The 57,671-nt window shown below is 65.9% G+C and carries 45 protein-coding genes (1 of these 45 cut by a window edge); 36 read left to right on the forward strand and 9 right to left on the reverse strand.

Going from position 1 to position 57,671, the window contains the following annotated elements; all coding sequences use genetic code 11:
- From dltC to DXV50_RS01215, 5 genes are all read left to right on the forward strand, one after another.
- A protein-coding gene (gene dltC / locus DXV50_RS01200; protein ID WP_117204408.1) for a D-alanine--poly(phosphoribitol) ligase subunit DltC crosses the window boundary here: on the forward strand, nt 1-11 show its 3' end. Its footprint begins 235 nt before the window's first position; only the last 11 of its 246 coding nucleotides appear in the window; its start codon lies beyond the left edge, outside the window; it ends in the stop codon at nt 9-11.
- 18 nt (nt 12-29) lie between these two features.
- Nucleotides 30-1,220, forward strand: coding sequence for a D-alanyl-lipoteichoic acid biosynthesis protein DltB (gene dltB / locus DXV50_RS01205; protein WP_117204409.1), 1,191 nt, complete (start codon nt 30-32; stop codon nt 1,218-1,220).
- The gene (dltD, locus tag DXV50_RS01210; protein ID WP_117204410.1) at nt 1,213-2,466 is read left to right on the forward strand and encodes a D-alanyl-lipoteichoic acid biosynthesis protein DltD; all 1,254 of its coding nucleotides are present in this window, start codon (nt 1,213-1,215) and stop codon (nt 2,464-2,466) included. The genes dltB and dltD overlap by 8 nt, the downstream gene beginning before the upstream one ends.
- On the forward strand, nt 2,466-2,603 hold the full coding sequence (locus tag DXV50_RS09500) for a hypothetical protein (protein WP_157966942.1): 138 nt from the start codon (nt 2,466-2,468) through the stop codon (nt 2,601-2,603). The genes dltD and DXV50_RS09500 overlap by 1 nt, the downstream gene beginning before the upstream one ends.
- 103 nt (nt 2,604-2,706) lie before the next feature.
- On the forward strand, nt 2,707-4,191 hold the full coding sequence (locus DXV50_RS01215) for a serine hydrolase domain-containing protein (RefSeq protein ID WP_232817415.1): 1,485 nt from the start codon (nt 2,707-2,709) through the stop codon (nt 4,189-4,191).
- A gap of 22 nt (nt 4,192-4,213) precedes the next feature.
- Here the strand turns inward: DXV50_RS01215 and DXV50_RS01220 are convergent, their stop codons facing one another.
- The 6 genes from DXV50_RS01220 to sufC all read right to left on the reverse strand — a co-directional run bounded on the left by DXV50_RS01220 (nt 4,214) and on the right by sufC (nt 9,783).
- Complete coding sequence (locus DXV50_RS01220) at nt 4,214-4,660, reverse strand: RrF2 family transcriptional regulator (protein WP_117204412.1); 447 nt, start codon at nt 4,658-4,660, stop codon at nt 4,214-4,216.
- A gap of 82 nt (nt 4,661-4,742) precedes the next feature.
- Nucleotides 4,743-5,180 carry a Fe-S cluster assembly sulfur transfer protein SufU gene (gene sufU / locus DXV50_RS01225; protein WP_117204413.1) on the reverse strand — a complete coding sequence of 146 codons (438 nt, stop codon included), beginning with the start codon at nt 5,178-5,180 and terminating at the stop codon, nt 4,743-4,745.
- Complete coding sequence (locus tag DXV50_RS01230) at nt 5,167-6,441, reverse strand: aminotransferase class V-fold PLP-dependent enzyme (protein WP_117204414.1); 1,275 nt, start codon at nt 6,439-6,441, stop codon at nt 5,167-5,169. The genes sufU and DXV50_RS01230 overlap by 14 nt, the downstream gene beginning before the upstream one ends.
- Nucleotides 6,435-7,574 (reverse strand): SufB/SufD family protein, encoded by a 1,140-nt coding sequence (locus tag DXV50_RS01235; protein ID WP_117204415.1) that lies wholly within the window; start codon nt 7,572-7,574, stop codon nt 6,435-6,437. Before DXV50_RS01235 ends, DXV50_RS01230 begins: the two co-directional genes overlap by 7 nt.
- The gene (sufB, locus tag DXV50_RS01240) at nt 7,574-8,995 is read right to left on the reverse strand and encodes a Fe-S cluster assembly protein SufB (protein WP_117204416.1); all 1,422 of its coding nucleotides are present in this window, start codon (nt 8,993-8,995) and stop codon (nt 7,574-7,576) included. Before sufB ends, DXV50_RS01235 begins: the two co-directional genes overlap by 1 nt.
- Nucleotides 8,992-9,783 carry a Fe-S cluster assembly ATPase SufC gene (gene sufC / locus DXV50_RS01245; protein WP_117204417.1) on the reverse strand — a complete coding sequence of 264 codons (792 nt, stop codon included), beginning with the start codon at nt 9,781-9,783 and terminating at the stop codon, nt 8,992-8,994. Before sufC ends, sufB begins: the two co-directional genes overlap by 4 nt.
- 413 nt (nt 9,784-10,196) lie before the next feature.
- Here sufC and DXV50_RS01250 point away from each other — a divergent pair, with 413 nt between their 5' ends.
- The 15 genes from DXV50_RS01250 (at nt 10,197) to DXV50_RS01330 (ending at nt 31,700) form a co-directional block, all read left to right on the forward strand.
- Nucleotides 10,197-11,396: an MFS transporter gene (locus DXV50_RS01250; RefSeq protein ID WP_157966943.1), complete on the forward strand. Its 1,200-nt coding sequence runs from the start codon at nt 10,197-10,199 to the stop codon at nt 11,394-11,396.
- A 149-nt stretch (nt 11,397-11,545) separates the two neighbouring features.
- On the forward strand, nt 11,546-12,550 hold the full coding sequence (locus DXV50_RS01255; protein ID WP_117204419.1) for a bile acid:sodium symporter family protein: 1,005 nt from the start codon (nt 11,546-11,548) through the stop codon (nt 12,548-12,550).
- Between the two features lie 372 nt (nt 12,551-12,922).
- Nucleotides 12,923-16,663, forward strand: coding sequence for a Spy0128 family protein (locus DXV50_RS01260; protein ID WP_232817416.1), 3,741 nt, complete (start codon nt 12,923-12,925; stop codon nt 16,661-16,663).
- Nucleotides 16,656-18,335, forward strand: a complete 1,680-nt coding sequence (locus DXV50_RS09505) for an isopeptide-forming domain-containing fimbrial protein (RefSeq protein WP_198666372.1) — start codon at nt 16,656-16,658, stop codon at nt 18,333-18,335. Before DXV50_RS01260 ends, DXV50_RS09505 begins: the two co-directional genes overlap by 8 nt.
- A 138-nt stretch (nt 18,336-18,473) precedes the next feature.
- Nucleotides 18,474-20,246 (forward strand): isopeptide-forming domain-containing fimbrial protein, encoded by a 1,773-nt coding sequence (locus DXV50_RS01280; RefSeq protein ID WP_117204421.1) that lies wholly within the window; start codon nt 18,474-18,476, stop codon nt 20,244-20,246.
- 187 nt (nt 20,247-20,433) lie between these two features.
- Nucleotides 20,434-21,342, forward strand: a complete 909-nt coding sequence (locus DXV50_RS01285) for a class C sortase (RefSeq protein WP_157966945.1) — start codon at nt 20,434-20,436, stop codon at nt 21,340-21,342.
- A 497-nt stretch (nt 21,343-21,839) separates the two neighbouring features.
- A complete protein-coding gene (gene gatC / locus DXV50_RS01290; RefSeq protein ID WP_117204423.1) occupies nt 21,840-22,154 on the forward strand; it encodes an Asp-tRNA(Asn)/Glu-tRNA(Gln) amidotransferase subunit GatC in 315 nt (104 codons plus the stop codon).
- Entirely contained in the window at nt 22,154-23,647 is a 1,494-nt protein-coding gene (gene gatA, locus DXV50_RS01295; RefSeq protein WP_117204424.1) for an Asp-tRNA(Asn)/Glu-tRNA(Gln) amidotransferase subunit GatA, read from the forward strand. Before gatC ends, gatA begins: the two co-directional genes overlap by 1 nt.
- Complete coding sequence (gene gatB / locus DXV50_RS01300) at nt 23,647-25,203, forward strand: Asp-tRNA(Asn)/Glu-tRNA(Gln) amidotransferase subunit GatB (RefSeq protein WP_117204425.1); 1,557 nt, start codon at nt 23,647-23,649, stop codon at nt 25,201-25,203. Before gatA ends, gatB begins: the two co-directional genes overlap by 1 nt.
- A gap of 159 nt (nt 25,204-25,362) precedes the next feature.
- The gene (locus tag DXV50_RS01305; RefSeq protein ID WP_117204426.1) at nt 25,363-26,331 is read left to right on the forward strand and encodes an ABC transporter substrate-binding protein; all 969 of its coding nucleotides are present in this window, start codon (nt 25,363-25,365) and stop codon (nt 26,329-26,331) included.
- A gap of 9 nt (nt 26,332-26,340) precedes the next feature.
- A complete protein-coding gene (locus DXV50_RS01310) occupies nt 26,341-27,264 on the forward strand; it encodes an ABC transporter permease (RefSeq protein WP_117204427.1) in 924 nt (307 codons plus the stop codon).
- Complete coding sequence (locus tag DXV50_RS01315) at nt 27,257-28,051, forward strand: ABC transporter ATP-binding protein (RefSeq protein WP_117204428.1); 795 nt, start codon at nt 27,257-27,259, stop codon at nt 28,049-28,051. The genes DXV50_RS01310 and DXV50_RS01315 overlap by 8 nt, the downstream gene beginning before the upstream one ends.
- A 159-nt stretch (nt 28,052-28,210) precedes the next feature.
- Entirely contained in the window at nt 28,211-29,293 is a 1,083-nt protein-coding gene (locus DXV50_RS01320; protein ID WP_117204429.1) for an AAA family ATPase, read from the forward strand.
- A 101-nt stretch (nt 29,294-29,394) separates the two neighbouring features.
- Nucleotides 29,395-30,411, forward strand: a complete 1,017-nt coding sequence (locus DXV50_RS01325) for a YitT family protein (RefSeq protein WP_232817417.1) — start codon at nt 29,395-29,397, stop codon at nt 30,409-30,411.
- A 125-nt stretch (nt 30,412-30,536) separates the two neighbouring features.
- Complete coding sequence (locus tag DXV50_RS01330) at nt 30,537-31,700, forward strand: phosphoglycerate dehydrogenase (protein WP_117204430.1); 1,164 nt, start codon at nt 30,537-30,539, stop codon at nt 31,698-31,700.
- A 146-nt stretch (nt 31,701-31,846) separates the two neighbouring features.
- On the opposite strand, the gene DXV50_RS01335 is transcribed toward DXV50_RS01330, so the two are convergent.
- Nucleotides 31,847-32,200 carry a hypothetical protein gene (locus tag DXV50_RS01335; RefSeq protein WP_117204431.1) on the reverse strand — a complete coding sequence of 118 codons (354 nt, stop codon included), beginning with the start codon at nt 32,198-32,200 and terminating at the stop codon, nt 31,847-31,849.
- A 12-nt stretch (nt 32,201-32,212) separates the two neighbouring features.
- Nucleotides 32,213-32,872: a helix-turn-helix transcriptional regulator gene (locus DXV50_RS01340; protein WP_117204432.1), complete on the reverse strand. Its 660-nt coding sequence runs from the start codon at nt 32,870-32,872 to the stop codon at nt 32,213-32,215.
- Nucleotides 32,873-33,346: 474 nt separating this feature from the next.
- Here DXV50_RS01340 and DXV50_RS01345 point away from each other — a divergent pair, with 474 nt between their 5' ends.
- From DXV50_RS01345 to xdhC, 14 genes are all read left to right on the forward strand, one after another.
- Nucleotides 33,347-34,927, forward strand: a complete 1,581-nt coding sequence (locus DXV50_RS01345; protein ID WP_117204433.1) for a uracil-xanthine permease family protein — start codon at nt 33,347-33,349, stop codon at nt 34,925-34,927.
- Between the two features lie 97 nt (nt 34,928-35,024).
- Entirely contained in the window at nt 35,025-36,377 is a 1,353-nt protein-coding gene (ssnA, locus tag DXV50_RS01350) for a putative aminohydrolase SsnA (RefSeq protein ID WP_117204434.1), read from the forward strand.
- Between the two features lie 144 nt (nt 36,378-36,521).
- Nucleotides 36,522-39,524, forward strand: coding sequence for a putative selenate reductase subunit YgfK (gene ygfK / locus DXV50_RS01355; protein WP_117204435.1), 3,003 nt, complete (start codon nt 36,522-36,524; stop codon nt 39,522-39,524).
- Between the two features lie 148 nt (nt 39,525-39,672).
- Nucleotides 39,673-40,203 (forward strand): 4Fe-4S binding protein, encoded by a 531-nt coding sequence (locus DXV50_RS01360; RefSeq protein ID WP_117204436.1) that lies wholly within the window; start codon nt 39,673-39,675, stop codon nt 40,201-40,203.
- Between the two features lie 15 nt (nt 40,204-40,218).
- A complete protein-coding gene (gene xdh, locus DXV50_RS01365; protein WP_117204437.1) occupies nt 40,219-42,996 on the forward strand; it encodes a selenium-dependent xanthine dehydrogenase in 2,778 nt (925 codons plus the stop codon).
- 361 nt (nt 42,997-43,357) lie between these two features.
- Nucleotides 43,358-44,869 (forward strand): ABC transporter ATP-binding protein, encoded by a 1,512-nt coding sequence (locus DXV50_RS01370; RefSeq protein WP_117204438.1) that lies wholly within the window; start codon nt 43,358-43,360, stop codon nt 44,867-44,869.
- 13 nt (nt 44,870-44,882) lie between these two features.
- Nucleotides 44,883-46,025: an ABC transporter permease gene (locus tag DXV50_RS01375; protein WP_232817418.1), complete on the forward strand. Its 1,143-nt coding sequence runs from the start codon at nt 44,883-44,885 to the stop codon at nt 46,023-46,025.
- On the forward strand, nt 46,025-46,957 hold the full coding sequence (locus tag DXV50_RS01380; protein WP_117204439.1) for an ABC transporter permease: 933 nt from the start codon (nt 46,025-46,027) through the stop codon (nt 46,955-46,957). The genes DXV50_RS01375 and DXV50_RS01380 overlap by 1 nt, the downstream gene beginning before the upstream one ends.
- Nucleotides 46,958-47,093: 136 nt before the next feature.
- Nucleotides 47,094-48,200: a BMP family lipoprotein gene (locus DXV50_RS01385; RefSeq protein ID WP_117204440.1), complete on the forward strand. Its 1,107-nt coding sequence runs from the start codon at nt 47,094-47,096 to the stop codon at nt 48,198-48,200.
- A 127-nt stretch (nt 48,201-48,327) separates the two neighbouring features.
- Nucleotides 48,328-49,362, forward strand: a complete 1,035-nt coding sequence (locus tag DXV50_RS01390; protein WP_117204441.1) for a BMP family ABC transporter substrate-binding protein — start codon at nt 48,328-48,330, stop codon at nt 49,360-49,362.
- 130 nt (nt 49,363-49,492) lie between these two features.
- The gene (locus tag DXV50_RS01395) at nt 49,493-50,599 is read left to right on the forward strand and encodes a BMP family lipoprotein (RefSeq protein ID WP_117204442.1); all 1,107 of its coding nucleotides are present in this window, start codon (nt 49,493-49,495) and stop codon (nt 50,597-50,599) included.
- A 287-nt stretch (nt 50,600-50,886) separates the two neighbouring features.
- On the forward strand, nt 50,887-53,247 hold the full coding sequence (gene xdhA, locus DXV50_RS01400) for a xanthine dehydrogenase subunit XdhA (RefSeq protein ID WP_117204443.1): 2,361 nt from the start codon (nt 50,887-50,889) through the stop codon (nt 53,245-53,247).
- Nucleotides 53,248-54,129, forward strand: a complete 882-nt coding sequence (xdhB, locus tag DXV50_RS01405; protein ID WP_117204444.1) for a xanthine dehydrogenase subunit XdhB — start codon at nt 53,248-53,250, stop codon at nt 54,127-54,129.
- Nucleotides 54,129-54,617 carry a xanthine dehydrogenase subunit XdhC gene (xdhC, locus tag DXV50_RS01410; protein ID WP_117204445.1) on the forward strand — a complete coding sequence of 163 codons (489 nt, stop codon included), beginning with the start codon at nt 54,129-54,131 and terminating at the stop codon, nt 54,615-54,617. Before xdhB ends, xdhC begins: the two co-directional genes overlap by 1 nt.
- Nucleotides 54,618-54,733: 116 nt before the next feature.
- Here the strand turns inward: xdhC and DXV50_RS01415 are convergent, their stop codons facing one another.
- Complete coding sequence (locus DXV50_RS01415) at nt 54,734-55,216, reverse strand: hypothetical protein (protein ID WP_231996131.1); 483 nt, start codon at nt 55,214-55,216, stop codon at nt 54,734-54,736.
- Between the two features lie 143 nt (nt 55,217-55,359).
- Between DXV50_RS01415 and DXV50_RS01420 the strand changes: the two genes are divergently transcribed.
- Both DXV50_RS01420 and DXV50_RS01425 read left to right on the forward strand, forming a co-directional pair.
- Nucleotides 55,360-56,052 carry a helix-turn-helix transcriptional regulator gene (locus DXV50_RS01420; protein WP_117204446.1) on the forward strand — a complete coding sequence of 231 codons (693 nt, stop codon included), beginning with the start codon at nt 55,360-55,362 and terminating at the stop codon, nt 56,050-56,052.
- A gap of 265 nt (nt 56,053-56,317) precedes the next feature.
- The gene (locus DXV50_RS01425) at nt 56,318-57,607 is read left to right on the forward strand and encodes an amidohydrolase family protein (protein WP_117204447.1); all 1,290 of its coding nucleotides are present in this window, start codon (nt 56,318-56,320) and stop codon (nt 57,605-57,607) included.
- Nucleotides 57,608-57,671 lie beyond the last annotated feature (64 nt).

Raw genomic sequence — 57,671 nt, forward strand, 5'->3', positions numbered from 1 at the left:
AGCGCCTCTAGCGCGGCTGGCGGCCCGGCATGACGCTCTTCGCCGACCCAAGCTTCTTCGTGCTGCTGGCGGCCGCCCTCGTGCCCGCGGCGGCGCTCGGCCTGGCGGGACACAGCCTGCGCCGCTATGGCCTGGCGGTCTCGCTGGGGTTTCTCGCCTGCGCCTTTATGGGCAACCCGGTGCAGCTTGCGGGACTCGTGGCCTTTCTGCTGCTTGCACGGGCGGCGATGCTCTGGCTCGCTGCGAGCCCCAGGGACAACGTGCGCTACGGCCTGGCCGTGGCGGCGAGCCTGGCCCCACTCGCGGTCTACAAGCTCACCGCGACCGCGGGCGTCGGCCTCTGGGGCTTCGTGGGCATCAGCTACGTGACGTTCAAGGCCGTCCAGGTGGTGATCGAGGTCCGTGACGGGCTCATCGGCGCCCAGGACCTCGGGCTCGAGGACTGGCTCTACTTCCTGCTGTTCTTCCCGCAGTTCTCGTCCGGCCCCATCGACCGGAGCCGCCGCTTTGCCGCCGACGCCCGCGCCGTGCCCTCCCGCGACGAGTACGCGGGGCTCCTTGCCCGCGGCATCCTGCTCCTCCTTGCCGGCGCGGCGTACAAGTTCGTGCTGGCGGCATGGGTCCACCGCGGCTACGCGGCGTCCGCATGGGGCAGCGCCAGCGGCGGCGCCGACGTGGTCGCCGAGCTTTGGCTCCAGGTGAGGTGCGCCTACCAGTACGGCCTCTACCTCTTCTGCGACTTCCAGGGCTACAGCCTCATGGCCATGGGTGCGAGCTACTGCTTGGGCATTCGCTGCCCGCGCAACTTCCGCGCGCCCTTTGCGGCGGCAGACATCGTGGACTTCTGGAACCGCTGGCATATCACGCTCTCCACGTGGTTTCGCGACTTCGTGTTCATGCGGTTCACGCGCTGGTGCATGCATAGGCGCCTGGTCCACGGGCGCGTCCGCACGGCTCAGGTGGCCTTCATGGTCGACATGCTGGTCATGGGCTTCTGGCACGGCATCGCGCCCTGCTACATAGCCTATGGCGTCTACCACGGCCTTCTCTTGGGCGCCACGGAGTGGATGCAGAAGAGGTCGCGCTTCTATCGCGCGCACCGGCACCAGGCGTGGTTCCGCGTGGGCCTGTGGTTTGTGACGCTGCAGCTTGTCATGTTCGGCTTTGCGATCTTCTCCGGACAGGTGGGGGTCGCGCTGGGAGGCGTGCTCAATGGATAGGAAGCCCACTGGGGCCAAAGGGCGCGGCCGCGGCCTTTGGCTGCCGTCGATTCCGCAGGTGAGCGGCACGAGCCTGCTCTGCGCGGTCCTCCTCGGCGTGGCGGCGCTCGGCCTTGGCCTTCTTGCCTTTGACAGGCTGGTGCTGCCCGGCAACGGCCACGCAGACGCGAGCAAGCTCTACGACTACGTCTATGCGCAGGGCAAGTCCGAGAACGTCGACTTTGTGACCAGCAACATGTCCGACGACGGCTACCTCTGCTTTGGCTCCTCCGAGTGGTACGTCTCCAAAAACCGCGTGAGTATGTGCCCCCAGGCCGTGTTTGGCGAGAACAACGCGGGCGTTGACATGACCTACATCGGTGAGGGCTACGACCAGAGCCTCTGGCAGGCCATCGCCGCGGGCGCCTACGGCAGCTCGGGCAAGGTCCGCAACCGCAAGGTCATGATCGTGGTTTCTCCCCAGTGGTTCTTCAAGGGCTCGGGCGACCAGGACAAGTTCTACACGAAGTTCTCCTACAGCCTCTACCGCGCCTGCATGCAGAGCGCCCAGCTCTCCGACCAGACCAAGGCCTACCTGCGCCGTCGCTGCTCCGAGCTGGGCATCGACGCGCAGAAGCTCTCCGCGGCGAGCCATGACACGCCCCTTGACGCCATAAACGACGCGGCGTTTGCGGCGGCGGACTCCTGGAGGCTGCGCAGCCAGATTCCCAACATCGTGAGCCTGGCGCCCACCAAGAGCGCCACGCGCGCGAGCGGCCAGCCCACGGGCGAGCCGGACTGGAACGCGCTGCTGGCCAGCGCCGAGGCCGAGGGCCAGGCGGCCTGCACCAACAACGACTTTGGCATCTACGACGAGTTCTGGGAGAAGAACCACACGTACGACCCCGAGCTCTTCCAGAACTTTGACGACGCAGCGGACGAGTACGCGGACTTTGCCTGCCTTCTCCAGGTGTGCCGCGAGGTTGGCTTCGAGCCGCTCGTCTGCATCCTGCCGGTCCATGGCCAGTGGTATGACGTGAGCGATGTCTCCTCGGACGTGCGGCAGCGCTACTATCAGGCAATACGCGAGGCCTGCCAGAAGGCGGGCGCCAGCTACGCGGACTTCTCGCCCTACGAGTACGAGAAGTACTTCCTGTGCGACACGGTGCACCCGGGCTGGAAGGGCTGGGTGCGCATAGAGCAGGCGTTCTACGACTTTGTGAGCGGCAACGACGACGAGTACCCGACGAGGGCGGGTGGGCGCTGATGGGCAAAGGGCTGCTTCGCGCGGCGCTCCTTGCAGGGGCGGCGCTTGCCGTGGTGGCGTTCGGCGCCCTGCTGGTCTGGTTCATCGCGCTCTCGGGGCTTAACGAGCCGGTGGGGTTTGTCTATGGCGGATTCTAGGCGATTCCTTGCCGGGGCTGCGAAGGGCGACCATACCCATCCGTTGCGGGCGCTGGCGTTTGCCCTGTTGGCTGTTCTCCTTGCCTCCGGTTGGGTGTGGTCGGTGCCGGCGCATGCCGACGAGGCGCTCCTCCCGGACGAGGCCGACGACGCGCAGGCGGAGGCCGACGAAGCCGACCCCACCGACATGGGCGTGGCGCCCATTGGCGCCGAGCTGCGCGGGGAGGTGCTCTCGTCTGCGTTGGACGCCTATCTTGACCAGGCGTTTCCCGCGTCGGGCGTGCCGGGTGCGGCCGTGGCCGTGGTTGACTCGGACGGCGTGCGCTACCTGCGGACGGTGGGCGACGTCACCTCCGCGGACCAGACCTTCATCATCGGCTCGCTCTCCAAGAGCATGGCCTCGGCGGCCGTCCAGCAGCTGGTGGACGCGGGCGCCGTCAGCCTGGATGCGCCCGTAGACGACTACCTGCCCGCCTACGGCGTCCCGCGCTCGGTGACGGTGCGCGACCTCCTCAACCAGACGAGCGGCTTTGGCTACTACCAGAGCCTCGCCGACGCGCGGGTGGGGGAGTCCTACGGCGAGTTCTCGTACGCCAACGCCAACTACGACCTGCTGGGTAGGCTCGTGGAGAGTGCGAGCGGCCTGTCCTACGGGGACTACCTGCGCAGGAACCTCTGGGGTCCGCTCGGCATGGCCGACGCCTGCCTGGACGGCGAGAAGAGCGCTGCGGCCGCCGGCAGCGATGACAACGCCGGCGGCGGCATCGACGGCGAGGCCACCGGCCATCGCAACTGGTTCGGGCTGCCCGTGGCCGACGGCTTCGTGCATGAGAGGGGAGACGGCGCCTGGGGAGGCCCCGCCTCTGGCTACGTGCGCGCAAGCATCAGCGACATGGCCTCCTACCTGCGCATGTACCTCAATAGCGGTGCGGGCGTGGTCTCGCGCGCGGGCGTACATCGCATGGTCTTTGACCGTGTTCCAGACGCCAGCGGGGACACCTGCTACGGCATGGGCTGGACCACCTACAGCTGGGGCGACGGCGAGCTCGTGATGTCGCACGACGGCGACGTGGAGAACTACGTGGCGCGCATGTGCGTCATTCCCGGGCGCGACCTGGGCATCGTGCTCCTGGCTGACCAGAACGACGCGGTGGGTGGAAACGCCGCGTTCTGGCAGATGGCCGACGACGTGACCTCACTTGCGGTGGGAGGCGTGGCCGTGGGCATCGACCCCGGCGAGACGTGCGCCACGCACGCCTGCTACGACGCTGCCTACCTGCTGGCGATTCTCGCCTGCGTGGCGCCCGTCCTGCTCGCGCGCCGCTGGGCCGGGAGGATGGCCGCAGCAGACGCCCCCGAGCGGGCCGTGCGCGCGGCGTGGGCGGTCGCCCTCCATGTGGCGGTGCCCGTCTGCGTGGCGCTTGTCCCCGCGGGCTTTGGCATGCGCCTGCGCGACTTCGCGGACTTCTACCCCGAGCAGGCCCTGGTCATGGCCATCTGCGACGTGCTGCTGGCGGCCGGCGGCGCCATGAAGGTGGCCTCCCTGGGACGAGCCCGGGGAGGCCATGGTTGCGTTGCGTGTGGCTGAGGCGCGCCGTTGCGCGCGGGCGCTACTTGTTGCTGAAGGTGACGCCGCAGGAGCCCCCGTCGGGACCCACGAGGTCCGCCAGCGTCTTTGAGTCGAGGTAGGAGGAGGTCACGCGGCCGAGGTCCCTCCAGACGCTCACAGTGCTGCAAGAGCCTATCTGCGGGCAGATGGTGCCGTTGGAGCAGTCCAGGCACCCGACCGGCGCAAGGGAGCCCTCGGCGGCGCGCAGGAGCTCTCCCAGCGTGTACTCCTCGGGCTTGCGCGTGAGCTTGTAGCCGCCGCCCTTGCCACGCTGGCTCTGCACGTACCCGGCCTTGTGCATGAGGGATATGACCTGCTCCAGGTACTTGCGCGAGATGTTCTGGCGCTTGGAGACGTCGCCCAGGGAGACCCAGCCCTCGTGGCTCGCGAGGTCTGCCATGGCGCGCAGCGCGTACATGCCCTTTGTCGAGAACATGCCGGTAGCCATGAGTTTCTCCCTTCGGTGTCTGTGGCGGGTGGAACTGGTGCGAAAAGTTGACAAAGGGACTGTCCCTTTGTCAACTCGGACGTTACTTGCGGGCCTGGAGCATCTCCTCGAGGGTGCGCCAGGCGAGCTCGGCGCACTTGACGCGCGCGGGCATGTGGGCGATGTCCTTCAGGATGGCGGCGTCCTCAAGCTCGTCGATCCTGGGGTCGTCCTCGGAGACCTCGCCGCGGACCATCTGCATGAAGAGCTTGCAGAGGCCGATGGCCTGCTCGGGGGTCTTGCCCACCATGAGGTCGCTCATGATGTCGGCAGAGGCCTGGCTGATGGCGCAGCCGTGGCCGGTGAAGGCGGCCTCGTCGATGGTGCCGTCGTCGGCAAAGCGCACGCTGAAGGTGAGCTCGTCTCCGCAGGAGGGGTTGACGCCCTCGTGGGTGCAGTCGGGGCAGTCCATCTGGTACTTGTAGTCCGGGTGGGACACGTGGTCCATGAACTCGGCGTTGTAGAGGTCAGTCACGGCCATGGAATACCGTCCAAACTTGGGTCAGGGCGTCCACCAGGCGGTCGACGTCGCTTTGGTCGTTGTAGAAGGCCAGGCTGGCACGGCAGCAGGCCAGGTTCTCCACACCGAGCCAGGTGAGCAGCGGCTGGGCGCAGTGGTGGCCGGCGCGGATGCACACGCCCGACATGTCCAGGATGCTGGCCACGTCGTGCGGGTGGACGCCGCGCACGTTGAAGCTGATGACGCCGTGGTGCTGGGAGGCCTCGGGGTGGCCGATGAGCTCGACGAAGTCCAGCTGCCCCATGCGCTCCCACGCGTAGGCAACCAGGGCAGCCTCGCGGGCGGCCACGGCCTCGTAGCCCACCGTCTGCGTGAGGTAGGTCAGGGCCTCGCCCGTGGCGTAGATGCCGGCGGCGTCCTGCGTGCCGGCCTCGAACTTCTCGGGCACGGGCGCCCAGGTGGCGTCCTGCTCGGTCACGGAGTCGATCATCTCGCCGCCGGTAAGCATGGGCGGCATGGCGTCGAGAAGGTCGTGCCTGCCCCACAGCACGCCGATGCCCATGGGACCCAGCGCCTTGTGGGCAGAGAAGGCCAGGAAGTCCGCACCGAGCGCGCGCACGTCGACGGCCATGTGGGGCACGGACTGGGCGCCGTCGACCACCATGTAGCCGCCCTGCGCGTGTACGGCCGCGGCAATCTTCTCCACGGGAAGGCGGATGCCCAGCACGTTGGAGACCTCGGCGGCGGCGCAGATGCGGGTCTTGGGGCCAATCTTGGCGGCAATCTCCTCGTCGGTGATGACGCCGTCCTCGTTGGGGTAGAGGAAGACGAGCGTGGCGCCGGCGGCCCGGCAGGCCTGCTGCCAGGGGATGAGGTCGGAGTGGTGCTCCATGATGGTCACGCAAACCTCGTCGCCGGCCTTGAGCACAAGCGGCGAGAATGACTTGGCCACCAGGTTCAGGCTCTCGGACGTGTTGCGGGTGAAGACGACGTCCTGCGCCAGCGCGCGGCCGTCCTCGTCGACGGCGCCGATGAGGCGCGCGACCTGCTCGCGCACGCGGCCGATCTCTGCCGTGGCGGCCACGGACAGGCTGTAGAGGCCGCGAAGCGGGTTGGCGTTCATGGTCTCGTAGAAGCGGCGCTCGGCGTCAAGCACGCACGCAGGGCGCTGAGCGGTGGCGGCGCTGTCAAGGAAGGCCAGCTCGGGGTGGCCGGCCAGCAGGGGAAAGTCCTGCTTCACGGGGTTCTGGCTGATGTCAGCCGCGGCCTTGGCGTCTAGCATGCGGCCTCGCCTCCCTCGGGCAGCCCTGCGCCCTCGTCGAAGTCGTGGGCAACGTCTGCGCCCAGGACCTCCTCGGCGCGCAGCACGGCCGCGCGGTGGGAGGCCTCCTCGGGGGCGTGCATGATGGCGTCCTCGAAGATGGCCCGCACAAAGAGCTGCTCGGCCTCGCGGCGAGAAAGGCCGCGGTCCATGAGGTAGTCGATCTGCTCGGGGCTCACGCTGCCGATGGTGGCGCCGTGGTTGCCGGCCACGTCGTCCTCGTCGCAGAGGATGACGGGCATGGTCTTGTTGACTACGTCGTCGCCCAGGACGAGCACGCTCTCGGCCTCGTTGCCCTTGGAGCCGCGGGCGCCGTGGACGAGGTCGATGGTGGCGCGCAGGGTCTTGCGGGCGGCGTCGTCAAGGGCGCCGGACTCGCTGACCTCGGCACGGGTGTTGCGGCCGCGCTGGCGCACGACGTGGTTGATGTCCAGGACGTCCTTGCGGCGGGCGTGGTAGCGGCAGGTGAGGTCCGCGCGGGAGCGGTCGCCGGCCAGGTCGATGGCGCTGCCCAGGGCGAGGGTGCCTCCGCCCAGGGCGTACTGGCGCACCTCGACGCGGGCGTCGGCGGCGGCGCTCACGCCCAGGCTCTCCAGGTGCTGCTGGCCCTCGGCCACGCCCAGGACCTCGACGATGGTGACGCAGGCGCGGGCCTCGGCGACCACGCGCAGCAGGGAGGCGCACGTGCCCGCCTGGCCCTGGCCGGACGCGGCCACCACGATGGTGGCGCTCGCGCCCTCGCGGACCATGACGCCGGTGTCTGCCACCTGGCCCTCGTCCGCGCTCACGGAGACCACGATGGGCTCCTCGCGGTGGGTACCGCGCGGCACCTCGACGTAGCGGGAGTCTGCCGCCTGGGAGCAGACCCAGTCGGTGACCTTCTGTCCCATGCCGCACTCTATCTTGGAGAAGAGCTGCGGCAGCGCGAAGTGCACGTCTCCCTTGCGGGAGATGCTGGGCACGGTGAGGGTTATGTCGTTGGCGCGCAGGCGGTTCCACGTCTGCGCAGGCGGGGTGCTCACGCGCTCGAGCGTGACGGTGCCCGCATTGGCGGCCGCGGGTGCGGCGGCCTGCTGGTTCTTCTCGTCAGCCATTAGCCGATGGCCCCTTCCATCTCGAGCTTGATCAGGTTGTTCATCTCCACGGCGTACTCCATGGGGAGCTCCTTGGAGACGGGGTTGGCAAAGCCGTTGACCACCAGGGTGCGCGCCTCGGCCTCCGAGCAGCCGCGGCTCATGAGGTAGAGGATGGTGTCGTCGGAGATGCGGCCGATGGTGGCCTCGTGGCCCACCTGGGCGGTGGCGTTGCGCACGTCCATGGCGGGGATGGTGTCGGAGCGGCTGATGTCGTCCAGCATGAGGGACTGGCAGGAGACGCTGCAGCGGGCGCGGTCGGCGCGGCGGCCCACCACCACGGAGCTGCGGAAGGTGTTGATGCCGCCGTCCTTGGAGATGGACTTGGTGTTGACCGTGGCCGTGGTGTCGGGCCCGTTCATGACGACCTTGCAGCCGGTGTCCAGGTCCTGCGTGGCGCCGGCAAAGGTGATGCCGGTGAACTCGCAGCTGGAGCGCGCGCCCTCCATGATGGTGGTGGGGTAGAGGTAGGAGACGTGGCTGCCAAAGGAGCCGGAGACCCACTCCATCTTGGCGTCGGCGCCTACCTTGGCGCGCTTGGTGTTGAGGTTGTACATGTTCTTGGACCAGTTCTCGATGGTGGAGTAGCGCAGACGCGCGCCGTCCTTCACGAAGAGCTCCACGGCACCGGCGTGGAGGTTGGCCTCAAAGTACTTGGGGGCGGAGCAGCCCTCAATGAAGTGCAGGTCGGCGCCGGGCTCCACGATGATGAGCGTGTGCTCGAACTGGCCCGCGCCCTGCGCGTTCAGTCGGAAGTAGCTCTGCAGCGGGTAGTCCAGGGTGACGCCGGCGGGCACGTAGACGAAGGAGCCGCCGCTCCAGACGGCGTAGTGCAGTGCCGCGAACTTGTGGTCGGTGGGTGGGATGAGCGTGCCAAAGTACTCGTGCACGACGGGCTCCCACTGGGGGTCGTGCAGCGCGTCCTCGATGGTGGTGTAGACCACGCCCTGCTTGGCCACGTCCTCGCGCATGTTGTGGTAGACGATCTCGGAGTCGTACTGGGCGCCCACGCCGGCCAGGCTCTCGCGCTCGGCGGCCGGGATGCCCAGGCGGTCGAAGGTGTCCTTGATGTCCTCGGGCACGTCGTCCCAGCTCTTGGCCTGCTTGGTCTTGGGCGAGACGTACGTGGAGATGTGGTCCAGGTCAAGGCCGGCGATGGAGGGACCCCAGTTGTCCGCCATGGGGCGGGCGTGGTACTTGTCCAGCGCGTCCAGGCGCATCTGGAGCATCCACTCGGGCTCGTCCTTCTTGGCGCTGATGGCGCGGACGATGTCGGGCGTCAGGCCGTCGGCGTAGCGCTCGTAGCCCTCCTCGGACTTGGTGAAGTCGTAGAGGGAGCGGTCGACGTCGGCCACCTGGGTGCGCTTGCGCTCCTCGCTCACTCGGCATCACCCGTCTTGGGGGAGATGATGCCCTTCTCGGCGGCCTCGCGCTCAAAGCGCTCGAAGCCGTTGGCGTCGATGTCGGAGATGAGGGAGGCGGGGCCCTCGGCCACCATGTGGCCCTTCACCATGACGTGGGTGCGGTCGACCTCGAGGCGCTCCAGGATGCGCGTGTTGTGCGTGATGACGATGAGCGCGCCGTCGCACTCCTTGCGGTAGGCCTCGATGCCGCGGCTGACGACGCCCAGGGCGTCGACGTCCAGGCCGGAGTCGGTCTCGTCGAGGATGGCGAGCTTGGGGCGCAGGAGCAGGAGCTGGAGCATCTCGATCTTCTTCTTCTCGCCGCCGGAGAAGCCCACGTTGAGCTCGCGCATGAGGAAGGACTGGTCAAGGTCGAGCTGGTCGGCGATCTCTCCCACGCGCTGGCGGAACTTGCGCGCGGTGGTCTTGAGCTCGGGGCGCATCTGGCAGATGGTGCGCAGGAAGCTGTAGAGGGGCACGCCGGGCACCTCGACGGGGGCCTGGTAGGAGAGGAAGATACCGGCCAGGGAGCGCTTGTCGGCGGAGGCGTCGGTGAGGTCGGCGCCGTCAAAGCTGATGCTGCCGTCGGTGACGCGGTAGGTGGGGTCGCCCATGATGACGTGGCCTAGCGTGGACTTGCCGGCGCCGTTGGGGCCCATGAGCACGTGGCACTCGCCCTCGCCCACGGAAAGGTCGACCCCGTGGAGGATGGGCTTGTCTTCGGTCCCAGCAAAGACCTGGCTCACGTTGAGAAGCTCACTTGCCATGTATCTCTCCTTATGGTTGGCGCGCGGGTGCGCGCTGGCGTGCTGGCTGTTGCGTGCGACGGCCGGGTGGGCCGCCGCGGTCGCGCCCTGTGGGCGCAGCCTAATTCATACTAGTTTGTGGGGATTTTGGCGCAAGGGTCAGGGCTGAAATTCCCGTCGGCGGCGCCAGAAAACACCCCGACCCGACAATTCCTACCCAGGCGGGGGCATTTCTATCCTTGGGCGAGAAGGGCTTCTCGTCGTGCGGGGCAGGCGCGGGGGTTGTGCCATACTGGGCAGCGTTGGCTCCGAGTCTGGGAGGTCGGGCACATGTACATGTATGAGAGCGGCGCCATCTGATAGGCCGCGATTGCCGCGCGCCCTTTGCGTCGTGGCCGAATTCTGTCTCGAACCCCTGACCCCTGGGAGCAAAATTGAATCTTCTTAACACCCCCGAGCGGCGAGTTGTTGCCGCTAACTTTCTTCTGCAGCTGGGATTTCAGTCCACATACTTCGTGGGCATCATAGGCTGCGCCACCTACGTGCTGGGCGCTGGCGCCTTCGAGGTGTCCGCGCTCGTCTTCTGTCTCAACCTGGCGCTCATCGTGGGCAACTTCTGCTCCGGCGCCGTGGTGGACGCCGCGGGGCCGCGCAAGACCCTCGCCGTCACGCTGGCGGCGCTGGCGTCCTGCGGCGTCCTGGGCCTTCTCGCCCCGGTGAGCTACCCGCAGCTCTACGTGCTGGCCGTGGCAAACGGCCTGCTCTTTGGCACGGGGACCACGGCCATCGACGCCTACCCGCGCTTCCTCGCCGACGACGGCGGCAGCCTGCTGCGCATGAACAGCCTCAACAACACGGCAACCAGCGTTGCCGTCATCCTGGGCCCGGCCCTGGGCGGCGTCATCACCGGCTCCCTCACCAACCAGGCGGTCTTCTCGCTGCTTGCGCTGGCGCCGCTGCCGGCCATCGCGCTCGTGCTGGCCACGCGCGAGGCACGCCCGGTGGGTGCCGCCGCCCCGGGCGCCCCGTCTGGTAAGAGGGACGGCCTTCTGGCAACGCTCTCAGAGGGCGTCCGCGTGACGGTGCGCAACGTCGACCTGCGGCTGATCTTCCTCATGGGCTTCATGGGGTTCTTTGCCTACGGCGCCTTCGACAGCCTGGAGAGCCTCTTCTACCGCGACGTCCTGCAGGTGGGCACGCAGTGGATGGGCTGGCTCTCTGCCATTGCGGGCATCGGCGGCACGGTGGGCTCGCTTCTGATCATGCGCGTGCCGCAGAGGCACGTCTCCATGGGCCTTCTGTCTGCGGCGCTGCTGGTCACGGGCGTGGGCTCGTGCGTCTACGTGGGCACGGGCAACGTCTGGGTGGCGGCCTTCGGCCAGGCCGTCTGCGGCATCGGCTTTGGCTCCATGGGCCCGGTGCGCGCCACGCTCACGCAGGAGCGCTGCGACCCCAGCCACGTGGGCCGCGTCATGGCCACCATGCGCGTGGGCCTCAACGGCGCCGGAGTGGTGCCGCTGCTGGTGGCGCCCTTCCTCGCCGACGCCTTTGGCGTGCAGGCGGTCCTCTTCGGCGCGAGCCTGGCCACCGTCGCCATCGCCCTCGCATTCTGGGCCCTCTCCCGCCGCCGGTAGGGCGCGCTCGGCGAGAAGTGCCTCTCGCCGCATCTCGTTACAACTTGGTGCCGCAAGGCCGCCCGGTGAGCGCTTCTCGCCGGGCGGTTCCTATGATGGCGGGCGTTGGCGTCCGTGTGCGGCGGGCGCATCGCTCGCGAGGAGGCAGCATGCAGGCTTGGAAGGCGTTTGGCAAGTTCATAGGCTCTCACCTGGCCTTCATTGCCCCCATCTGCGTGGCCTTGGGCGTGCTCTTCCCGTCTCAGCTGGCCTTCCTCAAGCCGTGGGTGACGCCCCTCTTTGCGTTCATGACCTTCCAGGGCGCCCTGGGCAACAACCTCTCCAACCTGGGGCGCACCTTCGCGCGCCCGGCACCCATGCTGGTGACGCTCGCCGTCTCCGCCGTGGCCATGCCGCTCGTGGCGTTTTGCCTGGGCACGCTCCTCTTCGGCAGCAGCCCCAATCTGGTGCTGGGCATCGTCCTCGAGTACTCCGTGCCCGTGGCGGTGGTCTCCACCATGTGGATCGGCATGTTCGGCGGAGACGTCTCGCTCGGCCTGGCAACGCTGCTGGTCTCCACGGTGCTCTCTCCCGTCACCATCCCGCTCACGCTCCACGTGCTGCTGGGCCAGACCGTCGAGGTGGACGTCGCGGGCATGATGGGCGACATGCTCGTGCAGATCGCGCTGCCCGCCCTCGCCGGCATGGTGGTCAACGACCTCACCCGCGGCCGGGCCAAGGCCGAGCTCTCACCGGTGCTGGCGCCCGCCGCCAAGGTGGCGCTCGTGCTGGTCATTCTCTCCAACTCCACGGGCGTCTCCCCGTACATGCGCAACCTGACGCCGCAGCTCGTGGGGGTCATCGTCTTCATCGGCCTGTTTGCCAGCACGGGCTACTTCTGGGGCCTCGTCATAGCCAAGCTCTGGCGCCGCCCGCGCGAGACGATGGTCACCATGACCTATCAGACCGGCATGCGCAACATCTCGGCCGGCGCGGTCCTTGCCGCCCAGTACTTTCCCGGAGAGGTCATGTTCCCGGTTATGACGGGCACCCTCTTCCAGCAGGTGCTCGCCGCGTGCTTTGGCAGCTTCATGCGCTGGCTCCTGGCCCGCGAGGACGCCGCCATGGGACAAAAGGGACGGGGGATTATGTCCCAAAATGTGGAGAAGCGCTGAGCTGCTGCCCCGCTCCTTTTGTCCAAGGCAGCCCGCGGCCACAACCTTCTGTTTGGCCTGAAATTTGCGGCAAACAATGCGAAGGCCAAAAGGCCCCCAGGTGTTGTTTCGTGCTTTCTTGAGGAGTCCTTTCGGCGAGGGAAAGCCGTCGGTCGATACAGGCTCTTTGGGCGGTTGCTGTATATACATCAGCATATAAATAGCTAAATAAACAAAGTTTGAACGCATTGAACAACTGATTCTGTTGGCTAGCGTTTTTCTAGTAGCAAAAGCGCCGGGGGGGGGTGTAGTCTCTTCATTTGTATACAGATTGCCGCGGGTGTGCCGAGGGAGTCTGCATAGGTTTCTCTCTTCTCTTCGATGGGTTCGACTATGAAGATTAAACGTAGCCACTCTGTGCGCTTCGTCCTGTCCACAGTTCTCGCTGTCTTGGCGGTTTTCTGTCTACGCAGCGTCGCGTCTCCCGTGCATGCGCAGGATGCGCCGGGGGGGGTGTCTGAGCCGATTCTCATCAATGCGGACACGGCGGACATCACGTTCAAACTCTTTACCGACGAGTACCACACCCAGGTGCTCGACGCCCCCGTGACGTCCACTTCGCGCTTCTATGGGGCCTTCTCGGCGAGTTTCCTGACCGGCAAGGTGCCTTTGCCCGGGAAAAATGTCGCCATTTACGAGTTTCCCGTCACCATCGTCGTCGACGACAACGCCGGTGGCGACATTATGGAAGGCACGGGCGCCGACGCTGTAAAAGCCGGTACGTGGAAGATCGAAAACAATAAGATTATCTATACGTTTGACGAGAACTGGCTTGCGTCGAACCCCACGGACATCCATGTCGCGACGAATTTCTCGTTCCATCTTGCAAACACGGGCAGCGGTTCAGGCGGCGGCGCGTCCATCGAGTTCCCCGGTGCGGGGTCGATCGTGATCCCCACCAAGGACGGCGACCTCACGGGAACGAAATCGGGGACCTTCTCCCAGGGCGCTGACGGTGTCGCCAAGGTTGACTGGACCGTCAAGCTCAATGTCGAGTCGTACGCCACGAACGTCAAGTTTACCGATACGCTGGGCGATAACTTCGACTTTGTGGCCGGCAGCTTCATGCTCGACGGAAAGAAGCTCGACCCGCAGCCGACGATCAACGGCCAGACCGCGATTCTCGACACCCTGGGCAACCTTTCCCAGGGGGAGCACACGATCGCCTATCAGACGAAGCTGAAGAGCGGCGTTTCCGCTAACAACGGCGAGTTCATCGACCGCCAGGACGCCTCAAAGAACACGGCAACGTGGGAGTGGGGCGGCCCCGACGACCGCAAGAGCAACTCGGCCACGGCCGCTCCCAGCCAGTTTCGCTACGACATAATCAACAAATCCAACGGCTCGGGCGCGCCGTCCGACATCACGTGGACGGTTACCCTTAACCGAGGCGAGCTCAAGGCCGACATGAGCGGCTACGTGTTTACCGACACTCTGGACGGCAAGCAGACGTATACGGGGAACTACACGGTCTACAAGGGCGGGTCGGGGCTGGAGGTTCTTGCGACCGGCGGGCTCGATCCGTCGCAGAACACGTTTACCTACACGTTCCCGACCGACCTTGCCGACAAGTACGCCATCTATCGCATCGTCTATCACACAAAGATGAACGACGCGACCTCCTACGACACCGTGCGCAACAACGCGACCATCGAGCGCGAGGGCTCCGTTTCCGGCGCCGGCGAAGGCTCGTTCACGCCGCAGCTGGCCGGCACGCCGATCACCAAGAGGCTCGTGAGCTCCGATGAAGCCGCGACGACGGGCAGGGCGACGTGGGAGACGCGTGTCGCGCTGAAGGCCATCGTCAATGCGGTCCATCCGGAATGGGTGAGGGTGTACGACACGTTTCAGTCGGCGTGGTCGCAGAAACTCGGTGTCGACGAAAGCTCCATTACCATTAAAATCGGCGATACCGTGCTAGTACGGGGCGCCGACTGGAGTCCAACGGCCAGCTATCCGGGTAATGGAACAAAGAAAAACTACGACCTCAATATCTACGTTAACGACAAGGTGAAGGCAGCCCTCGAGAACGAGGACTACGCCGTCGTCACCTACACCACCACGTCAGATGCGCTGTCGGGCTGGTATTCGAACTTCGCGTCAGTCGGCGCGCCGGGCCTGAAACTTCAGCGACCGTACACCGACCCCGTCATGTACGTTGTCAACCAAGAGGCGACTCCGGCGGTCGAGAAGCCGGAGGCGGAGTCGAAGGTGACTTGGGATGGGGACTTCGACTGGAGCGCCGTCGACGGCACGAACGAGAAGGGGGCCTGGGTCGTCGACTGGACGGTGTACGCGAATCGCCAGAAGGGCAATAAAGGCGCAAATGGCGAGTTCGAGTACTACGGCGCCGGAAAGTTCAACGGCGCGCCGCTGAACATAGTCGATACCCTCCCGGACGGCATGAGCTATGTTTCGGGCTCCGCAAAGTACACGCTCGTGCAGAACCCCTACGATCAACATACGGGGCTTGGTCGCGGAAGCGAGGCCAAGACGGTCGTTTCGGATCAGTCTCTTGCCGCCGGTGACATCAGTGGCTCCGGCAACACGGTCACTTTCTCTATCCCCACGACAGCGCTCGGCAACTTCGCCGGCTATGCCAAGCTCACGTACAAGACGGCGGTCAAGCGCGGCGCGCACGATGCCACCACAAACGAGGTGAAGTTTACCAACTCGGCAAGTGCCGAGTCAGGGGACAAGAAGTTCGACTCCGGCAGCGGCACCGTCACCATCAAGAACAACGTGATCCAGAAGACCAGCGAGCAGCTGGGCAACAGCAACCGCATCAAGTACACCATCTTAATCAACGAGTCGGCCGTCGACCTCATGGCCGCAAGCGACCTCCTCGAGCTCGTCGACGTCATGGATGCCAAGTGCACGCTGGTGCCGTCTACGCTCAAGGTCTATGAGCAGGGGGGAAACGTCGTTTGGAAGGAACTTTCCAAGAACGACTACTCGTCAAAGATGGAGCAGGTCGAAAGCGACGGGGGCACGCGCACGCGCCTGACCCTCACGGTGCCCGACAATAAGTACCTTAAGGTCGAGTACGAGGTCATCCCGAGCGGAAACCCCGGCGACAAGGTTTCTCTTTCCAATACCGCCAGGCTCACAGGCGTGACGGAGGGCTTGGCGACCGATGAGAAACTATGGACCGTGAAGAGTGCCTCCGCAACCGCGGGCGGCAATGGCTTCGGCATTACGATGACCAAGTACGACGCCCAGCAGGTCGGCGCGACGCTCAAGGGCGCCGAGTTCGCGCTTTACAAGGTGGATGTGGATCGAGCCGCCACAGATGGCGTCGAGAACGCGAGGACACGGTTCCAGACCGACGTGACCAATGCCAACGGCAAGATCTCGTTCGGCACGAGCGGCAATGCGATGGCCGATTGCGTGCTCTATCAGCTCGTAGAGACGGGGGCGCCTGAGGGCTATGCCGCAGCCGAGCCCACCTGGATCATGCTCAAGGGCAATGCGAGCGACGATGTTTACCAAGAAGCGCTTACCAAGGCAAGGAACATCGTCGGCGACGCGGAGATCATCGACGACGCAAAGAAGGACGAGATCTGGATTTACGACGGCCGCCTGACGGGCTCGGCCGACATCCTTGCAAAGAAGGAACTCCAAGGCGGGGTGTTCAAAGCGGGGCAGTTCTCGTTCGTGCTCAAGGACGGTGACGGCAAGGTGCTCCAGACGGTGACCAACGACGCCGATGGCAACGTCTCCTTCCACGTCGAGTACAACAAGGCTGGCGAGTACCACTACACGATCTCCGAGGTCGTCCCTGAGGACGCCGAGAACAACGTTAAGGACCACATCACCTACGACACGACCAAGCACGACGCCATGGTCACGGTGACCAATGGCGAGGGGAAGCTCGAAGCCGCCGTCACCTACGACAACGGCTCCTCAACCTCGCCGACCTTTACCAACAAGTACTCGACCTCCTTGCCTGCCGCTGGCCGCACGGGGACGACGGCGACCTACCTGGCCGGCTCCGTGCTTCTTGCCATCGTGGCCGTCCGGATGCACCTGTATCGCACCGGCGCAAAGAAGGGAGGGGAGAGTCGTGAGTAACCGCGGCTTCACGTCCCGTTTCCGCGGGCTCGTCGCCCTTCTTTGCGTGCTTGGGCTGACGCTTGTGCCAATGCTCGCGAAAGCGGCCATAGCCTCCTCCGCGCGCAACGCCGCGACGGGCACCCTCACGGTGTCGGGCACGGTCGCGGACGCCTACGAGGCGTACCGGCTCTTTGACGCTGAGGTCGCGGACGGCGGCTCGGGAGACAAGGTCGCCTCCGATGTGATGTGGGCGAGCGACTCCGTGCGCGACGCCGCGCTCCTCGTGATGCGCGAGGCCGGCATGGACGCTTCGGGCGCCGCCGCCCAAGACGCCGCAGAGTGGCTCGACGCCGACGGGCACATGACCCCATCGCTCGCCATGAAGCTTGCCCGCGCGATTCGAGCGGCCGGTGTGGAGCCCGTCACAATCCCCGTGGGCAACGCCGCGGAGCTTCCCGCCGGGTACTGGCTCGTCGTCGCCGATGACGGCGCCATTGGCGAGTCCCAGGCGGGCACGGCGCCGATATTTGCGCTGGTGGGAGGAGCCCCGGTCACCGTAGCGCCCAAGGCCGCGATCCCGGAGGTCTGCAAGCACGTGCTCGAGGACTCGGACGGCGCGTGGAGCAAGGCCGCCGACGCCACCGTGGGCGACGACCTCTACTGGCGCCTCGCCGCGACGATCCCGGCGGGGCTTGCCGGCTACGACGCGTACACGGTAGAGTTCGCCGACGCCATGAGCGCGGGGCTCGATCCCGCCAAGGTCGCCTCGAGCGCGCGCGTCTACGTGGCCGCGGGAACTAGCGGCGGATTCGACGCGGTCACCGTCGCGGGCGGCTCTGCGGGCGCCGAGCCCGCGGACGGCTGGACAGACATCACCTCCGGGTGCGACGTCGCGGTCGATTCCACGGCCAATACCTTCACCGTGCGGACGGGCGACCTGATCGCGGCGCTCGGCGGCGCGGAGAAGTTCGCCGCCGGCGCCCGCGTGGTCGTCGTCTACAACGCGCCTTTGCGCGCGGGCGCCAACCGCGGCATCCAGAAGGGCAACCCCAACGAGGTGTACCTGCGCTACCCGCGCTCGCCCTTCTCCGACCAAGGCGGGGAGGGCGGCTATACCCGCACCCCGAGCGACCGCGCCACCGCCTACACCTGGGAGCTCGCGCTCACCAAGCGCGCAAGCGACGATCAGGCGCCGCTTTCGGGTGCCGTGCTGCGCGTCACCGACGACCGCGGGCGCCGGCTTGCCGCCGACGGGTCGTGGGCCGAGGGCGACGTGACCGTCACCACCGGTGCCGACGGGCGCGTGACGATGGGCGGCGTGGACTCCGGCGTGCTCACGGTCGAGGAGGTCGCGGCTCCTGAGGGCTACGTCGGCTTCGCGGGCGCGCGGGAGCTCGTCCTCGCGGTCGAGGGGCTCGATGTCCAGCAGGTCGCCGCCGCGAGGCCCACGCTCACCGTGTCCGCCGCCGAGCCGCTGCGCGTAGACGAGGCGGACGCCGCCTCGGGTGCCGCGGAGGCGACGATCCTGAACTCTCGCAGGCCCAAGGGCCCGATCGAGTGGCTCGGTGGGCTTCTTCCCAAGACCAACGACGGTAGCCTCGCAGCCGCGTTCATGCTTGCCTGCGCCGGTGGCCTGCTTGCAGCAGCATCGCGCCTCTTTGGGCGGAGAGGGAATCGCCGTGATGAGTAGCCACTTCCCTTCCTTTGCCGCGCTGGCCCCACCGTAGCCGCGTCATCGCTGCCCGCTCTGATTCAAATGCTCGTCTCAAAGGGCGGCCCTCGGGTCGCGCATACCCATCAGCAACACTCATAGAAAGAGAAACCAAACATGAAGACCAGCACGAACTTCGCCCGCGTCGCCGTCACGGCGGGCCTCACCGCGGCGATGGCCCTCGGCAACGTCGTCGCGCCCGCTGTCATGGCGCTTGCGGACACGGGGTCGACCGTCACGTTCGTGGACGACGATTACGCCGCGTCCACGACCTATAAGGGCATCCAGATCTTCAAGGCAAAGGTCGCGACGACCGGCGGGGCCCAGACGGTGAGCAACATCGAGTGGGCCAACGACGATGCCAAGAAAGCCGTGCTGGATGCCATCAAGGCGAAGGATGCATCTTTTGCCGGCGAGAACGCGCAGGATGCGGCCGATTGGCTGAACGTCAACGCTGGGGGGTTCCCGGGGACCGGCACGATGGTCGCGAGCAACGACGTCCTGAGCATGATTGCCGCCAACCTGAAAGCCAGCAACCTCTGGAGTACCACGACTAAGGGCAATGCGTCCCTTTCCGACCTTGAGGCTGGCTACTGGCTATTCCTTACCGATACCGCCGGCACCCCAGGCGGCATGTCAACCGACGCGTTCACCTCTCCCGTGTACGCCGTGATCGACGGCGTGAGCGCGACGACCGTCAAGCCAAAGAAGGGTGTGCCCACTGTCGAGAAGAAGGTCCTCGACGACGCGGAAGCCGCCGTCGTGGATCCCAAGACTTCTGACAAATGGAAGGACGTCGCCGACTCCCAGATCGGCCAGGAGATCAACTACCGGCTCACCGGCACTATCGCCAGCAACTACGCCACCTTCGACACCTATGCCTACAAGTTCACGGACGTGCTTTCCGACGGCCTCGACTATCTCGGCGGCTCGGTCGAGGTGTACGCGCTGAACGGTAACGATTATTCCTCTATCGACGCGAGCAAGTACGACGTGGCCTTCGACAACAACACGCTGACGGTCGAGTTCAAAGTCGGCGACGGCAAGAAGGGCCTCAAGGACGTCAGTGACGTGAACGCCGACACCAAGATCGTTGTCCTTTACAAGGCCAAGCTCAACGGCAACGCCGTGATCGGCAACGTAACCGACGGCAACAAGGGCGGTAACCCCAACACCGTCAAGCTCGAGTACTCCAACAACCCGTATGCCGAGGGCACGGGCGAGACGATCGAGGATACCGTCGCCGACTTCGCGTTCAAGCTCAACCTCAACAAGGTCGACCAGGGCACCGAGAGGGGCCTTGCGGGCGCCGTCTTCACCATCCAGTCCGATGATGCGAACACCGAGGGGCAGTACGTTGCCTCGAAGGCGGACGCCGCCAAGGGTATCGTCGCGGGCCAGCTCGTGGCCGTCGCCGACGCTAACAACCTCCCCGAATACGTGAAGTTCACGTCCGGAAGCGACGGAAAGATCGCCGTCTCCGGCCTCGACGCCGGCTCCTACAAGGTGACCGAGGTCCAGACTCCCGACAAATCCAAGTACACCAAGGCCAACCCCTTCACCTTCACCATCAAGCCGAAGTATGACGATAAGGCGATGAAGGTGACGGGCCTTACGGCGTCGGTTTCCGAGGCCGACAAGGGCCGCACCGACATCGCCTTCGGCACGCTCGACGGCACTGTTGGGGACCATGAGCTGACCGGCAAGGATGGCACCGGCACCAACGCCGCCACCGGCGAGGTCACCATTAACGTCGGCAACGCCAAGTCCGTGGACCTTCCCATCACCGGCCTTAACGGCGTGACGCTCACCTGGGTCGCGGGCGGCGCGGTGCTCGTCATCGGCGTGGCGCACCTCGTCCGCGGCCGCCGCGAGGAGTCCGAGGAGTAAGCTTCTCCTCGACATTCCGCTGTATTGAGCGGGCTTCTTGCTGTTTTGCGAGGCGAGGCCCCGCGGCTTCGATCCGCGGGGCCTCGCTCTTTGGGCGACGGCGTGCCTTTTGCCCGACGCGCGCCGTCGCCTGCGCGTCAGCACCACCCACATGTCCATTGCGACCGACGTCGGAGGCGCCGAGCCGATGAAACACCAAGACAAGCGCAACTCGACGGGAGCTCCCGCCCCAAGCGGCAAGAAGCGCCGCAGACGCCTGCCGCGCTGGGCTGACCGGCTCATCACCATGGCCGTCATCCTCATCGGCGTCGGCCTCATGATATGGCCCTGGGTCCTCGACCGGCTCGAGGCGTCAGGCGTCTTCAACCAGATCAGCGCCGTGTCTAGCACGGTGGACGCCCTTTCCGAGGAGGAGCGAGAGCGAATCTTGCTCCAGGCGCGCTCATATAACGAGCTGCTCGCCGGCGTTGCCCCCGAGCTTCCCGCCGACGAGATTGAGCCTTATGAGCAGCAGCTCATATTCGACCGCGACCCCATGATGAGCTGGGTCGAGATTCCCTCCATCAACGTGAGCATGCCCATCTACCACGGCACGAGCGAAGAAGTGCTCATGGCGGGCGTTGGCCACCTGGAGGGAACGAGCCTGCCCGTGGGCGGGGCATCCACGCACTGTGTGCTCACGGCCCACTCCGGCATGCGCAATCTCAGCATGTTCGACGACATCCATGCGTTGAAAGAGGGCAACCTTGTCCTTCTTCACACCATGAACCAGACGCTCGCGTACAAGGTAACGGGCTCTGAGGTCGTGTGGCCCGATGAGGTCGACTCACTCGGCCTCGAGCCGGGGGCCGACAAACTCACGCTCGTGACCTGCACGCCTTATGGCGTGAACGACCACCGGCTGCTGGTCCACTGCGAGCGCACCGAGTACGTCGAGCAGGAGGTGGCCGAGCAGAAGAGCCTCTCGGCGCGGCACTGGGGCAAGCGCGAGGTCGCGGCCCTCGTCGTCGTTGTCGCCTTGGCGCTGGTCGTCCTCGACGTCGCCATCCATCGGCTCCGCCGACGTCGCCGCCGGAGCGCTGCTGCGCGAGCCTAGCGCCGCCGCGTGCGCGGGCGGCCGTCGTCCAGGATGACGGCCAGGCCAGCCAGCACCACCAGCGCGACGAACATGATCTTCTTCATGGGCTTCTCCTTTCTCGCCTCCATCTGTCGAGAAGAGCATCCCGCTTGCGGCGCCTCCAGCCCATGGCCCCGCCTTACGCCAGCCTTTGGGTTTGGTAAGGCTGGACGCCTCGCCGTTTGTCCGCTCAGATTTGGCATCCACTGGAACGCGCTTTTAAGCGGCAGGAAAAAAGGCCCCTTTCCGCTCAAGAATCGCTTCCACTGGAGGGGAGAAGTGCGCAAATGTCGAGAAATGCCTCCTTTGCGCAGGAAGGCCTTCCAGCGGAACGCGCTTTTGAGCAGCACCGCCTCCGCCGACATCGCGCCCTTCTCGCCAATGTTGCCGCTGGGGGTCCATGCGGGCGCGCCGGCCGGACCCGCCCGGGCCGTGCCGTAGAATGGCAAGGCTAAACCTGCAAGATTGGAGGACCCATGGCTCTCAGCAGAGAGGACGTCGCGGGCATCGCCGACTACGCGCGCATCGCCCTGACCGACGCCGAGCTTGACGAGATGACCGCCTACATGAACGACGCGGTGGCGCTTCTCGAGCCCATTCGCCAGTACGACCTTGACGGCGTGGAGCCCACGTTCCACCCCATCGGAGACCTCTCCAACGTCATGGGCGCTGACGTTGCGGACGACCCGCGCGCCCTGCCCATCGACGTCGCGCTCTCAAACGCCGGCGCCTCCCGCGACCGCTACTTCCGCGTGCCGTCCATCCTCGGCGCCGAGGGGGGAGACCGCTAATGGCAAACCTCGACACCCTCTCCGCGGCCCAGATTGCCGCGGGCGTCGCCGCCGGCGACTTCAGCGCCACCGACGTGGCTCGCGCCTCCCTTGAGGCCATCGACGCCCGCGAGCCCGAGGTCCAGGCCTTCCTGGAGGTCTCGGCCGACCTCGCCCTTGACGCGGCGGCCGCCACCGACGCCGCCCGCGCGGCAGGCGAGAAGCTCGGCCCCCTGGCGGGCGTGCCCGTGGCCTTCAAGGACAACATGCACCTCGTGGGCACCCGCACCACCTGCGCCTCCAAGATGCTGGAGAGCTACCAGTCCACCTTCACAGCCACCTGCGTGCAGCGCATGCTGGACGCGGGCGCCACGCCCATGGGCAAGGCCAACATGGACGAGTTCGCCTTTGGCTCCTCCACGGAGTCCTCGGCCTTCCACCGCACCAACAACCCCTGGGACGTCACGCGCGTGCCCGGCGGCTCCTCGGGCGGCTCGGCCGCGGCCGTGGCCGCCGGCGAGGTCACGCTCTCGCTGGGCTCCGACACCGGCGGTTCCATCCGCCAGCCGGCGTCCCTCTGCGGCGTCGTGGGCATGAAGCCCACCTACGGCGCGGTCTCGCGCTATGGCGTGGTGGCCTTCGGCAGCTCCCTTGACCAGGTCGGCCCCTTCGGCCGCCGCGTGGAGGACGTGGCCCTTGCCATGAACGCCCTGGTGGGCGCCGGCCGAGACCCGTATGACTCCACCTCCCAGGACTGCGCCGTTGACTTCCTGGAGCACCTGGAGGACCCCGTCGAGGGCCGCGTCGTCGGCGTGGTCCCCGCGCTCATGGAGGCCGCCGGCCTCACCGACGAGGTCAAGTCCGCCGTGGAGTCCGCCGCCCGCGCCCTGGCCGACCAGGGCGCCAAGATCGTCGAGGTGGAGCTTCCCAACCTGGCCTCCGCCATTGCGGCCTACTACGTCATAGCCCCCTGCGAGGCCTTCTCCAACCTGGCCCGCTTTGACGGCGTGCGCTACGGCTACCAGGAGCAGGGCTGCGCCTCCTTGGCCGAGCAGACCTCGCTCTCCCGCGCGCACGGCTTCGGCGAGGAGGCCAAGCGCCGCCAGATGCTGGGCGCCTACCTGCTGTCCTCCGGCACCTACGACAAGTACTACTACCCGGCCCAGCAGGTCCGCACCCTCATCACGCAGGACTACGCCCGCGCCTACGAGAGCTGCGACGTCATCCTCATGCCGGCGTCCCCGCGCACGGCCTTCAAGTTCGGCGAGATGAGCGACCCCACGCAGATGTACGCGTCGGACATGTTCACCATCTCCAACAACATCGCCGGCAACGGCGGCGTCTCCGTGCCGCTGGGCCTGGGCGAGAAGTCCGGCCTGCCCGTGTCCGCTCAGCTCCAGGGCCCGGCCTTCAAGGACCGCTCGCTTCTGCAGTTCGCCCGCGCCATCGAGCGCGGCTTCGACGCCGCCGGCGGCGTCGCGCCCGGCTTTGCCGGGAAGGGGGGTGAGCTCTAGTGAAGAAGCTCCAGGAGGTCCTGAGGGACTGGGAGGCCGTCATTGGCCTGGAGGTCCACACCGAGCTCACGGCTCTGGACACCAAGATGTTCTGCAACTGCCGCCTCTCCCACGACGACGCGCCCAACACCAACGTGTGCCCCGTCTGCCTGGGCATGCCCGGCGCGCTGCCGGTGCCCAACCGCCGCGCCATCGAGTCCATCGTCATGGCGGGCCTGGCAACCAACTGCCAGATCCAGAAGCACTCCATGTTCTACCGCAAGCACTACTTCTATCCCGACATGGCCAAGAACTTCCAGACCACGCAGGGTCCCGTCGCCTTCTGCATGTACGGGCACCTTGACCTTGAGGTCTCCGGCGAGGGCGCCAAGGAGCGCCCAGACCACGTCGAGACCGGCAACGTGGCCCCCGGCGGCATGGAGGCTGCGGCCCCCGTGGTCGTGGACAAGGCCGCGGACGGCTCCTACACCACGCCCATCCGCATCTTCCGCATCCACATGGAGGAGGACGCCGCCAAGATGGTCCACGTGGGCGGCGAGGAGGGCCGCATCGCCAGCGCCACGGAGTCGCTCGTTGACTACAACCGCTGCGGCACCCCGCTCATCGAGCTCGTGACCGAGCCCGACCTGCGCACGCCCGAGGAGGCGCGCCTCTTCATGGAGAAGCTCCGCCAGACCTTCCTCACGCTGGGCATCTCCGACTGCTCTCTGGAGAATGGCTCCATGCGCTGCGACGGCAACGTGAGCCTGCGCCGCCGCGGCACCGCCGGCCTGGGCACCAAGACCGAGCTCAAGAACATCAACTCCTTCAAGAGCCTGCACGACGGCCTTGAGTACGAGATCTGCCGCCAGGCCGAGGTGCTCGAGGAGGGCGGCATCATCTACCAGGAGACCCGCCACTGGGAGCCCTCGCGCAAGCGCACCATCGTCATGCGCGTCAAGGAGACCGCCGACGACTACCGCCTCTTCCCGGACCCGGACCTCGCGCCCTTCGACCTCACCGACGAGTTCATCGAGGCCGCCCGCGCCCGCATTCCGGAGCTGCCCGACGCCAAGCGCGACCGCTACATGGCCGACTTCGGCCTCAAGCGCGCCGACGCGGCCCAGCTCGCGGCAGACCCCAAGGTGGCCGACTTCTTCGAGAAGGCCGTGGAGGGCGCGCCGACAAAGGCCGTGCCCACCGTGGCAAACGTCATGGTCAACCTCGTCCCCAGCTACGACGCCCTCAACCCGACGCAGGTCAGGAGCATCTCCGCGCTTCTTGCCGAGGACGCCATCACCTTCGCGCAGGCGCGCGAGGTGCTCGACGCCGTCAACGGCACCGAGGACGACCCGGAGCGCGTGGTGGACGAGCGGGGGCTGCGCCAGGTCACCGACACCGGCGCCCTCGAGCCCATCGTGGACGAGGTCCTGGGCCGCTGCGCCGACCAGGTCCAGCAGTACCACGACGGCAACAAGAAGGTCATCGGCTTCCTCGTCGGCCAGTGCATGAAGGCCGCCAAGGGCTCCGGCAACCCCAAGCTCTTCAACCAGCTCCTCGCCCAGAAGCTGGGCTAGCGTCTCCGCATGGCGCTTAGGGGGCGGCGAGAGGCGCGTGCTTCTCGCCGCCCCTCTTGTTACCGTACGCGCACGCTTTTGCCGGCGCTGGGCAACGCGCGCCGCCCGAGCGCTAAACTGATCCGCATCGCTATTTCCATCCAACAGGGGGAGAAGAACATGAACGTCACCAGAAGGAACTTCCTCGCGGGTACCGGCATTGCCGCCACCGCCGTCTTGGCCGGCTGCGGCTCTTCCAACGGCGGCTCTGCCTCTGGCGAGAAGACCTACAAGATCGGCGTGGTCCAGCTGACCGAGCACGCTGCCCTGGACGCCTCCAACGAGGGCTTCGTCGAGGCCGTCAATGCCTCCGGCCTCTCCGTCTCCATCGACCAGCAGAACGCCCAGAACGACCAGTCCGCCTGCCAGACCATCGCCTCCAAGTTCGTGGGCGATGGCGTCGACCTGATCTTCGCCATCGCCACGCCCGCCGCCCAGGCCGCGGCCGGCGCCACCACCGAGATCCCCATCGTCGGCACCGCCATCACCGACTTCGCCGCCTCTGGCCTGGTCAAGGACAACGACAAGCCCGGCACCAACGTCACCGGTTCCTCCGACCTCACGCCCGTCGCCGAGCAGCTCGAGATGATGCAGAAGGTCCTGCCCGACGTGAAGAAGGTCGGCCTTCTCTACTGCTCCGCCGAGTCCAACTCCGACATCCAGATCAAGGCCGCCAAGGACGAGCTCGACGCCCTGGGCCTGGAGTACACCGAGTACGCCGTCTCCAGCTCCAACGAGATCCAGTCCGTCGTGGAGTCCGCGGTGGGCAAGGTGGACGCCCTTTACGCCCCCACCGACAACACCATCGCGGCCGGCGCCGCCCAGGTGGGCCAGATTTGCAAGGAGAACAAGCTTCCCTTCGTCACCGGCGAGGAGGGCATGTGCATGGCCGGCGGCCTGTTCACCCTCTCCATCAACTACAAGGACCTCGGCAAGGTCGCCGGCGAGATGGCCGTCAAGATCTTGAAGGGCGAGTCCAAGCCCGCCGACATGGCCATCGAGCACCTCTCCACCTCCGAGCTCGTCGTGGTCAAGAACGACGAGATGGCCCAGGCAATTGGCGTGGACCTCTCCGCGCTGGACGCTTAAGGAGCAAGCATGCTCGTCGCACTTCAAGGCGCCGTCTCCCAGGGCATCCTCTGGGGCATCATGGTGCTCGGCGTCTTCATCACCTTCCGTCTGCTTGACATCCCCGACATGACCGTCGACGGCTCCTTTGCCCTCGGCGGCTCCGTCGTGGCCGTCCTGGTGGTCAACCTGGGCGTAGACCCGGTGGTTGCCGTCCTCGTGGGCATGCTCGCCGGTGCCGTGGCCGGCGCCGTGACCGGCCTTCTGGCCACGGTCTTCGAGATCCCGGCCATCCTCGCGGGAATCCTCACCCAGATCAGCCTGTGGTCCATCAACCTGCGCATCATGGGCAAGTCCAACACGCCGCTGCTTGCCAACGAGACGATCTTCTCGCGCATCTCCGCGGTCACGGGCCTGCCGCAGAGCACCGTCACCATGATCGTGGGCGCCGTGCTGGTGGTCCTCATCGTCTTGGCCCTCTACTGGTTCTTTGGCACCGAGATCGGCAGTGCCCTGCGCGCCACCGGCGACAACGAGGCCATGATCCGTGCCCTCGGCCAGAACACCAACGCCACCAAGATGATCGCCCTCATCGTCTCCAACGCCCTCGTCGGCCTGGCCGGCGGTCTCATCTGCCAGAGCCAGAAGTACGCCGACATCGGCATGGGCACGGGCGCCATCGTCATCGGCCTGGCCGCCATCGTCATCGGTGAGGTACTGGGGCGCCTGCTTCCCGGCGGCCTCTCCAAGTTTGGCGCGCGCCTGGCCGCGGCCGTCATCGGCTCCATCGTGTACTTCCTCATCCGCGCCGTCGTGCTGCAGATGGGCATGGACGCCAACGACATGAAGCTCCTCTCCGCCATCATCGTCGCGCTCGCGCTGTGCGTGCCCGTGGTCTGGGAGCGCTACCAGCTGCGCAGCTCGTACACGAGGGGAGATGAGTCGGATGCTTAGGCTCTCGCACGTCACCAAGACGTTCAACAAGGGCACCGTCACCGAGAAGCGCGCCCTCACCGGCGTCGACCTCACCCTGAACGACGGCGACTTCGTCACCGTCATCGGCGGCAACGGAGCCGGCAAGTCCACGCTGCTCAACATGATCGCCGGCGTCTACCCGCTGGACTCTGGCGTCATCGAGCTGGACGGCAAGGACATCTCGCGCCTCTCCGAGTCGCAGCGCGCCAAGTACCTGGGCCGCGTCTTCCAGGACCCCATGCGCGGCACCGCCGCAGACATGCAGATCGTGGAGAACCTCGCCCTGGCCCGTCGCCGCGGCAAGCGCCGCGGCCTCGCCTGGGGCGTCACCAAGGACGAGAGGGCCGAGTACCCCGAGCTTCTCGCCCGCCTTGGCCTGGGGCTGGAGAGCCGCTTGGACGCAAAGGTCGGCCTGCTCTCCGGCGGCCAGCGCCAGGCCCTGACGCTGCTCATGGCCACCCTCACCGAGCCCAAGCTGCTGCTCCTCGACGAGCACACGGCGGCCCTGGACCCCAAGACCGCGGCCAAGGTGCTCGAGCTCACCGAGGAGATCATCTCCGAGCGCAAGCTCACCGCCCTCATGGTCACGCACAACATGACCGACGCCATCCGCCTGGGCAACCGCCTCATCATGATGGCGGACGGCCGCGTCATCTACGACGTCTCCGGCGACGAGAAGAAGTCCCTCACCGTGTCCGACCTTCTCCGCAAGTTCGAGGAGGTCAACGGCTCGGCCCTGGACAACGACAGGATGCTGCTGGGCTAGGACGGTGCAGACAACCTGACGGCCCTTGGAGGCCCCACGTCCGCAACGGACGTGGGGCCTCTGCTTATCTTGCTAACCTTTGCTTATCTTGCTAATCTTTGCTAATCTTGCTAAACCTCAAAATGAGGATGCGTTGCGAAAGGCGTTGGGGGAGGTCTGATGCGAGAGATCAATCCGTTTAAGCCAACGGCTGGAATGAACCCGCCCGAGCTCATTGGCCGTGACATGGTTCTCGGCGACTTCAGGGATGCGTTGGACAATGGACCGGGTGCCCCAGATCGCCTCATGCGCATTTCGGGCGTCCGAGGGGTGGGCAAGACCGTTCTTCTCAATGCGCTTGGAGACGTCGCCCGCTCTCGCGGCTTTCAGGTTGTTGACGTTGCCGCCAATGCTGGGTTCTGCGACCGCATTCTCGGTGCGCTCACGAGGCGGCGCGAGGTCAGCGGGCTTACCGTTTCTCCTTCGATGTTTGGGATGAGCCTTGGGTCAATCGAGGTTTCAAGGTCCGCGACCCAGCTTGGCGAAGCCATGTTCGAGGCCTCAAGAAGTCACGGCCTTCTCATCACCGTCGATGAAATCCAGGACGCCTCGCTTGCAGAGATGCGAGAGCTAGGCAATGAGATACAGCTTCTTATTCGACAAGGCGCAAATGTGGCCTTTGCCTTCGCGGGACTGCCAGCTTCCATAGATGGCGTCGTTGTTGATGAGACGCTGACGTTCCTGCAGCGCGCGAAGCACGTGGAGCTGACGCGCCTCTCTGACTACGAGGTCGGCGATTCCTTTGAGGAGACAATGGCGAAGGGCAACCGCACAATTGGCGACGAGGCCGCGCAGCTGCTGGTGAGTGCTGCTGCCGGTTACCCCTTTATGGTGCAGCTTGTTGGTTATTATGCTTGGCAGGCGTCAAGCCGTCGGGACTCAAGCGAGGTCACTCTTGAGGACGCCAAGAGGGGCGTTGAGATTGCACGGAAGAGTTTCGACAATATGGTCATTGCTCCTGCTCTCAGAAGGGTTTCGCAGAGACAGCTCGAGTACCTCGTTGCCATGGCCAGGTGCGGGGAGGGGCCCGTGGCATCGGGTGCCGTTGCGAAGCGTCTTGGTGTCGAGCCGAGTGGCGTGAGCTCCTACCGCAAGCGTCTAATCGATGCGGCCATCGTAGAGTCCCCGGAATACGGACTTGTGAACTTCGCCATTCCCTATATGCGCGAATATCTTCTCGCCCATATGGCCGAGCGGGAGTAGATCCGTAAGTCCCCGGTGAATCTGCTGATTCGTGCTGCGGTGTCGTGCGCACCCTGCTAGACTGTCGCGCGGACAAACGCCAAGACGCAGGGGAGAAGAGCGTGGCCACACAGACGGCGACGGCCGAGCACGAGCAGATGCCCATCCAGGAGATTGCGCCCGACAGCTACCGGGTTGCCTACGAGGGAGACCCGCTGGCCCCCGTCTGCGAGGACCAGACCGAGGAAGAGGCCCGCCGCAGCGACGAGGTGGCCGAGCACCGCACGGAGGGCTACGGCAAGGTCGCCTTCTTCCTCATGCTCAACGTCGGCCTCATCCTCACGGCCGTGGCCATGGTGCTCTTCAAGACGCCCAACCACCTGGCCTTTGGCGGCACCACGGGCGTGGCCATTGTCCTGGGAGCGCTCTTTCCGCAGCTTCCGGTTTCATCGTTTATGTGGGTGCTCAACGTGGCGCTCGTCATCCTGGGCTTTGTGCTCCTTGATCGCAAGGCCATGATCTGGAGCTCGTTTGCCTCCATCGCGCTCTCCGCGTACGTCTCGCTCTTCGAGTGGATCTTCCCGGTGACGCAGTCCATCACGGGAGACCTCACCTTGGACGTCTGCTTTGCCGTGCTTCTCCCCGCGCTGGGAAGCGCCCTTGTCTTTGACATCGGTGCGTCCACGGGCGGCACCGACATCCTGGCCATGATCTTGCGCAAGCGCACGGACGTGGAGATTGGCAAGGCCCTGTTTGCCGTGGACATTGCCATCGTGTGTGCCGCGGCGGTCATCTACGGCCCGCGCACCGGGCTGTGGTGCATCCTGGGCCTGGTGGCCAAGACCTTTGTGGTGGACACGGCCATCGAGTCTATCCGCCAGCGCAAGGTCTGTCAGGTCATCTGCAAGTACCCGCATGAGGTGGAGGAGTTCATCGTCCGCAAGCTCGGCCGCACCGCCACGGTGCAGACCGGCTGGGGCGCCTACTCCGGCCGCCGCGTCATCATCCTGACCACGGTGCTCACCCGCCGAGAGGCCATGGAGCTGCGCCTCTACGTGCGCGGCATCGACCGCGGCGCCTTCATCACCATCACCAGCAGCTCCGAGATCATCGGCCGAGGTTTCCGCGGCATCAACTAGCGGCCCCTCGCAATTTGCGGGCGGGGATGTTTCCGTCGTGGGGCGGCTCGGTGGCAGGTGGCGAGCGCGGGCTATGCTGGTCTGAACGCCAGCCCACATCCCGCGAACAGCCAAAGGAGAAGTGCATGCGCCGCATCAAGACCATCGATGACATCACCAAGGACGGCCAGGTAGAGTTCGGCGAGGGGTACCAGATTGTGTCCGAGGTCTCCGAGGCCGACGCCATCCTGATGCGCTCCACCGACCTCCACGGCTACGAGCTGCCGCCCTCCATCCGTGCCATCGCCCGCTGCGGCGCCGGCGTCAACAACATCCCGGTGGAGGAGTACGCGCGCCAGGGCGTCGTGGTCTTCAACTCCCCGGGCGCCAACGCCAACGCGGTCAAGGAGATCGTCATCGCGATGCTCATCCTCTCCAGCCGCGGCGTGGTGCAGTCCATGGAGTGGGTGCGTGCCCACGCGGACGACCCGGACATCCTCGTCGACGCCGAGAAGGCCAAGAAGGCCTTCGTCGGCCACGAGCTCAAGGGCAAGCGCATTGGCGTGGTGGGCCTGGGAAACGTCGGCTCCAAGGTGGCGAACGCCTGCGTCGATTTGGGCATGGACGTCTTTGGCTATGACCCGTTCATCTCCGTCGAGCACGCCTGGGCGCTCTCCCAGAGTGTGCAGCGCGTGGGCACCCTCGAGGACCTCTGCCGCAACTGCGACTACCTGACCCTGCACGTGCCCTCCAAGCCCGACACCATGGGCATGATTGGCGCTGACCAGCTGGGGCTCCTCAAGCCGGGCGCGGTTCTCATCAACTTCGCGCGCGAGACCATCATCGACGAGGACGCCGTCGACGCGGCGCTGCGCGGCGGCCGCCTCTCCTGGTTCTCGTGCGACTTTGCCACGCCCAAGACCGTGCGCATGCCCAACACCTTCATCACCACGCACTCCGGCGCCGGCACCGGCGAGGCCGAGGCCAACTGCGCCGACATGGCGATCTCCGAGCTCAAGGACTACCTGGAGAACGGCAACATCGCCAACTCCGTCAACTACCCGTCCTGCTCCATGGGCAAGGCCCGCGCGGCCAGTCGCATTGCGTGCCTCCACGCCAACGTGCCCAACATGATCGGCCAGATCACGGCCGTCCTGGCGCACGACAACGCCAACGTGCAGCGCATGGTCAACGAGTCTGCCGGCGAGAACGCCTACACCATGTTCGACACCGACGAGCATCTGGAGTCCAAGACCATCGAGGCCTTGAAGGAGATTCCGGCCGTCTACCGCGTCCGCGTGATCAAGTAGGCGAGAAAACCGACCTGGGTATGCGTCGACCAATACCCAAGTCGGTTTTTCTCGCCAAGAGACGATTAATGCCGACCTGGGCGTCCTTTCGGGAACACCCAGGTCGGTATTTCTGACAAATGAGACAAAGGGACTGTCCCTTTGTCTCATTTCCTCCTGAAGAGCCCGCCGCCGAGGAGCTTGGCGGTGACGGCGCCCATGTCGAGCTTGGTCATGTCAACGTTGCAGGCGGAGGCCACGCTCGCAAGCCGCACGAGGTCGAGCTTTGCCACGTCGATCTGACTGAGGTCGAGCTTGCCCAGGTCAACGCAGGAGAGGTCGAGCCTGAGGTCTGCCGCCAGCGCGAGGGCCTCCTGGACAACCTCGGTGAGGTCAAAGCCCTCCGCGGCACCGGTCACGCGCGCGACGGCGGCGCGCGGGTCTGCAATGAGCTGCTGGGCCACCTCGGGGGCCGCCTTCACGGCCTCCACGATCTTCTCGGCAATATCCTTGCTGGTCACGTGGTCCTCCCTCTACTCGGCGGAGGCGGCAGAGGCGCTCTTTGCCTCGTCGAGGTAGTTGTAGAGCGTGTACTTGGAGATGCCGAAGTACTTGCACACCTTGGGGCCGCTCTTGGTGATGAGGAAGGCGCCCGTGTCGTTGAGGTAGCGGATGGCGCGGACCTTGTCGTCCTTGGTCATGAGAGTGACCGGGGTGCCCACCAGCTGCACGCTCTGCTCGATGAGGTCGTCCAGCAGGTCGGCCACGTTGCGCACGATGGGCTCGGGCTCCTTGGGGGCGTCGGCCTCAGTGCCGCAGATCCAGTTGATGGTGCTCTGCGCCGCGCGCAGCACGGTGATGTCAAAGTTGATGGCAAAGATGCCGATGACGCGGCCGCCGTCGTCGCGGATGAAGACCGTTGAGGACTTCAGGATCTTGCCCGTGGCCGTCTTGGTGAGGTAGGAGAGGCGGTCCTCCAGCTTGTGGGGGCCGGCGTGCAGCGCCTCAAGCACCACGTGGCTGGGGCCGTCGCCGAGCTTGCGGCCGGTGACGTGGCCATTCTCTATGGCCACGATGGAGTGGTCCGGGTCTGCGGACTGAAGGTCGTGCACCACGACCTCGCAGCCGTCGCCAAACTGGAGGGCGATGGCGTGCGCCAGGCGCTTGTAGAAGTCGAGCTGGGATTCCTGCATGCGTCACCCCGTGGTCCGTGGTCGTCAGAATCTTTGTTTGCGCCAGCGAGAAACGCACGCGGCGCGGTTCTTAAAGATACCCCAACAACCTGCTCGTAAGTCAGACTTGTGTAACAAACCAAATGTTTGTAATGCGATCGTCTCACGGCAGGACAACGTCCATGCCCGACCCCGCGGCCCCTGGTCTTCTCGCCTTGTGACCACTCGCGGCGCGAGAACGCCGTGCCATCTACCGTTCGCCGAATACCACAACTGCCGCCAGAGCGTTGTCCGCCGAGATAAACGCGCAGTTATTACAATCTGTTTTCAATCAAAACAATTTGTTAGACCGACGTTTCGCTGACCGTCTGCCGGTTTCGCTTCGCGCGCGTGTCGGGGAGAATGTGACCAACGTTGCTGGACGCCGCGAGGGGCGCGCCCGGCACAGAAGGGCCCTGCGTCTGAGAGGCCTAATGAGGAGAGAGAAGGATCTGCATGAGTGAGTCAGCCCAGACCACCGTCGAGAAGGAGCAGGCTGAGTCCCCGCTGCTGTTCCAGCGCGAGGGTGTCCCGTCCCTGAAGGACCTCCTGCCGTGCTCCCTGCAGCACGTCCTGGCATGCTTTGCCGGCGCCATCGCCCCGGCGATGATGATTGCCAGCACCTGCCACTTCACCGAGGCCCAGGAGACCGCCATCATCCAGGTGGCCCTCATCCTGACGGCCTTGGACACGCTCCTCCAGCAGTTCCCGCTCTTCGGGCGCATCGGCTCCAACCTGCCCATCCTGACGGGCGTCTCGTTTGCCTTCCTGCCGGCCTTCCAGGCCATCGGCTTCGAGTTCGGCTTTGGCACGCTGCTTGGCGCCGAGCTCGTGGGCGGCGTGGTAGCCATCCTCTTCGGCGTCTTCTTCAAGAACGTTCGCAAGCTCTTCCCGCCGCTGGTCACCGGCACCGTCATCTTCACCATCGGCGTCTCGCTCTACCCGACGGCCATCAAGTACATGGCCGGCGGCGTGGGCTCCCCGATCTTCGGCTCCTTCCAGAGCTGGTTCGTGGGCCTGGTGACCTTCGCCATCGTCTTCGGCCTCTCCAACTTTGGCAAGGGCGTCATCAAGCTCGGCGCCATCTTCTTTGGCATGATCGCCGGCTGCCTCATCTCCATCCCGCTTGGCATGGTGGACCCCTCCGGCGTCGCTAACGCCGCCTGGTTTGCCCTGCCGCAGTTCATGCCCTTCAAGATCGAGTTCAACGGCGCCGCGTGCCTGACCATCGCCGTCGTCTACATCATGGCCAACGTCCAGCTCATCGGTGACCTCTCCGCCGCCACCCTGGGCTCCATGGACCGCCTGCCCGAGGAGAAGGAGCTCTCCGGCGCCCTTATGGCCCAGGGCACCGTCTCCATCGTGTCCTCGCTCTTCGGCGGCATGCCCACCTCCGCCTTCGGCCAGAACGTGGGCATCATCGTCTCCAACAAGGTCATCAACAAGTTCGTCTTCGTCTTCGCGGCGGCCATCTTTGCCGTGGCCGGCTTCGTGCCCAAGCTCGCGAGCGTCCTGACCATGATCCCGCAGCCGGTCATCGGCGGCGCCACCATCTCGGTCTTTGGCACCATCACCCTGAACGGCATCCGCATGCTCGTCCGCGACGGCCTGACCCCGCGCTCCTGCACGGTCTTCGGCGTCTCCGTGGCCTTCGGCCTGGGCATCTCCCAGGTGTCCGGGTGCCTGTCCGGCGCCGGCATGCCCGACTGGATCTCCACCATCTTCGCCACCTCCGCCATCACGCCCTGCGCCGTCATGGCCATCATCCTGAACAACGTCCTGCCCCCGGAGGAGGTGCCCCTGCCCAGCGACACCAACGCCCCCAACGACCTGCGCGTCGAGGCTGCGGCCGTCGTGGACGCAAACGCCTCCGACGTGGACACCCTCGAGGCTGTCACCCGCTCCGACGAGGAGGTCGGCGAGGTGGGCGTCATGTTCGACGCCGCCGAGCGCATGGCCACCTTCGAGGAGAAGGGCAAGGAGGGCAATGGGGGCGAGAAGGACTTCTCGCCTGCGGAGTCCCGGGACAAGAACTAGGCTTTAGGGGAGGGGAGCCGCTTGCCCCCTTCCGACCATCGGTTGCATCACGGGCCCCATGGGTACCGCGGCACCCCAACAAGAGATTGGAGTCAAGATGCTTCTCGTCGGTAACGGTCGCGTTATCACGCGCGACCCTGAGAACCCCTACATCGAGAACGGCGCCGTCCTCATCGAGGGCGATTCCATCGTCGCCGTCGGCCCCGAGGCTGACCTCAAGGCCCAGGCCATCGGCGCCTCCTACGTGGACGCCAAGGGCGGCGTCATCATGCCGGGCCTGGTCAACTGCCACACCCACATCTACTCGGGCCTCGCCCGTGGCCTTGCCATCAAGGGCTGCAACCCCACCAACTTCCTCGAGAACCTCGAGCAGCAGTGGTGGAAGATCGACGACAACCTCACGCTGGACGGCACCCGTGCCAGCGCCTACGCCACCATCCTCGACTCCATCCGCGACGGCGTGACCACCATCTTCGACCACCACGCCAGCTTCTGCGAGATCCCCGGCTCCCTCTTTGCCATCAAGGACGTGGCCGAGGAGTGCGGCATCCGCTCCTGCCTGTGCTACGAGGTCTCCGACCGCCGCGGCGCCCAGAAGCGCGACGAGTCCATCAAGGAGAACGCCGACTTTGCCAAGTGGGCCGCCGACGCCCGCAAGGACGGCAACCACATGGTGGCCGCCATGTTCGGCGGACACGCCACCTTCACGCTCTCCGACGAGACCATGGACATGATGGCCGAGGCCAACAACGCCCTCACCGGCTTCCACATCCACGTCTGCGAGGGCATGAACGACGTCTGGGACTCCCGCCAGAACCGCGGCGGCATCAGCCCCGTCGAGCGCCTGCTCCAGCACGACCTGCTCGGCCCCGACACCATGCTCGGCCACTGCATCCACGTGACCCCCGCCGAGATGGACATCATCAAGGAGTCCGGCACCTGGCTCGTCAACAACCCCGAGTCCAACATGGGCAACGCCGTGGGCTGCGCCCCGGTCCTGGAGTTCTTCCGCCGCGGCATCCCCGTGTGCATGGGCACCGACGCCTACACCCACGACATGCTCGAGAGCCTCAAGGTCTTCCTCATCATCCAGCGCCACAACGCCGCCATGCCCAACGTCGGCTGGTGCGAGGACATGTCCATGCTCTTCGACAACAACCCCAAGATGGCCACCAAGTACTTCGGCCGCACGGTGGGCAAGCTCGCCCCCGGCGCCGCCGCCGACGTCATCGTCATGGACTACAAGCCCTTCACGCCCTTCTCCGACGAGAACATCGACGGCCACATGCTGTTTGGCATGATGGGCAAGAACTGCCGCACCACCATCATCGACGGCAAGGTCCTCTACAAGGACCGCGAGTTCGTGGGCATCGACGAGGAGCGCATCAACGCGTGGACCATGGAGCAGTCCAAGAAGCTCTGGGGCACGCTCAACGAGCGCGAGTACTAGGAACCAACACGCTTTTCTCGCCGACGGGGCTAGCGTTCCCGTCGGCTTCGCGGCCTCCGCGGGGCCGCAGGCGTCACGTCTAGGGGGACGTGGCACAAACGCGTGCAACCGCGCGGTCTCGGTTGCACAGGAGAGGAGCTCTTTATGAGCGACATCATGAGGCCGATCCCGTTCGCGCAGCTTATGGACTGGATCCTCACCGAGAACGCCGAGAAGGGAAGCATCTTCGGCATTCGCAAGATCGTTCGTCACGAGGGAGGCGCCGAGCCGATCTTTGCCGAGAAGATCGAGACCCCCTTTGGTCCGGCCGCCGGCCCCAACAGCCAGCTCGCGCAGAACATCGTGGCCTCCTACGTTGCAGGCTCCCGCTTCTTTGAGCTCAAGACCGTCCAGGTGATGGACGGCGAGGAGCTCTCCCGTTGCGTGGCCAAGCCCTGCATCGTCGCCGAGGACGAGTGCTACAACTGCGAGTGGTCCACCGAGCTCGAGGTGCCGCAGGCCATGAGCGAGTACATCAAGGCCTGGTGGGCGTGCAAGCTGCTGGCCCGCGAGCTTGGCCTGGGAGACCCGGACGGCTTCGTCTTCAACATGTCGGTCGGCTACGACCTCGAGGGCATCAAGAGCCCGAAGGTCGACGCCTACATCGAGGGCATGAAGGACGCCTCCGGTACCGACGTGTGGGCCGAGTGCCGCGATTGGGCCCTGGCCAACCTCGACCGCTTCCAGAACGTGGACGCGGACTTTGTCAACTCCGTGAGCCCGCACGTCTCTGCCTCCGTCACCGAGTCCACCCTCCACGGCTGCCCGCCCGACGAGATCGAGCGCATCGCCACCTACCTCATCACCGAGAAGGGCCTGAACACCTACATCAAGTGCAACCCGACTCTGCTCGGCTACGACTACGCCCGCGAGCGCCTGAACGGCCTGGGCTTTGACTACATCGCCTTTGACGACAGGCACTTCCGTGAGGACCTCCAGTGGGCCGACGCCGTGCCGATGTTCGAGCGCCTGATCAAGCTCACCTCCGAGCGCGGCCTCTCGTTCGGCGTCAAGCTCACCAACACCTTCCCCGTCGACGTCACCCGCAAGGAGCTCCCGAGCGAGGAGATGTACATGAGCGGCCGCTCCCTCTTCCCGCTCACCATCCACCTTGCCCGCAAGATCTCCGAGGAGTTTGACGGCAAGCTGCGCATCTCCTACTCCGGCGGTGCGGACGCCCAGAACATCAAGGGCCTCTACGGCGCCGGCATCTGGCCGATCACCATGGCTACCACCGTCCTGAAGCCCGGCGGCTACGAGCGCTTCAGCCAGATCGCCCACGTCCTCGAGGGCGTCGAGCGCAAGTCCGACGTGGACGTCGCCGCCGTGGTCGCGCTGGACGAGTCGGTCGCAACCGACCACAAGTACGCCAAGCCCATCAAGCCGGCCCCGGCGCACAAGCTCGACTGGCCGCTGCCCCTGACCAACTGCTTCACCTCCCCCTGCCGCAACGGCTGCCCCATCGAGCAGGACATCCCCGCCTACCTGGCCGCCGTTGACGAGGGCCGCCTGGCCGACGCCCTGGCCATCATCGCCGAGCGCAACGCCCTGCCCTTCATCACCGGCAACCTCTGCCCGCACCCCTGCGGCACCAAGTGCATGCGCGCCTTCTACGAGCCCGAGGGCGCTGCCATCCGCGCCTCCAAGCTCAAGGCCGCCCGCGGCGGCATCGACGAGCTTCTCGCCACCATCAAGGCCGAGGGCGCCCAGGCCGTCCCGGGTGCCGAGGGCAAGAATGTCGCCGTCATCGGCGGCGGCCCGGCTGGCCTGGCCTGCGCGTTCTTCCTGACGCGCGCCGGCGCCAAGGTCACCATCTTCGAGCGCAAGGAGAGCCTGGGTGGCGTCGCCCGCCACATCATCCCGGCCTTCCGCATCTCCGACGAGGACATCGACCGTGACGTGGAGCTCTGCCGCGCCTTTGGCGCCGAGGTCAAGCTTGGCGTCGAGGTGACCGACGTGGCCGAGCTCAAGGCCGACGGCTACTCTGACGTCGTGGTCTGCACCGGCGCCTGGGCCCCCGGCCACGTCGGCCTGGAGTATGGCGACGAGATCGACGTCCTTGACTTCCTGGCCGCCGCCAAGTCCGGCCTGGACCTCTCCACCCTCGGCACCGACGTCGTCATCGTCGGCGCCGGCAACACCGCCATGGACGCCGCGCGCGTGGCCAAGCGCCTCCCGGGCGTGCAGAACGTGCGCATCGTCTACCGCCGCACCAAGCGCTACATGCCCGCCGACGAGGAGGAGCTGGCCGAGGCCCTCTCCGAGGGCGTCGAGCTCTGCGAGCTGCTCGCCCCCAAGGGCGTGGCTGACGGCGTTCTGACCTGCGACGTCATGGAGCTCGGCGAGCCTGACGAGTCCGGCCGCAGGAGCCCCGTGGCCACCGGCAAGACCCTCGAGGTCCCGGCCACGGCCGTCATCTGCGCCGTGGGCGAGAAGATCGAGGCCGGCATCTACGAGGCCGCCGGCGTCCAGACCGACCGCCGTGGCCGTCCCGCTGGCTGCGAGACCGGCGTCGAGGGCGTCTGGGCCGCAGGCGACTGCCGCCGTGGTCCCGCCCGCTTCGTGGACGCCATCGCCGACGCCCAGGAGGTCGCGCGCAAGATGTGCGGCGTGGACTTCTCTAAGTACGCCGCCGCCAACGTCCGCGCCGGCCACGAGTCCGACTGCTACGAGCGCAAGGGCGACCTGCGCCTGGGCTGCGCCGGCTGCCAGAAGAGCTCCGGCTGCCTTGGCTGCGCCACCGTCTGCGAGGCCTGCTGCGACGTCTGCCCCAACCGCGCCAACGTCTCCATCACCGTGCCGGGCCTGGCCCAGCACCAGGTGGTCCACGTGGACGGCATGTGCAACGAGTGCGGCAACTGCGCCGTGTTCTGCCCGTGGAGCGGCCGTCCGTTCAAGGACAAGCTGACCCTGTTCTGGAGTGCCGAGGACATGGGCAACTCCACCAACCAGGGCTTCCTTGCCCAGCCTGACGGCAGCTTCCTCGTCCGCCTGGCCTTCTGCACCGGCGCCTACGACGTGGACGACGCCTCCTGCGGTCTGCCCGAGGAGGTCCGCCTGACCATCAAGGCCGTCCGTGACTCCTACGCCTACCTGCTTGCCAAGTAGCTTCAGGTAGTCCCCCGCGCGGCCGGCGAGAGGCACGTCCTTCTCGCCGGCTGCGCACCCGTGCGGTGATACGAGGGGGGAGGCTCCTTCGTATCGTTTCTCCGTGCGAGCGTTGTTCCGTTTTGTGTTAACGAGTGAAAGGGCCAAGATGGCCGACGACGAAGAGAAGTACGCGCAGAGGAAGGCTCCCCAGAAGCCCGGCGCCGCCAAGAGGCCCCGCAAGCCCAGGCCCGTGGCCGTCGTCCTGTGCAACGGCAACTGCGAGCTCCACGGCTGCGAGCAGGGCTGCGTTGGCTGCCAGGCCTGCGTCAACGCCTGCCGCAAGGGGGCCATCAGCCTGAACGAGCGGGGCGTGGCCCACGTGGACCAAGACGCCTGCATTGGCTGCGGCCTGTGCGCCAAGGCCTGCCCGCAGGACGTTATCCACATGGTCGACCCGAGCTTCAACATCACGGCGCGCTGTTCCAACACCGAGAGGGGCCCGGTTGCCCGCAAGGTGTGCGAGCTCTCCTGCATCGCCTGCGGCGCATGCGAGAGGGCCTGCCCGGCAGACGCCATCCACGTGGTGGACAACCACGCCGTCATTGACTATTCCGCGTGCATCGCCTGTGGCATGTGCGCTACCAAGTGCCCCCGCGGCGTCATCCGCGACGCCTGGGGCATCGTGGCCCAGAGCTAGGAGGGAGGCGTTCACATGGCAGAGGAGTACGTCCTCAACATCAACGGGCAGGAGCACGTCACCACCCAGAACAAGCCGCTCCTGCGCTACCTCAGGGACGACCTCAAGATCACGAGCGCCAAGGACGGCTGCTCAGAGGGCGCCTGCGGCACCTGCACCATCATGGTCGACGACCGCGCCGTGAAGGCCTGCGTCCTCACCACCAAGCTGGCCCAGGGCCACGCCATCACCACCTGCGAGGGCCTGACGCACGAGGAGCAGGAGGCCTTCGTCTACGCCTTCGGCGTCTCCGGAGCCGTCCAGTGCGGCTTCTGCATCCCGGGCATGGTCATGGCCGGCGCCGCCCTGTGCCGCCGCAACCCCGACCCGACGGCCCCCCAGATCGCCGAGGCCATCCGCGGCAACGTCTGCCGCTGCACCGGCTACAAGCGCATCCTGGTGGCCATCAAGCTCGCCGCCGCCATCCTGCGTGGCGACGAGAAGATCGACCCGGCCGAGGAGCGCGGCGACGACTACGGCGTGGGCAAGCAGATCTTCCGCGTGGACGCCCGCAAGAAGGTCCTGGGCTTTGGCCAGTACCCGGACGACATCACCGAGAAGGACTACCCAGACATGTGCTACGCCTCGGCCGTGCGCTCCAAGTACGCCCGCGCCCGCGTGGTCAAGATCGACTCCTCCAAGGCCGAGGCCATGGAGGGCGTCATCGGCGTGCTCACGGCCGCCGACGTGCCCCACAACCAGGTGGGCCACCTCATCCAGGACTGGGACGTCATGATCGCCGAGGGCGACGTCACCCGCTGCATTGGCGACGCCGTCTGCCTGGTGGTTGCCGAGACGCCCGAGATTCTGGAGAAGGCCAAGAAGGCCGTCAAGGTCACCTGGGAGGAGCTCGAGCCCGTCCGCAACATCGAGGAGGCCCGCGCCGAGGGCGCCCCGCGCATCCACGACAGCTTCTTCGCCTTTGGCAACACGGTCCAGCTCAAGGACAACGTCTGCCAGAGCCGTCACGTCACACGCGGCGACGCCAAGACCGCCCTGGCAAACGCCGCCCACAGGGTCACCCGCACCTTCACCACGCCCTTCACCGAGCACGCCTTCCTGGAGCCCGAGTGCTGCGTGGCCATGCCGTACAAGAACGGCGTGAAGATCATGTCCACCGACCAGGGCGCCTACGACACGCGCAAGGAGTGCGCGCACATGTTTGGCTGGGACGGCGAGCCCGAGCGCGTCGTCGTCCAGACCATGCTCGTGGGCGGCGGCTTCGGCGGCAAGGAGGACGTCTCCTGCCAGCACCTGGCGGCGCTCGCGGCGTACAAGTACGGCCGCACGGTGAAGTGCCGCTTCTCTCGCCAGGAGTCGCTCAACTTCCACCCCAAGCGCCACTACATGGAGGGCACCTTCACCCTGGGCTGCGACGAGGAGGGCAACTTCGTCGGCCTGAACTGCGAGATCAACTTCGACACGGGCGCCTACGCCTCCCTGTGCGGACCCGTCCTGGAGCGCGCCTGCACGCACTCCGTGGGCCCCTACAAGTACCAGAACACCGACATCCGCGGCTACGGCTACTACACCAACAACCCGCCCGCGGGTGCCTTCCGCGGCTTTGGCGTGTGCCAGTCCGAGTTTGCCCTGGAGTCCCTTATCGACGTCCTTGCCGAGGAGGCGGGCCTCGACCCGTGGGAGATCCGCTACAAGAACGCCATCGAGCCGGGCGAGGTGTTGCCCAACGGCCAGATCGCGGACTGCTCCACGGCCCTCAAGGAGACCCTCGAGGCCGTGAAGGACGTCTACTACGCCAACCCGGGCCACGCGGGCATCGCCTGCTCCATGAAGAACGCGGGCGTGGGCGTGGGCCTGCCCGACGCCGGCCGCTGCAACATCCGCGTGGAGGACGGTCGCGCCGTCATCTACGCCGCCACCTCCGACATCGGCCAGGGCTGCAACACCGTCTTCTGCCAGGACGTGGCCGAGGCCTGCGGGCTGCCGCTGTCCCGCATCGGCAACGGCGAGTGCTCCACCGAGGCCGCCCCCGACTCCGGCACCACCTCTGGCTCGCGCCAGACCGTCGTCACCGGCGAGGCCGTCCGCGGCGCCGCCTTCCTGCTGCGCGACGCCATGCTCAAGGTCGAGAGGGGGGAGGCCGTGCCTGAGGAGCGCGTGAGCGCCAAGGGCGACGGCGCCACCCACACCTACGCCGACGGCACCGTCTTCGAGGTCCCAGCCGAGCAGCTCACGCCCGGCCACGCCGTCCACCCGGCCGATCCCGTGGCCGCGCTCGCGGCGCTCGAGGGCCACGAGTTCTACTACGAGTACCTGGAGCCCACCGACAAGCTGGGCGCCGACGTGCCCAACCCCAAGAGCCACATCTGCTACGGCTTTGCCACGCACGTGGTCATCCTGGACGACGAGGGCAAGGTCTCCGAGGTCTACGCCGCGCACGACTCCGGCCGCGTCATCAACCCCATCGCCATCCAGGGCCAGATCGAGGGCGGCGTGCTCATGGGCATGGGCTACGCGCTCACCGAGGACTGGCCGCTCAAGGACGGCGTGCCGCAGGTCAAGTACGGCACCCTGGGCCTGTTCCGCGCCACCGACATCCCGCAGATCCACGCCATCTACGTCGAGAAGGACGAGCAGCTGCCCGTGGCCTACGGCGGCAAGGGCATCGGAGAGATCGCGACGATCCCCACCGCCCCGGCCGTGCAGAACGCCTACCACGCGTGGGACGGCAAGCTCCGCCGCAGCCTGCCCCTGTCCGACACCTACTACAGCCACCGCGCCCACCGCGACTAGCTGGCAGATGCGGCAAAGGGACAGTCCCTTTATCTCATTCCCATCGACTTTTGGGCCCGCCTTGGTCTTCTCGCCGGGGCGGGCCCTTTATATGCAGCGGGAAGGCATCTACCGTTCGCCGTGCCGCTGGCCGAAATAGCGTTGCTCAAAACCGAGAATAACGCAGGTCAGAGGGCTAATTGCGTGACCAAAATACCCCCTTCAACGTGTGTTGACAAAAAAATAGTCAACCTATCAAGAAGTTTGATTAATACAACCGCAAAATTTCGTAAATGGGCTGGATTCCTTCGAAGGTTATCCTCAGTACATACGGTTAGACGTGCGGACGACGCACGGTCAGCTGAGAGGAGAGGAGGATGACGTGTCAGAACTGCTGAGGATGGAAAACGTCAGCAAGTGCTTTGGCTCGTTTTACGCCAACCAGGACGTGAACCTCACGGTCAATGAGGGAGAGGTCCACACCCTACTGGGCGAGAACGGCGCTGGCAAGTCAACGCTCATGAACGTCCTTATCGGCCTGTATCAGCCGACCGAGGGCAAGATTTTCATGCGCGGCCAGGAGGTGCACGTCACGAGCCCCGGCGTTGCCGTCGAGCACGGCATCGGCATGGTACACCAGCACTTCATGCTGATTGAGGACATGACGGGTCTCGAGAACATCATCCTGGGAGACAAGCGCCACAAGTCGCCGCTGCTCCAGGTGGCCGACGACCGCAAGACGGTCGAGGAGCTCATGGAGCGCTACGGCATGGAAATCGACCTTGACGAGAAGGTCGGCGAGATGTCCATCGGCATGCAGCAGCGCGTGGAGATCATGAAGGTGCTCTTCCGCGGCGCGGACCTCGTCATTCTCGACGAGCCCACCGCCGTCCTCACCGACATCGAGGTCGAGGGCCTATTCGACGTCATGCGCTCCCTTACCGACGAGGGTAAGTCGATTATCTTCATCTCGCACAAGATGCGCGAGGTCATGCGCATCTCCGACTACGTCACGGTTCTTCGCCGCGGCAAGTCGGTCAAGACGGTCAAGGTGTCAGACACCACCGAGCAGCAGCTCGCCGACCTCATGATCGGCCAGAAGTTTGTCGAGAGCACCTACCAGAAGGTCACGGGTGCTTCCGAGAAGGCCTTCGAGCTCAAGGGCGTCTCCTACCACCCGCAGATTAAGCACGGCGGCCTCAAGGACGTCTCGCTCACCATCCACAAGGGGGAGATTCTGGGCGTCGCGGGCATCGACGGCAACGGTCAGTCCGAGCTCGCCTCCCTGGTGACCGGCCTCATCAAGCCCGAGAGCGGCGAGGTCATCGGCCCCGACGGCAACAAGATCGCGCTCTTCAGCCCCTCTGCCTTCATCGAGACCGGCCTAGGCAACATCCCCGAGGACCGCAACAAGATGGGCCTCGTGGGCGACATGACCATCGCCGAGAACCTCGTGCTCAAGCAGACCGCGTCCGACCGCTTCTCGACCGGCCACGGCGCGTGGCTCAAGCTCGGCGCCATTAACGACTACGCCGAGCGCCTGCGTGAGGAGAACGACATCCGCTGCACGTCCGTCAACCAGACGGCGCGCTCGCTGTCCGGCGGCAACCAGCAGAAGGTCATCCTCGCCCGTGAGCTCGACTCCCACCCAAAGCTCCTCGTGGCGGTCTACCCCACGCGTGGCCTGGACATTGGAGCCACGGAGTTCATCCACAACCAGATCATCGCCCAGCGCGACGCTGGGTGCGCGGTCCTTCTCATCTCCGCCGACTTCGACGAGGTGCTGAAGCTCTCCGACCGCATCACGGTCCTCTTCGAGGGCCAGGTCATGGGCACGTACCCCGGCGAGAACCCTCCCATCAAGGAGATCTCTCTCGCCATGGCAGGAAAGTAGGAGGGGAGGAACAGTGGCAGACATTAAGAACCAGAAGGCTGACGACGGCAACAAGGAGTCCAAGCGCCAGCGGCGCGCCGGCATGTATTCCGAGCAGCAGCGCGAGAAGACCCTGATGGTTGTTACGCCGATCGTCTCCGTGCTCTTGGCGCTCATCGTGGGCGCGATCATCATCGCGTGCCTGGGCAAGAGCCCCATCGAGGGCTACGGTGCCATGATCTCCGGCGCCCTGGGCGACGCAGGCAAGCTGGGCAAGACGCTCGAGCGCGCGTGCCCGCTCATCTTCACGTCGCTGGCGGCCGTCTTCGCGTACAAGTGCGGCGTCTTCAACCTCGGCGGCGAGGGCCAGTTCATCATGGGCGCCTGTGCGACCGCCACGGTCATTCTGGGCCTCGGCCTCGACGGCTTCCCGGCCCTGCTCCTGGGCCTTCTCGCCGGCATCATCGTTGGCGGCATCTGGGCGCTCCTCCCGGGCATCATGAAGATCACCCGAGGGCTCAACGAGATGATCACCACGATCATGCTCAACTACGTCGCCCTGTACTTCATGGAGTACATCTTCAAGAACGTCTTCTCCGACCAGGGCCTGCCCAAGACCCTCGCGATGCCCAAGGCCTCGCACCTCATGGACGTCGGCACCGCGCACGCGGGCGTCATCATCGCGATCGCCCTCGGCGTCATCCTGTGGTACGTCATCTTCCGCACGAGCTTTGGCTTCAAGATCCGCGCCGTGGGCATGAGCCCCACCGCCTCCAAGGTCAACGGCTTCCCGGTTCGCTTCCTCATGCTGGCCGCCTTCGTCATCTCCGGCGCCATTGCGGGCCTGGGCGGCGCGGCCGAGCTTCTGGGCAAGACCCCCTTCCGCCTGGCCGACGGCTTTGGCTCCGGCTTTGGCTTCGACGGCGTGGCCATCGCGCTCATCGCGCAGCTGAACCCGATCGCCTCCATCGTGGTCGCCCTGCTCTTCGGCATCCTTTCCACCGGCGGGACGATGATGCAGTCCGTCATCGGCGTCCCCACGGCCATCGTCGACATCATCCGCGGCCTGATCATCATCTTCGCCGTGGCAGGCATGGCCATGGTCAAGCTCCCCAAGGTGAAGGCCTTTATCGCCTCCCTGAGCAACAAGAACAAGAAAGCTGAGGTGACCGCGTAATGGACTTCATGGTCGCACTTCCCACCATCGTCAAGGCGATGGCCATGGGCGCCGTGCCCATCCTCCTCGCGGCTCTGGGCGAGGTCTTTTCCGAGAAGGCCGGCCTCGTCAACATCGGCCTCGAGGGCATCATGGCCGTGGGCGCGTTCGTCGCCTTTGCCGTGGGCAAGGTCACGGGCAACCTCTGGATCGGCCTTCTGGCGGGCATGCTCGCCGGCGTGGTCGTGAACCTCATCTACGCATTCTGCACGGTCACGCTCTGCTCCGACCACGTGGTCACGAGCATGGCGATCAACATCCTGGCCCCCGCCATCGCGCTCTTTGGCTACAACCTCTTCGTTGGCGCCAACCCCGAGAACGCAACGGGCGCCCAGATGGCGAGCCTGGCCATCCCCGGCCTGTCTGACCTGCCCGTCGTGGGCAACGGCCTCTTCAACCAGACGCCCCTTGCCTACCTCGCGTTCCTGCTCGTCCCGTGCGTCTCGTTCTTCTTCAAGCGCTTCCGCGCCGGCCTGTCCTTCCGCTCTGTGGGCGAGAACCCGCAGGCTGCCGAGACCCTGGGCATCAACGTCGTGCGCGTGAAGTACATCGCCTGCATCATCTGCGGCGCCCTTGCGGCCGCCGGCGGCGCGTTCCTCACCATCTGCTACACTCCGATTTACACGGACGGCATCGTGATGGGCCGCGGCTTCATCGCCCTGGCGACGGTCATCTTCGGTCGCTGGAGCGCGGTCGGCGTCATGCTCGCGAGCCTGCTCTTTGGCTTCTTCGACGGCCTCAACGTGGCCCTGCAGGCCTCCTTCCAGGCGGCGCCGGTCATGTTCTTCAAGATGATCCCGTACGTCTTCACGATCATCGCCCTGCTGTTCTTTGGCTCCAAGCACGCTGGCCCCAAGGCAAACGGCAAGCCGTATTTCCGCGAGTCCCGTTAAGGGGGATCTTCGCAGGGCCTGTTCGGCAACCCTCGTCCCTGCGTAGACATAGGCATGGCCCACCCCTCGGGGTGGGAGAGTTCTAACTTTTGGGAGTGCGGGCCCACCCGGGCCCGCAAGAAGAAGGGAAGGCATCATGTCCAAGTTCAACCTCGATCGTCGTCAATTCATCACCGCCAGCGGTCTCACCGCGGCAACTGCGGCCCTCACACTCGCCGGCTGCGGCGGGTCCTCCGACTCCGGCAAGTCCGACGCCGGCACCTCCGATGGCGGCGAGAAGAAGTCCGGCTACAAGGTCGCCATGATCATGTCCGGCATCATCACCGACGGCGGCTGGGACCAGGGCCACTACGAGTCTCTCAAGCGCGCCTGCGAAAAGCACGCCGATTGGGAGATGCTCGAGCCCAAGGAGAACACCGCCGACGCCGACGCCGCCACCGCCGCCGAGTCCTACATCGACCAGGACGTCGACCTCATCGTCGGCAACGGCAACCAGTTCGCCTCCGCGTGGGCCGAGGTCATCGCCGACGCCGCCCAGAGCCACCCCAACGTCCACTTCCTCATCACCAACACCGACCCCGAGTCCGAGATGGGCGACTACGAGAACACCGACAACGTCGAGACCGTCCTTCCCGACTTCACGCAGCTGGGCGCCCTCGCCGGTGTCGTCGCTGGCCTCATGACCCAGAACAAGTCCATCGGCTTCATCGGCGGCATGAAGCTCCCGAGCACCATCAACAAGTACTCCGCCTACCTCGCCGCCGCGCAGAAGATCGACCCCTCCATCAAGGGCCAGTACAACTTTGAGGCCGGCTTCACCGACGCCTCCCTGGGCACCAAGCTCGCCGAGCAGTGGATCAACACCAACAACGTCGACGTCATGTGGGGCGACGCCTCCGCAGTCGACAACGGCGTGCGCAAGGCCCTCGAGAACGCCGGCGCCGACTCCCACTTCGACATCGCCCAGCCGATTGACATCATGGGCGACTCCCAGCCCACGGTTGTGACCTCCACGATTACCGACTGGAAGATCGACCAGGCCATGGACGAGATTGTGGCCGGCACCTTCGGCGGCGGCAAGGCCATCACCGCCAACATGGACAACGGTGGCGTCTCCCTGGGCGAGTTCTCCTCCAAGATCCCCGAGGACATCAAGTCCAAGATCGAGGAGTACGCCGAGCAGGTCAAGGCCGGCACCTTCGTCACCGAGGACGAGGTCAACGCCATTAAGAGCACCCTCTAGCAGGTTCTTTGCCCTTCTCGCCGTATGGGCGACGGGCATTGGGCGGCTTGAGTGAGCAGGGGCGGGGCGCGTCTTGGCGTTCCGCCCTTTTCTTTAGGGGCCGCCCGTTTGCGCAGAAAGGAAGACCATGGAAGACAGCAACCTCACAAGGCGCCAGGCCCTGGGGATTCTTGGCGCGGGACTCGCCCTGGCCGCAGTGCCTCTCTCCGGATGCTCGGGCTCGGCCGAGGAGGGAGGCAAGACGTCTTCCCGTAAGGCGGGGATCATCCTCAGCGGTCCCGCAAACGACGGGGGTTGGGGCCAGAGCCACTACGAGTCGCTCAAGACCGCCTGCGCCGAGCGCTCCGGCTGGAAGATCGTCGACCCACGCGAGAACGCCTCCCCCACGGAGGCCGCCGACGAGGCGCAGTCCTATGTGGATCAGGGGGTCGACCTCATCATCGCTGCCGGCACGCAGTTTCCCGACTCACTGAGGAAGGTCGTCGCCGACGCCGCAAAGAAGCGCCCGGAGGTGAAGTTCCTCTTCACTAACGTCTCCGCGGACGACCTTGCGGGGTACGACTCCGTCGAGAACCTCGAGACGGTCCTTCCCGACAACGTGCAGCTCGGGCAGCTCGCGGGCGTCGTTGCGGGCCTCATGACGAGCACCAACAAGATCGGCTTCGTGGCAGGCATGGAGCTCTCCTCCTCCAAGGAGAAGTTCGACGCCTACCTTGCCGCCGCCAAGAAGGTCAACGCATCGGTCGAGGGCTTTGCGGACTACACCGCGGGCTACACCGAGGCCTCGCAGGGCCGCTCCGTTGCGGCGACGCTCATTGCCCGAGACGGCGTTGACGTCATCTGGGGCGATGCCTCTGCGGCCGAGAACGGCGTGCGCAGCGCTCTTGAGCAGGCTGGCGCGGACTCCCACTTCAACATCGCGCAGCCCGTGGACATCGCCGGCTCCGGCCAGCCCACGGTCATTGCCTCCACGGTCGTGGACTGGATGATTGGCCAGGCCATGGACCGCATCGAGTCGGGGGAGTACGGCCGCGGCCACGTCACCGAGGCAAACCTCGACAACGGCGGCGTCTTTCTGGGCGAGCTCTCGATCAAGGTCCCCAATGACGTCAAGGAGAAGATCGAGGGCTACGTCTCCCAGATCAGGGACGGCAAGTTCTAGCAGTTACGTACCGTTTGCTGCCGTTTGCCGAGTTCTTCTTGGCAAAGCAACAGTTGTTGGTAGAGTCAAACCCATTGGTTCTAACAGGGACCGGTTTGCTATCTAAGGCATGACAAGAAGGGGAGAAACAATGAGGGATTCCATGAACGTTACGAGGCGTGACGCCATCAAGCTCGGCGCCGGCACCATGGCCGCTGCCGCTGCCGTCTCGCTGGCCGCCTGCGGCGGTTCTTCTTCGTCCGACTCCAGCTCCAGCGCCTCCGGCAGCGAGGAGAAGTCCAGCTACAAGGTCGCCATCGTCATCTCCGGCCCCGCCCTCGACGGCGGCTGGGGCCAGGGCCACTACGAGTCCCTGAAGAAGGCCTGCGAGGGCCACTCCAAGTGGGAGATGCTTGAGCCCAAGGAGAACACCGCCGCCTCCGACGCCGCCACCGCCGCCCAGTCCTACGTCGACCAGGACGTCGACCTCATCATCGCTGCCGGCAACGAGTTTGCCTCCGACTGGGCCGAGGTTGTCACCGAGGCCGCCGAGAGCCACCCCGACGTGCACTTCCTCATGACCAACACCGACCCCAAGACCGACCTCGCCGACTACGAGGACCTGTCTCACCTCGAGACCGTCCAGGTCAACCTCAAGCAGTCCGGCGCCCTCGCAGGTGTCGTCGCCGGCCTCATGACCGCCAGCAACTGCATCGGCTTCGTTGGGGGCATGAGGATCCCGACGACCCTCACCAAGTACTCCGCCTACCTTGCCGCCGCCCAGAAGGTCAACCCGTCCGTCAAGGGCGTCTACAACTTCGAGGCCGGCTTCACGGATGCCTCCGCGGGCGTCAAGCTAACCGAGTCATGGATTGGCACCGACAACGTCGACGTCATGTGGTGCGATGCCTCCGCCGTCGACGGCGGCGTGCGCCAGGCCCTCGAGAACGCCGGCGCCGACAGCCACTTCAACATCGCCCAGCCGATCGACTGCGTGGGCGCCGACCACCCCTGCGTGATCACCTCCACCGTCACCAACTGGATGATGGGCGAGGCCATGGACGCCATCGAGTCCGGCTCCTACGGCGATGGCAAGGTCATCGAGGCCAACATCGACAACGGCGGCGTCTATCTTGGCAAGTTCTCCGACAAGGTCCCGGCTGACGTCCAGTCCAAGGTCGAGGAGTACACCGAGCAGATCAAGGCCGACACCTTCATCACCGACGACGAGGTGGCCGCCATCAAGAGCGGCCTGTAGGACCGCCAGGCCCCCTCAAAGGCCCCATCCGCATCATCCCCAGAGGGCGTCCCGCGCATGCGGGGCGCCCTTTGTTTATAGGGGCCTCCGTGGGGCATAAGGGACGGCAAAGAGACGTGTAGCGTTGCATTTTAGATAGAATAACGGCAGCTCAGAGGGTATAAGTTAAAGAATCTTGATGCATACATGGGCAAAATCAGTCCGCTCGCGGAATCCTGAGCGACATGAGTCACTTGCTAGATAATAATTTATTGCCAAAGTGGTTCTGCTCTCCCTAAGGAGGGGGTATGGAAAAGCTCAAGGAGGTCGGCCGTCCCATCAAGCGCGTGGACGCCGCCGACAAGGTCACGGGCCGTGCCAAGTTCACGGACGACCTGTGCCCAAAGCCGTGCCTGGAGGCAAAGATTCTGCACTCCACCATCGGCAACGGACGCGTCGTCTCCATGGACACGAGCGAGGCACTCAAGGTGCCGGGCGTCGTGGCCGTCTTCACGTGCTTCGACGTGCCTGACATCGTCTACCCGGTGGGCGGCCACCCCTGGTACGCGGACCGCGACGCCTCGCACCGAGACATCGCCGACCGCAAGCTCCTGGACGACCGCGTGCGCATCTACGGCGACAACATCGGCGTCGTGGTGGCCGAGGACACCGTGGCATGCGACCGCGCCCTCAAGCTCATCAAGGTGGAGTACGAGGAGTGGCCCGTGGTCTACGACCCCAAGGAGTCCCTGGCCCTTGGTGCCGCAGAGGGCGGCGCGGAGCACCCCGTGCAGGACCGCAAGCCCGACAACCTGGTGGCCCACACCCTCGCGGTGACCTCCGACGACAAGCTGGCCGCCCTCGGCTACTCCTCCGTGGAGGACGCCATCAACGACCCGGCCTACCACCACGTGAGCCTCCACATGGAGAGCCGCGAGCAGTCCCAGGTGCACATCGAGACCTGCACCTCCTACTGCTACATGGAGAACAACAAGATTGTGTGCGTCTCGTCCACGCAGATCCCGCACGTCGTGCGCCGCGTCATCGGCCAGGCGCTGGGCATCCCCTGGGGAGACGTGCGCGTCATCAAGCCCTACATCGGCGGAGGCTTTGGCACCAAGCAAGACGTGCACTACGAGCCGCTCAACGCCTGGGTCTGCAAGATGGTGGGCGGCCGCTGCGTGCGCATGGAGATCAGCCGCGAGGAGCTGTTCTGGGACACCTCGGGACGCCAGCCCAAGAGCTTTGACGTCGAGGCCTCCTGGGACGATGACATGAACCTCCATGCCCGCAAGATCTGCGCGTACTCCAACACGGGCGGCTACGGCCACCACGGCCACGCCCTTGTCCTCAACTCCGTAAACTCCTTCCGCTGGCTCTACCACACCCAGGAGAAGGCCGTTCGCTGCGAGGCGTACACCGCCTACACCAACGGCCCGCACACCGGCGCCATGCGCGCCTACGGCGTGCCCGAGGGCAACTGGGCGGCCGAGTGCCTCATGGGCGACATCGCCTACGACATGGGCTGGGACGGCGTGGAGTTCCGCCTCAAGAACGTCTACACCGACCAGTTCGTCGACGAGTTCACGCCGGGCGGCGTCATCGCGGCCCACACGTGCGCCATCCCGGAGTGCGTGGAGAAGGGCAAGGCCTACATCGAGTGGGACAAGAAGAAGCGCGAGTACGCCAACGAGACCGGCCCCATCCGCCATGGCGTGGGCGTCTCCTTCTTCGTGTACAAGACGGCCGTCGCGCCGTTTGCGCTGGAGACCGCCACGGCCGCGGTGACGCTCAACCAGGACGGCACCATCCAGCTGCAGATGGGTGCCACCGAGATCGGCCAGGGCGCCGACACGGTCTTCTCGCAGATGGCTGCCGAGGCCATCGGCGTGCGCACCGAGGACGTCCACATCGTGAGCTTCCAGGACACCGACGTCACGCCCTACGACACGGGCGCCTACGCCTCCCGCCAGACCTACGTCAGCGGCACGGCCGTCAAGAAGGCCGGAGAGACGCTGCGCAAGAAGATCCTGGACTACGCGCGCTTTGTGTACCCCAACGCGCAGGGTGAGCTCACGCTGGAGGACGGCGTGGTGCTGGACGCCCTGGGCCACAAGGTGGTTGACCTGGCAACGCTGGGTCTGGACTCCTACTACAACATGGACCACGCCTGCCAGCTCCACGCGCGCGAGACCATCAACGTTCACACCAACGCCATCGCCGGCGGCTGCACCTTCGCCGACGTCACGGTCGACATGCCCCTGGGCAAGGTGACGGTCAACAAGATCATCAACGTCCAGGACTCCGGCCGCCTCATCAACCCCAAGCTGGTGGAGCAGCAGATTCACGGCGGCATGGCCCAGGGCATTGGCTACGGCCTCTTCGAGGAGCTGCAGGTTGACCCCAAGACCGGCCGCGTGCTCAACCCCACGCTGCTTGACTACAAGATCCCGACCATGATGGACCTGCCTGACCTGGCCGCGGACTTCGTCGAGAAGCCTGACCCCACGGGCCCCTACGGCAACAAGGCGGTGGGTGAGACGCCGGCCATCAGCCCGGCGGCCGCCATCCGCGACGCCATCCTGGATGCGACTGGCTGCAAGTTCTACGTCGAGCCCATGACGCCCCAGCGTCTCTTCGAGGGCTTCAAGGAAGCGGGGCTGATCTAGATGTACGACATCGAGTCTCTGTACGAGGCCACGAGCGTGGCCGACGCCTGCCGCGCCCTGGCCGCCGACCCCACGGCCGAGGTCATCGCCGGCGGCACCGACGTGCTGGTGAAGCTGCGCGAGGGCAAGGGTGCCCCCGCCCACCTGGTCTCCATCCACGAACTGCACGACGAGCTCGACGGCGTCACGCTCGCCGAAGACGGCACGGTGGAGATCGGCCCCATCACGTGGTTCCACCACGTGACCACGAGTCCCGTGATCCAGGCCACCGTCCCCACGCTGGGCGACGCCTGCGACACGCCCGGCGGCCCGCAGCTGCGCGTCTCGGGCACCATCGGCGGCAACGTCTGCACGGCGGCCACCTCGGGCGACTCCGCCTCCACGCTCTTTGCCTACGGCGCCCTCCTGGACGTGGCGAGCGTCCGCGGCACCCGCACCATCCCCATCGAGGAGTGGTACGCGGGCCCCGGCCGCTCCCACAAGGAGCGCGACGAGCTTCTCGTCAAGATCCGCATCCCACGCAGCCACTACGAGGGCTTCACGGGTCACTACTTCAAGTACGGCAAGCGCAACGCCCTCGAGATCACCACCATGGGCTGCTGCTGCCTGGTCAAGCTGGCGGCCGACAAGAGCATCATCGAGGACATCCGCCTGGCCTTTGGCGTGGCTGGCCCCACGCCCATGCGCGCGCTTGCCGCCGAGGACGCCGTGCGCGGCCTGCCCGTGGCCGAGGCCGCCGAGAAGGTCGGCGAGCTCGCGGCCGGCTGCACCAACCCGCGCGACTCCTGGCGTGCGTCCAAGGAGTTCCGCCTGCAGCTCATCAAGGAAATGTCGAAGCGCTCCCTCATCTATGCGGCGCGCAGGGGAGGGGCTGATATCTAATGGACATGAAGGTCCTCAAGTGCACCGTCAACGGCAAGCCCGTGCAGGTGGGCTATGACCCGCGCGAGTCGCTGCTGGACACGCTGCGCAACCGCCTCGGCCTCACGAGCGTCAAGCGCGGCTGCGAGGTTGGCGAGTGCGGCGCCTGCACCGTGCTCATCGACGGCGTGGCCACTGACACCTGCCTGTACCTCACCGACTGGGCCCAGGGCAAGGAGATCCTGACCGTCGAGGGCCTACAGGCCCCAGACGGCACGCTCAACCCCGTCCAGCAGGCGTTTGTCGACGAGTTTGCCGTCCAGTGCGGCTTCTGCATCCCGGGCATCATCATGAGCGCCATGGAGATGGTCGACTCGGGCAAGACGTTCACGAGGGACGAGATCCGCAAGAACCTCTCTGGCCACCTGTGCCGCTGCACCGGCTACCAGAACGTGATCAACGGCGTCGAGAAGGCCATCGAGATAGTCCACGAGAAGGTCGGCGAGTAGGGCATTCCCGGCCACCGCGAGAAGGGCCCCTCCTTCCATGCAAAGCTACGCTTCGCAAAGAGCTTTGCCATGGAAGGAGGGGCCCTTCTCGCTGCGTTGGCGCTGGTGCCCTCCGGCTATGCCCAGCTCACGATGATTGTTGAGTCGTCGAGGGCGGCGCCCTGGCGGCTGGCGGCCTCGTCGCCCACGGTGACGTCGTAGCCCATGCGCGTGAGGTCGTTCACGAACTTTGCGGCCTTGGCGCTGAAGGTGTTGAGCAGGCGCGCCGTCTCGTAGTCGGAGATCACGCTCTGCTCGCGGTTGTAGATGATGGCGCAGATGGCGTCTGCCACCTGCGTGTTGCTGTTTGCCAGCAGATCGTTGTAGAAGGAGTTGCCCGTGCCCTTGCCGTCCAGCTCGCCGGGGGCAAACTTCACCGCCAGCGAGGTGCGGCCGTACTTGGCGTACATGCGCACGCGCGTGTTGGTACGAGCCATCGCGTTGCGCGTGGCCCAGCCCATCGCGTTCTCGGCCAGGGTGTCGGCCTCGGCGTGCTCCTCCTCGGGGTTTGCGCTCGCGGCGATCTGCCTTGCCTCTTCGGCGCGAATCATGTCAAGCATGCTATTCTCCCTTGCTTGTTGGCGCGTTGTCGCGCGTGGTGGCTTTCCCGGCCGCCGATTCCATCGGTTGGGCCTGCGCGCCCGCGCCGTCCTCCTGCCCATATAATAGGGGAGAACAACGTCAAGCACCCAAGGGGTTGAGCATGAATAGCAAGATCGCGGCGCTCATGCCGTTCGTGGACTTTCTCGGCGCGGCGCTGGGGTCGGCTACCGAGGTCGTCCTGCACGACCTCACCGAGCCCGAGAACTCTGTGGTCAAGATCGTGAACGGCCACGTCTCCGGCAGAAACGTCGGGGCGCCCGCAACGGACTTCGCCCGCGCCATCGTGCGCGAGTACGGCGACTCAAACATCAACTTTGTGACCGACTACGTCTGCAAGACCGTTGACGGCCGCCCGCTCCAGGGCTCCTCGTACTTCATCCGCGACGAGGGCGAGGTCGTGGGCATGATCTGCGTGAACATTGACCCGCAGCCCTTCCGCTCCCTGGAGGACGCGCTCAACGTCTTTATGGAGGCCTACCGCCATGGCGGCTCCGAGGAGTACCGCGACGCCAACCTGGACGCCGTCCGCGCCGCGTACAGCTCCTCCAGCGTGGAGACGCTGTCCCTGGGCGGCAACGACGCCGGCGTGGTCGAGCAGGTTCGCGCCCTCATGGCCTCCATGGGCAAGACGCCCTCGGAGCTTGACCAGGCCGGCCGCATGGAGGTCGTCCGCAAGCTCGAGGAGACGGGTGCTTTCCTCATCAAGGGCGCGGCGGCAGACGTGGCCTGCGAGCTGCACGTCTCGGTGCCCAGCATCTACCGCTACCTCCAGAAGGTCCGCCGGGAGGGCTAGGCCGTTGGCGTCACGGCGATAATTTCTTCTCGCCAAGTTGCCCCGGGCGCCGCGGCGCGTCTGGGGCAACTGGTCTGCACAGCGTTGTATTTACCCAGCTATATCGTCTAAAACGACAGCTCGCGACAAACGCCCGCCGCTTGCGCCACCGTTCCTACCGCTGGCGAGACTGGGCATCGTCTGCGAGCTCTGCGGCATCTACGTGCCCGACGCGGCCGCGCCAAGCCTCGTCACAGTTCCCGGCATAGGGAGAAGTGATTCCAAGATGGATTCCAAGACCGACTCCAAGTCCTTCGTCATCAAGGGTGACGTCTGCTACAGCACGAGCCCGCAGGAGGTCTCCTGCACCCAGGACGGCTACCTGGTCTGCGTCGACGGCAGGTCCGCCGGCGTCTTCGCCGAGCTCCCGCAGAGCTACGCCGACCTGCCCCTTATTGACTGCACCGGCCAGCTCGTGGTCCCCGGCATGAGCGACATCCACGTCCACGCGCCCCAGTACGCCTTCCGCGGCCTGGGCATGGACCTGGAGCTCCTTGACTGGCTGAACACCCACACCTTCCCCGAGGAGTCCAAGTACGCGGACCTCGCCTACGCCGGCGACGCCTACGAGATCTTTGCGGACGACCTGCGCCACAGCGCCACCACCCGCGCCGTCGTCTTCGGCACGCTGCACGTGCCCGCAACGGAGCTTCTCATGGACGACCTTGAGGCCACGGGCCTGGTCACCTACGTCGGCAAGGTCAACATGGACCGCAACAGCCCCGACAACCTGGTCGAGGGCTCCGAGGAGTCCGCCGAGGCCACCCGCGGGTGGGTGGCGGAAGTCGCCGGCCGCTACGAGCGCACGCACTCCATCATCACGCCTCGCTTCACGCCCAGCGTGACCGACGGCCTCATGGCCGAGCTCGCCGACATCGCCCACCAGAACGACCTGCCCGTCCAGAGCCACCTCTCCGAGAACCTCTCCGAGATCGGCTGGGTCAAGGAGCTCTGCCCCTGGTCCACCTGCTACGGCGACGCCTACGACCACTTCGGCCTCCTCGGCGAGAAGACCATCATGGCCCACTGCGTCTACTCCACCGACGAGGAGGTGGACCTGCTGCGCCGCACGGGCACCTACGTCGCCCACTGCCCGCAGTCAAACGCCCAGCTGGCAAGCGGTATCGCGCCCATCAGGCGCTACCTCGACCTCGGCATGAACGTGGGCCTGGCCACCGACGTGGCCGGCGGTGCCGACCTCTCCATGTGGCGCTGCATGGCCGACGCCGTGGCCGTCTCCAAGCTGCGCTGGCGCCTGGTCGACCAGTCGCTCTCGCCCCTCACCACGCAGGAGGCCTTCTGGATGGCCACCATGGGCGGCGGCTCCTTCTTCGGCAAGGTCGGCTCCTTCGCCGGGGGCTACGAGCTCGACGCCCTGGTCCTTGATGACTCCGCCATCCGCACCCCGCGAGACCTCACCGTCTGGGAGCGCCTGGAGCGCTACGTCTACCTGGCGGAGGAGGGCGGCTACCTCACCCGCAAGTTCGTCGCCGGCAGGCAGATCGACCTGGACTAGGCAACATAAGACCGGCCCTGCGCCAATGCGCCCGGCGAGAAGCACGCACTTCTCGCCGGGCGCT

It is taken from the genome of Paratractidigestivibacter faecalis, assembly GCF_003416765.1.
GTDB lineage: Bacteria > Actinomycetota > Coriobacteriia > Coriobacteriales > Atopobiaceae > Paratractidigestivibacter > Paratractidigestivibacter faecalis.

What these genes read in the sequence shown, in the direction of transcription:
- DXV50_RS09500 (WP_157966942.1), top strand. Translation starts at nt 2,466, where the DNA reads ATGGGCAAAGGGCTGCTTCGCGCGGCGCTCCTTGCAGGGGCGGCGCTT.
- gatC (WP_117204423.1), top strand. Translation starts at nt 21,840, where the DNA reads ATGGCTCTCAGCAGAGAGGACGTCGCGGGCATCGCCGACTACGCGCGC.
- DXV50_RS01390 (WP_117204441.1), top strand. Translation starts at nt 48,328, where the DNA reads ATGGAAGACAGCAACCTCACAAGGCGCCAGGCCCTGGGGATTCTTGGC.
- DXV50_RS01330 (WP_117204430.1), top strand. Translation starts at nt 30,537, where the DNA reads ATGCGCCGCATCAAGACCATCGATGACATCACCAAGGACGGCCAGGTA.
- dltB (WP_117204409.1), top strand. Translation starts at nt 30, where the DNA reads ATGACGCTCTTCGCCGACCCAAGCTTCTTCGTGCTGCTGGCGGCCGCC.
- DXV50_RS01420 (WP_117204446.1), top strand. Translation starts at nt 55,360, where the DNA reads ATGAATAGCAAGATCGCGGCGCTCATGCCGTTCGTGGACTTTCTCGGC.
- xdhC (WP_117204445.1), top strand. Translation starts at nt 54,129, where the DNA reads ATGGACATGAAGGTCCTCAAGTGCACCGTCAACGGCAAGCCCGTGCAG.
- dltD (WP_117204410.1), top strand. Translation starts at nt 1,213, where the DNA reads ATGGATAGGAAGCCCACTGGGGCCAAAGGGCGCGGCCGCGGCCTTTGG.
- sufU (WP_117204413.1), bottom strand. Translation starts at nt 5,180, where the DNA reads ATGGCCGTGACTGACCTCTACAACGCCGAGTTCATGGACCACGTGTCC.
- DXV50_RS01230 (WP_117204414.1), bottom strand. Translation starts at nt 6,441, where the DNA reads ATGCTAGACGCCAAGGCCGCGGCTGACATCAGCCAGAACCCCGTGAAG.
- DXV50_RS01320 (WP_117204429.1), top strand. Translation starts at nt 28,211, where the DNA reads ATGCGAGAGATCAATCCGTTTAAGCCAACGGCTGGAATGAACCCGCCC.
- DXV50_RS01360 (WP_117204436.1), top strand. Translation starts at nt 39,673, where the DNA reads ATGGCCGACGACGAAGAGAAGTACGCGCAGAGGAAGGCTCCCCAGAAG.
- DXV50_RS01315 (WP_117204428.1), top strand. Translation starts at nt 27,257, where the DNA reads ATGCTTAGGCTCTCGCACGTCACCAAGACGTTCAACAAGGGCACCGTC.
- DXV50_RS01425 (WP_117204447.1), top strand. Translation starts at nt 56,318, where the DNA reads ATGGATTCCAAGACCGACTCCAAGTCCTTCGTCATCAAGGGTGACGTC.
- DXV50_RS01395 (WP_117204442.1), top strand. Translation starts at nt 49,493, where the DNA reads ATGAGGGATTCCATGAACGTTACGAGGCGTGACGCCATCAAGCTCGGC.
- DXV50_RS01340 (WP_117204432.1), bottom strand. Translation starts at nt 32,872, where the DNA reads ATGCAGGAATCCCAGCTCGACTTCTACAAGCGCCTGGCGCACGCCATC.
- DXV50_RS01260 (WP_232817416.1), top strand. Translation starts at nt 12,923, where the DNA reads ATGAAGATTAAACGTAGCCACTCTGTGCGCTTCGTCCTGTCCACAGTT.
- sufC (WP_117204417.1), bottom strand. Translation starts at nt 9,783, where the DNA reads ATGGCAAGTGAGCTTCTCAACGTGAGCCAGGTCTTTGCTGGGACCGAA.
- gatA (WP_117204424.1), top strand. Translation starts at nt 22,154, where the DNA reads ATGGCAAACCTCGACACCCTCTCCGCGGCCCAGATTGCCGCGGGCGTC.
- DXV50_RS01280 (WP_117204421.1), top strand. Translation starts at nt 18,474, where the DNA reads ATGAAGACCAGCACGAACTTCGCCCGCGTCGCCGTCACGGCGGGCCTC.
- DXV50_RS01220 (WP_117204412.1), bottom strand. Translation starts at nt 4,660, where the DNA reads ATGGCTACCGGCATGTTCTCGACAAAGGGCATGTACGCGCTGCGCGCC.
- xdhB (WP_117204444.1), top strand. Translation starts at nt 53,248, where the DNA reads ATGTACGACATCGAGTCTCTGTACGAGGCCACGAGCGTGGCCGACGCC.
- xdh (WP_117204437.1), top strand. Translation starts at nt 40,219, where the DNA reads ATGGCAGAGGAGTACGTCCTCAACATCAACGGGCAGGAGCACGTCACC.
- xdhA (WP_117204443.1), top strand. Translation starts at nt 50,887, where the DNA reads ATGGAAAAGCTCAAGGAGGTCGGCCGTCCCATCAAGCGCGTGGACGCC.
- DXV50_RS01285 (WP_157966945.1), top strand. Translation starts at nt 20,434, where the DNA reads ATGAAACACCAAGACAAGCGCAACTCGACGGGAGCTCCCGCCCCAAGC.
- DXV50_RS01385 (WP_117204440.1), top strand. Translation starts at nt 47,094, where the DNA reads ATGTCCAAGTTCAACCTCGATCGTCGTCAATTCATCACCGCCAGCGGT.
- DXV50_RS01255 (WP_117204419.1), top strand. Translation starts at nt 11,546, where the DNA reads ATGCAGGCTTGGAAGGCGTTTGGCAAGTTCATAGGCTCTCACCTGGCC.
- DXV50_RS01310 (WP_117204427.1), top strand. Translation starts at nt 26,341, where the DNA reads ATGCTCGTCGCACTTCAAGGCGCCGTCTCCCAGGGCATCCTCTGGGGC.
- DXV50_RS01415 (WP_231996131.1), bottom strand. Translation starts at nt 55,216, where the DNA reads ATGCTTGACATGATTCGCGCCGAAGAGGCAAGGCAGATCGCCGCGAGC.
- DXV50_RS01305 (WP_117204426.1), top strand. Translation starts at nt 25,363, where the DNA reads ATGAACGTCACCAGAAGGAACTTCCTCGCGGGTACCGGCATTGCCGCC.
- DXV50_RS01345 (WP_117204433.1), top strand. Translation starts at nt 33,347, where the DNA reads ATGAGTGAGTCAGCCCAGACCACCGTCGAGAAGGAGCAGGCTGAGTCC.
- ssnA (WP_117204434.1), top strand. Translation starts at nt 35,025, where the DNA reads ATGCTTCTCGTCGGTAACGGTCGCGTTATCACGCGCGACCCTGAGAAC.
- DXV50_RS01380 (WP_117204439.1), top strand. Translation starts at nt 46,025, where the DNA reads ATGGACTTCATGGTCGCACTTCCCACCATCGTCAAGGCGATGGCCATG.
- DXV50_RS01235 (WP_117204415.1), bottom strand. Translation starts at nt 7,574, where the DNA reads ATGGCTGACGAGAAGAACCAGCAGGCCGCCGCACCCGCGGCCGCCAAT.
- ygfK (WP_117204435.1), top strand. Translation starts at nt 36,522, where the DNA reads ATGAGCGACATCATGAGGCCGATCCCGTTCGCGCAGCTTATGGACTGG.